Below are 57,671 nucleotides of genomic sequence, written 5' to 3' on the forward strand. Positions count from 1 at the left end.
GCTGGTCATCAGACACCTCGTTTATGGTGGCGATATTACCACCTACGTTGGTGTCCGGAATCATTGAACCACTACAATTTGGCGAAGAGAATTTTATAGCCACGCTGATTTGGCAGAAGGTTTATGCTCCGAAAAACTCTGCCAAATACTTTAGTGAAGATCATGACTTTGTACTGGTCTATTGTAAAAACGGTGAGATTTGGAGACCAGAACTATTACCACGTAGTGAAGAAGCTAATGATAGATATAAAAATCCTGATAACGACCCAAGGGGCGATTGGAAATCCAGTGACCTGACTGCTAGAAATTACTACAGCGAAGGACTGTACGAAGTTACAGGACCAACAGGCAGGGTTTTCTCACCTGGGAAGGGAAGATATTGGCGTCAGTCGTATGAAAACTTCAAGAGAATGGATAATGACAATCAAATTTGGTGGGGGCCAAATCAAGATGCCTATCCGTCACAGAAAAGATTTCTTAGCGACGTTAAACAAGGAATGACACCCCAAACCTTACTCCTCTATAAAGACGTGGGTCATACCCAGGAAGCCAAAAAAGAGCTGCTGGAGTTTGTGGATTTCGACAATACCGAAAACGTATTGAATTCCGTCAAACCCACGCGCCTGCTGCGTCATTTATTAAAAATAGGAACCCGGCCGGATAACCAGGATATTGTTCTCGACTTCTTTTCTGGCAGTGCCTCATCTGGTCATGCCGTTATGGCCCAGAATCAGGAAGATTCCGGCGATCGGCAATTTATTCTGGTGCAATTACCCGAACCACTCAAAACAGAAGAAGCCAACGCCAAATTTATTTCTGACCTTGGCAAATCGCGCCTGCGTAACGTCAGCAAAAAGCTGAAGCTGAATACCCAGCCCCTACCGGATCTGGGATTTAAAGTCTTTAAACTCGACCGCAGCAACTTTAAGCAATGGCAAGCGCCATCATCCGACGTTCACAATGCCGACCTGCTGGAACAAATGGAGCTGGCGATAGACCCGGTTCAGGCAGAGGCCACCCCGGAACAGATGCTCTATGAGCTGCTGCTGAAACTCGGTGTGCCGCTAACCGCCGAACTCTCGATTATCGAACTGGCCGGACAACCGCTTTACAGCATCGAAGACAGCAGCCTGCTGATTTACCTGCACACTCCCATTACACAGCCCCTGCTGGATGCGGTTCTGGCGCTGGCACCAGGGCAGTTTATTTGCCTCGATAAAGCCTTCGAAGGTAACGACCCGCTCAAAGCCAATGCGGTTAAAACCTTCGCACATTTTAACGCTGGGCAAGACAGTGACGTGTCTCGCATCGACTTTAAAACGGTGTAACGGAGACCGCCATGAAACTGCAATTCAACCCATCGTTACCCCACCAGCAAGACGCCATTAACTCAACTTTGGCCTTGTTTGATGGCATGAACAATACCGCTGCAAAATACACGGAATACGGTATTGCCAATGGTATCGACCTCAATCCTGACACATTGCTGAAAAATCTGCGGCACATTCAGGAACAGAACGTCATCGAACAATCGGCACGCCTGAGGGAAAACACCGACGAATATCCTTTTCCCAATTTTTCCATTGAAATGGAAACCGGCACCGGCAAAACCTATGTGTATTTACGCACCCTGTTCGAGCTGCATAAACGCCACGGCCTGTGCAAATTCATTGTAGTAGTGCCCTCAGTTGCCATTCGTGAAGGGGTATTATCGTCGCTGACCATGATGCGGGAACACTTCCGTGCACTGTATGATCAAGTGCCCTACGACCACTATGTCTACCACTCCAAAGACCTATCGAAAGTCCGGCAGTTTGCCAGTGCCAATACGCTGCAAATTATGGTAATCAACATTCAGGCGTTTCAGCGCGATGCCGGCAATGTCACTGATGAGAGCAAACTCACCCCGGAAGAATACAAAAAGCTGTCGGTTATTCACCGCGAGCAAGACCGCATGGGTGGCCTGAAACCCATCCAGTTTATTCAACAGGTACGGCCAGTAGTGATCATCGATGAACCACAGTCGGTGGATAACACGCCCAAAGCCAAACGAGCGATGAATCACCTCAAGCCGCTACTGGCACTGCGTTACTCCGCCACTCACAAAACCCCCTACAATTTGGTGTATCAGCTAGGGCCGGTCAAAGCCTTCGATCTGAACCTGGTAAAAAAGATCGCCGTCGCCTCGGTCACCGCCGACAGCAATATCAACCAGACTTATCTCAAATTGGTGAATATTGGCTACGCCGGCAAAGCCAAAACGCCCACTGCCAAAGTGGTGATATTTGAAGACACGGCCAATGGCACCCGAGAGAAAAGTGTTTCTCTGAAACAAGGTACCGACCTGGCCGACCATTCCAACCGTGCCGGGTATCAGGGTTATATCGTTGATGAAATTTACGCCGAACCCGGTACTGAATATGTACGTTTTACCAACAACGTCCTGCTGGAACCGCAGCAAGAACAAGGTGGCTTGCAGGATCACATACTGAAACAGCAAGTCATCGAAACGGTAGAAGAGCATTTTCGTAAAGAACGGGCGTTAGCTAAGATGGGAATTCAAGCTAAGGTACTGTCGTTGTTCTTTATCGACAAGGTCGCCAACTACCGTTATTACGACAGCAATGGTGAACGCCAGAATGGCAAGCTGGCGTTGTGGTTTGAAGAGGCGTACGAGCAGGTATCACAACGACCACAGTTTCAGGATTTACCCAAACGCCCGGTTGAGCTGGTTCATAACGGCTATTTCGCCGAAGTGAAAAAGAAAGGCAAGGTTGTTGATTTCAAGGAAACCAGCGGTAAAACCGAAGCTGATGGTGAAGTATATGAACTCATCATGCGTGATAAAGAACGTCTGTTAGACGACAGCCAGCCACTGCGTTTTATCTTTAGCCATTCTGCTCTGAAAGAAGGCTGGGATAATCCCAACGTTTTCCAGATTTGTACCCTGCGTGACATTGGCAGCGACAGAGAACGGCGCCAGACATTAGGCCGAGGTTTGCGACTGGCAGTCGACGCCAACGGTCAACGCATTCACGACCCCACTGTTAACCGCCTGACCGTGATTGCCAGCGAGTCGTTTGAGCAATATGCCAAAGAACTGCAAACCGAAATGGAAAACGATATTGGTGGTGGTTTCAAATTCGGCCGGGTACCCAACATCGCCTTTGCCACCCTGATACAAGATCCTCACGATAAGCAATCACACAGGTTGGGCCAGGAAAAATCCCGGCAACTATGGAAAGCCCTCAAAACTGAAGGTTATATCGATCCCAATGGTGATATTACTCAACATTTCCAGCCCGAGGATCTGCATTTTCAATTAACACTACCGGACGAATACCAGCCGCTGGAAAATGAGATTATTGATCGTATGCGCAGCTTTATGTTTGCTGGTCGCATCAAAAATACTCGCACCCGTGAATCGGTGGGGTATAACAAGCGGGTGGAACTAAACCCGGACTTTCAGGCGCTGTGGCAAAAAATCAGCCAGAAAACCCGTTATTCCATCCAGTTTGATACCCAACAACTGATCAACCTGGCGTCGCGACGGTTGCAATCCATGCCTTACGTGAAAGCGGTCGCCATGACAGTGAGTCAAACTCAAGCCAACGTCACTGCTGCCGGTATCAGTGCCGACAAGATGATACAGGCCAGCAAGGCGTATTACCTGAAAGCCCACCAGCAGCTGCCCGATTTATTGAGCGAGCTGCAACAACGCACAGAGCTGACCCGCGCTACGTTGTTTGAAATGATCAAACGCAACAGCGATCGTCTGCAAGAATTTAAAGATAACCCACAAGGTTTTATAACCGAGGCCGCCAAAGCCATTCACAAAGCGCTGGATGAATTACTGGTGGATGGCATTCGCTACGAAAAACTCGATGGCGAACACTACCGCATGGAGTGGTTTAACCAACCAGAACTGGAGGTCTATCTGGATCGTGCTTACCACATTCAGAATATGGAACAGCATGGTGACATTAAAACGCCTTACCAGTATGTGGAGTACGACTCCGACGTCGAACACAAAACCGCTTACGCTCTCGACAGAGACGAACGAGTAAAGTTTTTTTGTAAACTACCACGTTGGTTCAAAATTCCGACCCCTGTCGGAGACTACAATCCGGACTGGGCATTGGTGCTGGAAGACGACAAGAAGGTGTACCTGATTAGGGAAACCAAATCAACGCACGATGCCGATCAACGCCGCCGCGATGAAAACCTCAAAATCCGCTGTGGCGAAGCCCATTTCAAAATACTGGACGGGGTCGACTATCAAGTGGCGATCAACGTAGCTGAAGTATTGGAGCATTAACGAATGTGCGAACTCTTGGGCATGAGCGCCAACACCCCCACCGATTTGTGTTTCAGCTTTACCGGCCTGACCCGCCGTGGCGGTGAAACCGGCCCTCATAAAGATGGCTGGGGCGTAGCCTTTTACGAAGGCAAGGGAGTCAGAAACTTCCATGACCCGGAACCATCCGCCAGCTCGGCCATTGCTGAATTCGTATCGCAGCTGCCGATCAAAAGCAAAACGGCAATTTGTCATATTCGCCAGGCTAACGTCGGCAATATCAATCTATCCAATACCCACCCGTTTACCCGTGAGCTATGGGGTCGCTATTGGGTATTTGCCCACAACGGCCAGATTCCGCACTTTGTGCGCCGGGTCGGAACATATGAAGCCGTCGGCGATACCGACAGCGAAGAAATATTTTGCGACCTGATGAATCAGGTACGGCAAAACCTGCCTCGCGATGCCATGCCGGAGCAACTCGCCCGTACACTCGTTAGTCTGGCCGAAGAATACGCCCAACAAGGTGTATTTAACGGCCTGTTGAGCAACGGTGATTGGCTGTTCAGTTTTTGCACCACCAAAATGGCCAGTATTACCCGTCGGGCGCCATTTGGCCCGGCACAACTGGCCGATGCCGACGTCACCGTCGATTTCGCCGCGGAAACCACCCCCAATGATGTCGTCAGTGTGATCGCCACCGAACCACTGACCAGCGATGAAGCCTGGGATCTGTATCAACCGGGGGAATGGAAGCTGTGGCAGCAGGGCGAAGTGATCGCCTGCGGCCAGGTGGATGTGCCGGTGCACAAGACTATCCCTAATCCTGATCAGTAGTACCTACCGGCAGCAGCCCTTGATAAGTCGAAGATCAGCCCAATTTCTCGGCTAACAATCCTTCGAGGGTCCGCTGGTCCTTCTCAAAGCCACGGATGCCTTCGGCCAGTTTCTCGGTGGCCATGGCATCCTGATTCAGAGCCCAGCGGTATTCCGCTTCGGTCATGGCGGCCGGGGGTTCGCTGATATCGCCGTCATAGCAAAGAGCACGATCCAGTTCACCCTCTGTTTCAGACAGTTCTGTCAGCAGGGCCGGGCTGATGGTAAGACGGTCACAACCGGCAAGAGCCAGGATTTCACCACTGTTACGGAAGCTGGCCCCCATCACCACGGTGTTGTATCCGTGTTGTTTGTAATACTGGTAGATACTGGCCACCGACAACACGCCGGGTTCATCGGCTGGAGCGTATTCCGTGCCGGGGTTGGCCTTTTTAAACCAGTCCAGAATGCGCCCGACAAAAGGCGAGATCAAAAAGACACCGGCTTCAGCACAAGCACGGGCCTGAGCAAAACTGAAGATCAATGTCAGGTTGCACTGGATGCCTTCTTGCTCAAGGAGCTCTGCAGCCTTGATACCTTCCCAGGTGGCGGCCAGTTTGATCAGGATACGATCCCGACCGACCCCCTGCTCTTCATACAAGGCCACCAGCCGGCGAGCCTTGTCGATACTGGCATCACGCTGATACGACAGCCGGGCATTCACCTCGGTGGAGATACGCCCGGGAATGTGTTGCAGAATGGCAGCTCCCATGGCAACGGCCAGCCGATCACACGCGTCGTCGATTTTGTCTTCCAGACAGTCACCCGTGGCGGCTTGCAGGGAGGCATCGACAGTGGTGTCGTACTGCCCGGATTGCACTGCTTTTAACACCAGCGAGGGGTTGGTGGTGGCATCTTCCGGTTTCAGAGTCTGAATGGCTGTCAGGTCACCGGTATCGGCAACCAGCGTGCTGTGTTGTTTCAGTTGCTCTAACAGACTGGGCATAACAGGTTCCTTTTATCGTGTTCATGCTGCATTAACAGGGAGAGCTGGAGTAAACGTCACCCTCGCCGTATAGCCAGAGAGGATGGCCTTCAAACAAGACAGGACGATAACAACAGTGATTGTTTTCCTATCGCCTGTTCAGGTCGACGTTATAACAACTTGATGCCAATAGCACCCGGATGGCTGTCTTTTTCCGCCCATTGTTTCCGCGCAATGGCATCCGGCATAGATCATGGCTCAGTAATAATGCTTTTTGTTCATTTCCTGTTCTGCAAAACGCTGCCCTGCCTTGAGTGCATCGTCAACGCTGCGTTTACCGGCCAGTGCCGCACTGATTTGTTGACCAACCACAATACCGATTCGCTGGAACTCCGGGATAGCGGCAAACTGAATGCCGCTGTAGGGCGATTCATGCAGGGTGCTGTCTTGCGGGTCGGCACTGCGAATAGCCTGTAATTCGGCGGCCGAGAATGTCGCGGCTTGCTGAAAGCCGTCATGCTCGTAGGTAGAAAAACGGGTACCGGTCGGCACTCTGGCCCAGCCTGCCGTTTGTCCGACCAGCTGAATGTATTCACGCGAGGTGGCCCAGGCAATAAAGCGCAGTGCCTCATCCGGCTGGCGGGACGATGCCGGAATTGCCAGAGCCCAGGCCCATAACCAGTTGGCACCCTTGGTCGTCACCTGGATCGGTGCCTGGGCATAGGCAACCTTGTCTGCCACTTGTGAGATTGCTGGATCGGAGATAAACGAGGCGGCAATGGTAGCATCCACCCACATGCCGCATTTACCCGCATTAAACAGCGTCAATATTTCATTAAAGCTGTTGGCCGAGGTATTGGGTGGGCCATAGCGGGCGACCAGGTCGACATAAAACTGGATTGCATCATGCCAGGGTTGGGTGTCGATCTGGGGTTTCCAGTCCATATCAAACCATTGTCCTCCCCAGGTATTCACCATCGTTGTCAGCAGGGCCATGTTGTCACCCCAGCCAGGCTTGCCACGCAGACAGATGCCATAAACACCGTTCTTTTCGTCATGAATAGCGGCGGCGATGCGGGCAACTTGCGCCCAGCTGGGCTGATCCGGAATTGTGAAGCCGGCCTTTTCGACCAGGTCGGTACGATACATCAGCATCGAGCTTTCGCCGTAAATAGGCGCCGCCACCAGCTGTCCCTGATACGACAAACCGCTGCGAATCGCAGGCAGCAAGTCGTCAACGTCATACTGTGGGCCAAACTCCAAGGGTCTTAACCAGCCTCGTTCTCCCCAGATTGGTGCTTCATACGAGCCAATGGTCATCACATCGAATTGGCCATAGCGGGTAGCAATATCGGTGGTAATACGCTGGCGCAGTACACTTTCTTCGAGGGTGACCCATCTGAGTTTGATATCCGGGTTAGCGCGTTCGAACTCGGGAGTCAGCTTTTGCATTTCGATCATATGGCCGTTGTTCACGGTCGCAATAACCAGCTCCGTCACCGCTTTGGCAGACACCGGTAGCGCCATCATGATCGTGAGTACCGCTGTCACTAGCTTGAAGGGCATGTTGGGCTCCTATTGCCTAGAATGTATGTGTAATCCCGAACTGCAGCGCCAATAAACGGCTGCGAGAGATATTAACGCGTTCGCTCAACAGCTCCAGCTGAACCTTCGGGTGATGCAGCCCCGCCCGAAAGGCATGACCTTGTGAATCCACTGCCAGCATCCAGGCCAGGTCAGCCGCTTGCCAACGGAGACCCAGCTCATGGCCCTGGCGGATCTGGTTCAGGTAACTGCGCAGAGTCACCGCCAGAGTATCGCTGAGGCCATAACGCTGACGAATCGTATGCAATCGTGGCGGTCGCAACACACGGTCTTCATAGAACTCATAACCATACACAAAATAACCGCTGTCAGTAGTCAGGCTGCCATCATCGTATTGCCAGTTTTTATTGGCAATCGTTCCTGGCATGTCCGGCCAATCGATTCGTGCCAGCAGATTGTAACCTTGATAGTCGATTTGATACTGCTGCCAGTGCCAGTGGAAAGCCAGATCCAGACTGTACAGGTCGCCATAGGAACGTTCTGCCAGAGTTCTCTCAAGAGGGATTTTATCTTCGGTATAACCATAATCCACATCCAGATCACCGCCCCAGTGATCCGCATCCAGATAATTCAGGGTGCCGCTCACCTCTCCCCAGATCAGCCGATACAAGCGTAACCAGGTCACCGATGGGGTAATGGACCAACGCCGGTTATCTGCCGCAGCAAATACCCAGGACAGGTTCAGGCCTTCGCCCTGATAGTGGCGGGCATGTACATCGGCTTCCACTTCGTACACCTGATCCAGTGCCACGTCGTTGGCCTGATAATAAAACCCGCGCGCCAGAGCATTGGAGAACTCGTATTCGGCATGATGGCGGCTGATATAAGCCACAGAGAACGCGCCGTAGCCCACTGAGGCACTGGTCTGCATCCATAAGAAGCCGTCATCGTCATCTTTCAAGGTGCCATTCCAGTCGTTGGTAATTTCTGCAACGGCCATGGCTCCCGACCAGGCATGGATATCTTGCGTATAGCGGATATGCCAGTCTTCCGATTGCACGAAGCCGGCCATCAGTACCGTCGATGCCAATAGCCAAGACCATGGGGAGCGATAATTCCTTGTCAGCATAATGCCTTATCTCTGGGAGATTGATGACTTTCCGGCAAAAACAAACAGGCAAAAAAACAGGGAGCCGCAGCTCCCTGTTTTATCACCGGCAACGAGTCATTTATTGCGCGGTTGCCAGCTCTACCATAAAGGCCGGTGTGACGACCAGGTTGTATTTACTGCCATCGTCAAAGATAAACACAGGCAAGCCACTGCGAATTTCCAGGGTACCTACCTCATAACCACCTGAGGTGATATTGCCCGCAAACTCCAGATCTTCGTCACAGGCTGCAATGCCCATATCCGTGACGTCACCGCTGGCACAGGTCGCTGCGATCACCATGGTGACATCACCGTTGCTGATCGTCAGATTGGTCACAGAAGTCGTGCTCAGGTATGCCGTATCCAGGTTGATGGTAATCGAACGGTCGCCGTACTGCAGACGTAACAGGCCAACACCATCTTCCAGACCGGTACGCTCACCCACCAGTCGAATGCTGGCATCGTCCATTCCCAGGGCGGTTGCATCGGCTTCCAAAGCGACGGAATACTCCAGATAAGTGGAAGTGGTTTCGGCATCCAGAATCTGTTCTTCAACATTGATGTCGTTGAGATAGACACCGTTGATGTCCAGATCCAGGGCTACCTCATCACCAGCGACCAGATCGGACAAATAAACGTAACGAAAGCCGCCGATCGCTGCCGTTGAACCATTCGCATCGGCAATATTCAAACCGACAGATGCCAATTCGTAATAATCAAGACTGCTGGACACTGCCGTCCACCACGACTGTGCATCCTTGATATCCACACTGCCATCCAGAGAAACATCCTGGATACTTGCACCGTACATGTAAATCGCACATTCGTAGCCCGATTCCTCATCACCAGAGCAGTCACTTAACGAGAATGTTCTCGCCGTTGGCATACTGATATCACCGTTGGTCAGATAGGCTGTCCAGCCATAGTCCGTCATGTTATCCAGCAGGTTGGCAAAGCTATCATCGTAGTCGCTTGCCATCACCACGCCCACGCTGCCATCATCGTTATAGGTTACCGTTGCTCCCGTGAAGGTAATCGTGTCGACGGTCGTACCATAACCAGGATCAAGCGGACCAGCATCGAGGTTCGCCAATGCGGCCACTTCCTGCAGATTATTGGCACCAAGATAGGCGGACAACGACAAACTGGTGGTACCAGAAGCGTTGATTACTTCCAGTTCCCCCGATAACGATGCTTCGCTATACACATATATCGGGAAGCCATAACTGTCTTCGATAATCGAGCCATCAGCCGTCAGTAACGCTTCATCACGAACGCCAATCGTGCCGGCAAAGGCGGTAGAATAGCCACTGGCCTTGGCCAGTTTGGTGGCACCATCGAGGTTCAGACTCATACCGGCCTCGTCGCCATCGACCAGTGTTGGTACTATGCCGATACTGCCGTCAAAAGAAAGTACGTTGCCATCGGTATCGGTTGCCTGCAAGACACCGTCAAAATTAACGGAGCCGGTATCGGCCACAAACCAACGTTCAAGATCATTGATGTCTTCCGCAGAACCACCAACCACGGCGGTCAGCGTGCCTTCTATCTTGTCATCGTTACCGGCATCATTTTTCACCAGCACGTCCATCGTCAGTGAACCGTCCAGATCACCGGTGTAATTACCCTCACTATCAGACGCACGACTGGCTTCGATATCGATGATCAGGTCTGTGCTGGCTTGGGCAAAGTGTGTGCTATCAGCCAATTCACTGACGCCATCCAAATGACTGTTGAGCTGAATACTCAGTGTTTTCAGTCCATCAATGGCTTCAGAGTCAACATATGCAGTCAGACCATTAAACGAATCAAAGGTCATTTCTATATTGCCTGTTGCAGAGAAGACTTCGCCATCCTCCAGCCCGGTCATATGGAAACCTGTGATCCCGGCCGTCAGACTGCTGAGGCCAACACTGACGGTCATCACCGAATCGGCATCAACACTCGCCCCAACACCTTCACCAGAGAAGCTCAAGCTATCAACATAGGTTTCACCAAATGAAGTTGTGGTGGTGTAGGTCACACTGATGTCTTTGCCATCGTCTGGCTCACCGTCGTCGTCATCATCCAGAAACTCAAGAATCGACAAGCTGACGCCGCTGGCCAACAGCTCGCTGGCGGTAATGGTGAAACTGTCATCACCATGATCGGTACTGTCCAGGCTTGCATGGTTTTGGGCAATATAGGCGCCCAATGCAATGTGCTGCAGCAGGATATCCGTGGCTTCGAACACCAAACCGGGTTCATCGTCAGTATCAACAACCAACTCTGCCAGACCCCGGAAAATATCCGAGTTGTCTTCCATCGCGCCAATCAATGCTTCGGTTTCTTCGGCTTCGGCATCCAGAGCGGTCAGCAGTGTGCCGGTATCGACGCTCTGGATGGCGTCACTCCAGTCGTTCAGATCTTCCAGCAAGCTCACTGCATCATCAACCGCTGCCGCCTTACGCTCTTCTTCGCTGAGATCTTCAGAACCGTCATCTATCGTGGTTGTATCCGCGGTGGCTTCTTCATCTTCAGGGGCAATGCTGGCTTGCTGTTCTTCCAGATGGTATTCGCTGGCAATCAGCGCACCGTCTTCCAGATTACTGCCCGCTTCCTCTGCCGCATCGGCGGCTCCGGCAAAGATGTCCTCCAGGTCGACGGTGTTGTCGTCGCTGGCATTAATCACAATACCGCCATCGCTGTAATCGGTAGCCAGATCATTCACGACATTGGCGATATCGGTATCTTTGTTGGTTGCGATGGTGGCAATGGCGGCAACCATGGTGCCATAACGCTGGCTGTCAATATCGGCGCTGGACGAGCTGGCGGCGGTGATATCGGCAGGAGAAACATTGGTAATATCGACGTTATCCAGACCCAGCAAGGTGGCCGTGGCTTTGTTGACAGCTTCAACTTCGGCAGCGCTGGCGCCGCTGGGGTACGCTGCGGCGGCACGAATCGCGGCCAAATGCGTGATTGGCGTTACCATCAGGTTCTTGGCAGTGTCTGCACCATAGGATGGCAAGATGGCCGACAGAACAAAGTCGCTGTTGTTGTAAAAATAGAATTGGCCAAAGGCATAATTCTGGCCACCCCAGGTGCAGCCACCCGCAGCATCACATTTGACCTGGGTCTGGGCATTGGTGGTCATGGTGACCTTGACGGGCACATCGGATGGAATATCCATCTCATCCAGGCTGTAACGGCCCGTGCTATCGGTGCTGGTGGTACCGTAGCTGGTGGTGCCATCCAGGCTGGTGACGCTAATGTCAGCATCTGTCAGAATCCCTTTGACCGCCAGACCGGTCAGGCTGACCGCTGTAAGAGAACCAGAGCCAGTACCTGATCCGGTACCTGAACCAGAGCCAGTACCGCTGTTGCTACCATCACTATCACCACTATCACTACCGCCGCCACATGCAGTCAGAGTCAGTGCAACAGCCAATGCCAATGGCGTCAAAGAAAATCGAGTCATATTCACTGTCCGTGTTGGTTAGATTGCCAGACATCTGAACCGTCGTAACAGAAAATCTGCCAAGCCAGATGCAATTGCGGCAATAATGGCGGAAAAACAACCAAAGGAAAACAGCTCGGCCGCCAAATTCATCATCATTTCATGACAATAAAATACACTTATGGGCAATGAAAAAAGGTGATTATTCCCCCGCTACCGCACCCGACACCAACAGTAAAAACTGTTCATGATCTGCCATGGCTGCAAAACTGCTGTCGTCCTTGGCTTGTAAACGTAAAGTCTCTGATTGTTGAATCGCCTGTTCCAGGTCGCGTAATGCTTCTTCAATAAAACCGGATTCAGCATGGGCACAGGCACGCTGATACATGGCGTGGCTGTTTTCCGGGTCAATATCCAACGCCTTGTTGACCAGGCTGCTGGCCCATTGCGCCTGCCCCAGCAGCAGTGCGGCATCGGCCTTGTAGGTCAGCGCTTCAACATCATCCGGGCGCAACAGCAAAATCTGGTCGTAGACATTAATCTTGCCTTGCGGACTGCTTTCCTGCGATGCCTTCAGCCACAGTGAGTGGATTTCGTTGGTCAGCTCAATTTCTTCCTGAGCGGCCGCAATATGGCGTGACTTACTGTGTAAGTCCCGTTCGAGCTTTTCCAGCCGCGACTCATAAGAGTCGGTAATGCGTTTGATTTCATCGTTGGCGTAGGCACCCACCCGCTCTTTGACGTCGCGCAGGGAGTTCCAGCCCACCAACACCAGCAGTGTTGACGATCCGGCAATCAGATAAAAGAAATAGGTAACCGTGTCGGTAGCGTAGGTCAGTGCCCGATCCGCCACCTGAAATTCACGCTCGACGACCTTTTCAGTGAACTCAACCCGTGCATCGGCGAGCATCTGACGCAGGTTTTTCACTTCATCAAGGATGTAGCGCTCGGTGAACGCGGTATACAAGGGGGCTTGTAACTGATTAATGGTGGTTTCGGCTTTTTCGTCGGCCGTGATGGAGGTGCGATCATCCGACGGTTCGGATGCCGCAAAGCAAAACGCAGCAACCAGCCATAAGCCAGTTGCTGCGCCAAGCCGAAGCAGCAGATGCGTGAATTGTGTTATGCCGTTTGCTGCTGTTTCCATATATCTGCCTGCTCTACCAATCGGGAATGAAGTGCCTTGACGGCGGTTGCGTAATCCGCATCGCTGACCAGGAACATCATATCCACCTGGCGCATTGCCTGGTGAACCGAATGGATATTGACACCGGCATCCGACAAAGCCCCAGCGGCGCTCTGCAACAGCCCGGGTATCTTCATATCACTGCCAATAGCACTGACCATCGCCAATTTTTCAACCCGAACATCTGCATCGGTATATACCTGACGCAGACGATCCATCAGCCAGTTAATACGGCGTTTGTTACCTTTCAGGTAAAAGGTCTCGGTGTTGGCATTAAAGTCTTTGGTCAGTACCCGTACGCCGGATTCAAAGACCAGATCGGCCATTTTCTGTCCGTGGGTAGCGTCACCAACCATATCCTGGTCAAACACTTCCAACGCCCAGACGTTGCGCGTTCCGGCAATGATTTCAACTTTTGGGGTACTACTGCAGTAGTCTCGACGAATCTCGGTGCCCTGATGTTCCGGCTCGAAAGTATTGCGCACAATAAGGCGAATATTCTTTTTACGCAAACCGGCAGCTGCCCGTGGGTGAATCGCTTCCATACCCAGGTTGGCCAGCTGGTCAGCAACATCGTAATTGGTCATGCCGATCGGTTTGACATTCTCGGCACCCACCAGCAAGGGGTCGGCAGTGCTGAAGTGATATTCCTTGTGAATAACCGCTTCACAGGCATCGGTCATGGTCGCGATCTTACTGAACGTCATCTCGCTATAACCACGATCATAGGTGCGCATCAAGCCTTCCCGACACTGGGTATAGCCGGTCACGATGGGCATTTCCGTTTCCAGGTCAATGCCCTGAAACGCCTTGAGAATATGGTCGGCAAAACTCATCTGGGTATCAGAGCGCCAGTTGGTCAGGTCAACAAAACGGGCATTGACATCATGCTGGCGCAACAACAACACAGAGTTATACGCACTGTGGGCTTCTCCCATGGCGCTGAGCATTTCGCGCACACGATGCAAATGATCGTCGAGCTGGAAGTGACCAAAGCTGCACACCGCTTCCAGATGCTCCAGACAATCCCGGACATCATCCATACGATTGGTAATAAACTGGTCAGCCCGTTTGCGCACCATATCGTTGTTCAGACCGGCGGAACCGAACATGCCCATATTGATCGCCAGCATGGCATTCAATACGTCCTGTAAACGCGACTGCCAGGAGCGGGCATCATCCATTTCGGCAAACAGGGCATAAACACCGGCTTCACCGGTTTTTTTATGTTCCAACAAACCATTGGTAATGCCGCTGTAAGCGGATACTACAAAAATCCGGCGATACAGACTGACGTCAGCATTACTGACTGAACGCGGACGCATCCAGATATTCTTCAGCACATGCTGATATTGACTCATCGACGTACCGCCGATTTTTTCGACACTATGTGTCATGTAAACACTCTCTCCTGCGAGGTTCAGACTGAACGAGATGCCCGGTTGCGGTTGCCCGACTTATACCGACAGCGGCTCATCGTTCAGCTTGTAAGCACCATCATCATCATGAATTTCTTTGCCGTTCAACGGCGGATTAAAGACGCACGCCATCTCCATATCGGCGGTCGTGGCACGCAACAAATGTTTGTCGTGCTGATCGAGGATATAAAGCGTACCCGCGGTAATGGGGTATATCTTACCATCGGCACAGGTTTCGATCTCGCCTTCACCGCTCATGCAATAGACCGATTCCAAGTGGTTTTTATACCAGATCGGGGTTTCTGTGCCTTTGAATATCGTCGTGATATGGAAGGAAAAGCCCATATTATCGTCGGCCAATAACATACGCACGCTTTTCCAGGTGCCGCCGTCAATCGAGCGTTCAGAGTTTTCACAGTCTTGCAGAGTACGAACAATCATGGATAGTCCCTTGTAAGTTTTTCAAACCAGAATAAACGAGCAACGGGCGACCAGTGTACAGGCCACCCGTCAGTGGGGAGGTCAGGACGCGTCAGCAACCCGGCTGCGTTCAGCCAGCACATCGTTGATACAGGATTCCAGAATATCCAGCCCCTTGTTGAGGTTGGCTTCTTCAATCGTCAGCGGCGTCAGGATTTTTACCACCTGTCCATCGGAACCACTGGTTTCGATAATCAACCCACGTGTGAACGCCTGTGCGGTAATGTCACCGGCCACGTCACCGGACGCAAACTCCAGCCCTTGCATAATGCCGCGACCCTTGTGTTTGCAGTCTCCGGCGTGCTGCGCCTGAATGCTCTTCAGACGGTTTTTCAGTACAAAAGCCTTGTGCTTGACCTCTGCCGAGAAGCTGTCATCAGCCCAGTAGGTCTCCAGCGCCCGGCGGGCGGTAACAAAGGCGTGGTTGTTACCCCGGAAGGTACCGTTGTGCTCACCTGGCTTCCAGGTGTCGTACTTGTCTTTCAGCAACACCACGGCCATCGGCAAACCATAACCGCCCAGTGATTTGGACAAGGTGATGATGTCCGGCTGGATATCAAACTCTTCAAAACTGAAAAACGTACCGCTGCGGCCACAACCGGCCTGGATATCATCCACAATCAGCAACATGTCATAACGACGGCACAGCGCCTGCAGACCACGCATCCATTCGGCGCTGGCGACATTCAGGCCACCTTCACCCTGGATGCACTCAACGATGACTGCAGCGGGATGACCCAGACCTGAAGAACCGTCTTTTAATGCTTTTTCGAAGTACTTCAGCGTATCAAAATCACCGAGGTAACCATCAAACGGCATAAACTGCACACCGGTTGTCGGCATGCCGATGGATTTTTTGTAATAGCCGTTGGCAGTGACCGCCGCTGCGCCCTGGGTAACACCGTGGAAACCATTGGTAAACGACACAATGGTTTGTCGGCCGGTATTCATTCGCGCCACTTTCAGGGCCGCTTCAACCGCATTGGTACCGGTTGGGCCAGTAAACTGGACTTTGTAGTTCATGCCGCGGGGCTTGAGAATATGGCTCTGGAAGGTTTCCAGAAAATCCCGCTTCGCCTCAGTATGCATATCGAGGCCATGTGTCACACCATCAGCCTCAATATATTCAATCAGTGCCTGTTTGAATGCCGGGTTGTTATGGCCGTAATTCAAGGTTCCTGCGCCGCCAAGAAAGTCGACATATTCCTTGCCCTGGTCATCAACCAGAGTGGCATTCAATGCCTTTTGAAACACAACCGGAAAAGCACGGCAGTAACCACGAACGTTCGACTCTATCTCTTTGAAAATACCCATAATCCAGTGCTCCTTATTGATTAACCAGTGGTTCAGCAACTGCCGGGTCAGACACAACAAAAGGTCCGATCGAGACGCGGGTCTCGGTAGCGTGCTCACCGCCAAAATGCTGTTGTTGATCGAACATCACATCTGTTTCCAACGCTGCACCCAGGTCCCGCGCCAGACGGCGGAAGGTATTCCAGGAAGCAGTGTTGTCAGCGGTGATGCTGGTGTGGACATAACGAATGTGAGGCCCTTGCTGTTCGATCAGTCGTGACAGCATTTGGCTGGCCAGTCCCTGACCACGGGCATGAGGGGCAACCGCCACCTGCCAGACAAACAGCACATCCGGCTGTTCCGGCACCCGATAGCCCGAAATAAATCCGGCCAGCTGGTTGGGGGATTCCGCCAGAATCGAGGTATCCCGAAAGTGCGTGCATTGCAGCAAATTGCAATACATTGAATTGACATCTAAGGGCTTACATTCATTGATCAGCTTGAAAACTGAATTCCCATCAGTGGAATTTGGTTTCCGGAAGAGAATATTACTTTGATCTGTATTGGTAATTTCGGACATTTCCGACAATGCATCAGTCACACATTTTATAGAGCCGCCTACTGAAGCCACATACAGCCTCATTACGCCTCAACCATTTATTTAGTACACGAAGCATTTTAGTCGCTCACCTAAATACTTACAACCCTAAACAAAATTAAGATCAAAATTTAACCAAAAACCAGAACCTGTACCGTTTTTGCCCCAAAACGCCGGATTCAGTCCCATCCAGACAATCACCATTTTCTTCGTATTCTAATGATCACTGACAAGGTAGAATCTGCTCTCTATCTACCCGACAGTTGTGCCTCTCATGAAACGTTATGATGAAGTCCTGGTCGCCCTGCGACGTATAATCCGTGCCACCGATTTACACTCCAAACAACTCAGTAAAACGTCTGGCCTGACCGCTCCCCAGCTACTGATACTGCAAACCTTGCGTCACAACGACGATATGACCGTTGGCGAAGTGGCGCGCAAGGTCAGCTTGTCGCAGGCCACCGTCACCACCATTATTGATCGGCTGGAGAAACGGGGTTACGTTGTACGGGAGCGCGGTAGCCAGGATAAACGCAAGGTGTATGTTCATCTGACGGAAGACGCACAAAAAGCCTTGCTGCATGCACCTCGTCCGTTACAGGAAAGTTTTATTCGCCAGTTCCAGGATCTGCAGGAATGGGAACAGACCATGATTCTCAGTTCACTGGAACGCGTGGCCTATATGATGGATGCGCAACATATTGACGCATCCCCGGTGCTGGATGTTGGTGCTCTTGATCGTATCGGCAATAATGCCTCGACGGACCTTGCGCCCGGGAACTCCTGATTTACTGCCGCATCTCAGGACAACGCTGTATTAATTGTCTTGACCTGATGCCAGTCACACACTTGTCACGCTGGCTGTGATACTCAGTACATAGCCTTATCAACCCAGGAAGGAGAGAAATCCATGACAGACGTAGTAATCGTTGCAGCAACCCGTACCGCCATCGGCAATTTTGGCGGCTCACTGGCCAGTATGTCGGCCATCGATCTCGGCACCCAAATCATCAAATCACTCATGAGCAAAACGGGTGTTGCGAATGACCAGGTTGACGAAGTCATCATGGGGCATGTACTGACCGCAGGATGCGGGCAAAACCCGGCACGTCAAAGTATGATCAAGGCAGGTCTGGCCGAAACCACTTCCGCCATGACCATCAACAAGGTGTGTGGCTCTGGCCTCAAGGCACTGCACCTGGCAGCACAATCCATTGCCTGTGGTGATGCTGACCTGATTATCGCCGGTGGACAAGAATCCATGTCCAACGCACCTCACGCATTACCCAACTCCCGTAATGGCCAGCGCATGGGCAACTGGAATATGGTCGACACCATGATTTCCGACGGCCTGTGGGATGCCTTTAACGACTATCACATGGGTATTACCGCCGAAAATATCGCCGATGAATACGGCATTACCCGTGAAGAGCAGGATGCCTTCGCCGCGGCTTCCCAGGCCAAGGCGATTGCAGCCATTGCCGCTGGCAAGTTCAAAGATGAAATTACTGCCATCGAAATTCCACAACGGAAAGGCGATCCGATCATCGTCGATACCGACGAAGGCCCGCGTGCCGGTGTAACCGTCGAGAAACTCGCCGGTATGCGTTCTGCCTTCAAGCGTGACGGTTCTGTCACCGCCGGTAATGCTTCGTCCCTCAATGACGGCGCTGCAGCCGTTATGTTGGCCAGCAAAGAAAAAGCCGAAGCCCTGGGGCTGCCGATCCTGGCCACCATCAAGGGTTATTCCAGCGCCGGGGTAAGCCCGAAAATCATGGGAACCGGTCCGATTCCGGCCACCAGGAAGTGCCTGGAAAAAGCCGGTTGGGATATATCAGATCTGGATCTGGTTGAAGCCAACGAAGCCTTCGCTGTGCAATCGCTCTCTGTTAATAAGGGGCTGGGCTGGGATGTCGAGAAGATTAACGTCAACGGTGGTGCCATTGCACTGGGCCACCCGATTGGTGCTTCCGGCTGTCGTATCCTGGTCACCCTGTTGCATGAAATGATCCGTCAGGATGCCAAAAAAGGTCTGGCGACCTTGTGTATCGGTGGCGGTATGGGTGTTGCTTTGGCGATCGAACGCTAAACACCCGGTCTGTGCGAATGGCAAAGTGATACCGCCAAATCATTTGCACGGATAAAAATCACCCCAAAAAAAAGCCAGAGGCTACATCGTAGTCACTGGCTTTTTTTATGGCCCGGCCTGGCTACGTATATCTATTTATTATCTATCGCCGTTTATTCTGACGATTCAGGCTTTGGCTTGCTTGTTACCGGTTTGCTTGCCGCTGGCTGGCTGGTCGCGGTCTTGTTTTCTACTGCTGGCTTGCCTGTTACCGGTTTGCTTGCCGCTGGCTTGTTTTCTGCCGATTTGCCTGAAGCCGGCTTTCTCAACGTACGAGGTTTACGATCCGATACCCGTGCCAATGCACTGGCAGGTTCCGGAGCGCTTGGAGCCGCGGGTTTGACAACGTCCGTCACCCCAGCCTTTGACTCGGCAGCGGCAACGTCCTGGCTCTCTCTTATGGGCTGCTCGGCAATAAACGCCTTGATTTTGGGTGCAATCAATTCCCGAAACCGACGACCGTTAAAGATGCCATAGTGGCCTACACCTTCAGCTTCCATATGCTGCTTGCGATCCGCCGGGATACCGGAGCACAGCTCCAGCGCGCACGAGGTCTGGCCACGACCGGTAATATCGTCCAGCTCGCCCTCGACAGTCATCATCGCCATATCGGTAATTGCCGTCAGGTCAATGCGACGCCCCCGATAATCCATTTCGCCCTTGGGTAATGCCTGATCCAGAAATACCCGTCGAATCGTATCCAGATAGTAGTGCGCAGGCATATCCATCACGGCCAGGTATTCGTTATAGAACACCCGATGTCCTTCTGCGCTTTCACCATCGCCCTTGACCAGATCAGTGAAGAACTTGAAGTGCTTGCTGACGTGCGAGTCCATGTTCATGGACATAAACCCTGACAGCTGGATAAACCCTGGGTACACCAGTTGCCCGCGCCCCTTGAAGTCACGGGGCACCCGGCAAATAACGTTATCTTCAAACCATTCCAGATCCTTGCCGGAGGCGTAGTCATTCACTCCGGTCGGGTTGATACGCACATCAATCGGCCCTCCCATCAGCGTCATACTGCTTGGCAGATTAGGGTCACCATCCATCGACATCAGACTGGCCGCGACCAGCGCAGGCACGCAAGGCTGACACACCGCAATCGCATGAATATTCGGCCCCAAGACCCGACAGAAGTCGATCAGGTACTCAACGTAGTCGTCGAAGTGAAAGGCACCATCGGCCATCGGTACATCCCGCGCATTTTTCCATTCGGTGATGTACACCTCGTGATCAGGCAAGAACTCCCGCACGGTATTGCGCAGCAAGGTCGCATAGTGCCCGGACAGAGGAGCTAGCAACAATACGGTGGGCTGGCCTTCCGGTGCCTCTTCGCGACGAAAATGCAGCAGGTTGCAGTAAGGTCGATCCACAATTACATCGTAGTGAACCGCCACTTCACGACCATCAATTTCGGTCGTGTCCAACCCCCATACTGGGGTTTCATAACAGTCGGTCAAACGCTCAACCGTTTCGAGCCCCGCTCGCATGCTACGGAAAGTCCAGCTGCTATTCAGGGGATTCAACGGCTGGTACAGGCTCTGTCGAGTCATCCGGGACCAAACGTGAACGGGGCGCATGGCGTCCATTATTTTCGCATTCAGTTTATAGAGCATAATCTGTTTCCTTCGCTTTGCCTGACACGCAGGCCTGGTAAGTAATTAAAATCCTAACAGAAATAGAGCGATTCATCGGAGGAAGGGTTAGGTCGAAATCATCTATAAATCAGACAGCCAATAACCACTGCCAAGATTCCCGAGAATTAACCTGTATCACCCGGCTTTTTTATCGAATAAAGCAACACACGCAACAGTCCATACAATCGTGACGCACGCATTGGCAGACCAAGACCGTTTATAATGGCCCAGTGCATCAACCAATACGCAAGCCATATCAGAGTTTGCCTCAGCACCATACACCCATCGCCTGCGCCAGATTCCAGACTGCGGCACCGGTCTCTCTGGCCCCAACCTCGGAAAAATCATGCATTTCAAGCTTAGACTGATACACAGCACCTTAATGTCCGGCGTCCTGAGTTTTCTGATGAGTGGCTGGATCGTCTTTATCAATCTTGGTTACTCCAGTCATTTTTTATCATTCTGGATGAAAGCCTGGGGATTGGCGTGGCCAGCCGCGATGGTTATTTCATTTATTGCCGGACCCGCCATACTGAAACTGGCACAAAAACTGGCGAAATAAGCCTGAACGTCTACGATATAGAGCCATTATCTTCACCCTTACGGTCGTCAGAGCTGGCTGTTCTGCTGCGTCAATAAACCTGACGTTGCGTGACCATACACACGCAATTTATAAGGTTGAATTGTCAAACAGGCATCGTTACTCTGCCGCACTAAATGCAACACCTCTTACGGAGACACTCATGTCCAAACAGGCCCTTGCTCTGACCCTACTGGCTATCGCCGCTCACACCCAGGCAGCCGACACCGAAAAAATGCCACCTTTTTGGGGAGGATCTGCGGAGCTGGGTAGCATCATAACCTCGGGTAATACCGAGACCAGTAGCCTGAACGGCAAGTTCGGACTGTCGCGCAAAGGCATCAACTGGGACTCTCACTACCGCCTTGAAGCCTTGACCAGCAAAGAAGATGACACCGTTTCGAAAGAAACCTATTACGGTGCCATACAATTGGACCGCAATTTCAGTGAGCATTCCTATCTGGCGCTGCATGCAGATCAGGAACGTGCCCGCTTTTCCGGCTTCACCTATCAAAGCACCATTTCGGTTGGCTACGGCTACCGGGCAATCGACTCAGACACCACCAACCTGGATCTCGAGGCTGGCCCTGGTTATAACCGCGACAAGCTGGAAAACAGCGATGAAATTGAAGAACAGGGCATGCTGCGTCTGGCGATGAAATACGGCTGGAAAATCAGCAAGACCACCCACTTTACTCAAATTGCCAGCGCTGAAATGGGCGATGACAACAGTACCTACAAAAGTGAAACCGGCCTCAAAAGTCAGATCAATGGCTCTTTGGCTACCAAGTTGACCTATAAAATCAAATACGTTGAAGAAGTACCGGATGCCAACAAGAACATGGACAAGGAATTTGGCGTCACACTCGTCTACAGCTTCTGATCATCGAACCTGCACGCAGGGCCGCATTCAGAGCCGCCCGGCGGTTGGTCTTTAATGGCGGTTATGGTTTCGCCTGTCGCCGGGTTTCTATTCGTGCATGAAAGGTAAGTCGTCAGGACGAGGGGGCGCATCAAAAGGCGGCCGAGGTCTGTTATCTCGCCTCTCCCGGTCGTCCCTGAAATCTTCTGGTTTTGGCCAGCGTTTATTATTGTTCTGACGCCGCTGTTGCGCGACCTCCAGCTGCTCTGGTGTCAAATACTCACTTAACAGCTTTTCGACTCCAATGCGGGTCAGCTCCATCTGGCGGTGATCAATCGGCCAGTGGAAATCTGCTGCAATCGAGGCCTGGGCTTTTTTCAGACGATGATGCTGATCGGAAGTCAAATCCAGTTCTTGGGTGATTCGCTCCAACATGCCAGCCGCCGCTTTAGTGTGAAAACGTTGCACAATGGTATCGGCCTTCAGACGTTGCGATTCATTCAGTACCTGCCGTAATTGCTGTCTTATGCCTGCCTCCAGCTCCCGCTCCCTGGCTCGTTGCTCCAACCACCGCTGCTCATCAAACCCTTGCCCCCACCGGGGGATGGCGTCATCACGCAACTGCTGAAAATGCTGCAGGAAGCTGGCTTCTATACCTTTAATGTCAGCTTGCTGCTGGCTGCTCAAATCGAGTAGCTGTGCCCAATCCATCACCCGATGGGAGCCCTCGAAGGCATTGGCAACAACGCCAATGCCGAGCATCGCCAATGCACTTGACAGCAATAATAATCGTCGAAATATTGTCATGACTCGCCTTCAGCGATCCTGTTCATTAAACACCCAACGATATACCACATTAAGATCACTGACCGTCCCCAGTCTGTGATTCTGAGCAAAGATTTGTCACTACATGGCCCAATGCCCTCGGTTCAAGGGTCGTCAATTTTACCGCATCTCAGTAATACTGGTTATTATAGACAGGAACACTGGCAAGGGCGCCCCCCTCATGACTGATCACGACGATACGTTTTCCCAGCACATGCAAGACGTCAAACCCCTGCAAACCCGGGACAGAGTCGCCATCAAAAAAGGTGATATTACCCGCGCCTCGCAACAAGCCCGCCGTATTGCCGCGGTGGATAGCAGCCCGAAACGCGACCCGAATCACTTGCAAACGACCGGCGTCCAGCGTGTCGGCCCCCACGACGTCGTGGGGTTCAAGCGCCCCGGTATCCAGGATGGTGTTTTTCGCAAATTGCGCCTGGGCAAGTACGAAAGCGAAGCCCGCCTTGATCTGCATCGACGTACCGTCGAAGAAGCCCGCCGCCAACTGTTTCATTTTTTGCAGGACTGCATGGCACATGACATTCGCAGTGTGGTGATATTGCCCGGCAAAGGAGACCGCAGCGAAGGTGATCCGGCCATTCTGAAAAGCTATCTGGTGTATTGGCTGGAACAGATCGATGACGTTCAGGCTTATCACACTGCCCAGCCTCAACATGGCGGCACCGGAGTCTTGTATGTTTTGTTGCGAAAAAGCGAGAAAAAGAAACAGGAAGCGCGTGAGCGCTACAGCAAGGGCCGACTGTAACGGCCAATGCCAGGTGCCTCTGCCATGTAGTAACCCGCTGTTACCCACCGCCACTCACCAGCCCTTAGAGTAAAAGCCCATTGTCGTTACAGCGACGATTCAGATAACAATAAAGGAACTGACTCATGGCTAAAGTACTGTTTATTGCTGGTGATTTTGTTGAAGACTACGAGTTGATGGTGCCTTTCCAGGCGTTGCAGATGGTTGGTCACGAGGTGCATGTAGTCTGCCCGGACAAAGCCGCAGGGGATATCGTCAAAACCGCGATCCACGACTTTGAAGGCGACCAGACCTACACCGAAAAGCCGGGCCACAACTTCGCCCTGAATGCCGATTTTGCCGGTCTGGACCCTGCCGATTATGATGCCTTGCTGCTTCCCGGTGGTCGCGCGCCAGAGTACTTGCGTCTGAACAGCGACGTTATCGCACTGGTCAAATACTTTGCAGACAACAACAAACCCATTGCCGCCGTCTGCCATGGTGCCCAGATCCTGACCGCCGCCGATGTCATTCGTGAGCGTACCATTTCCGCATACCCGGCCTGCGCTCCGGAAGTTGCCATGGCCGGTGGTATTTATGCCGACCTCGCGGTAACGGATGCCATCACGGATGGTAATCTGGTCACCGCACCCGCGTGGCCTGCCCACCCGGCCTGGTTGGCTCAATTTAACCAACTGCTGATGGCATTGTAAGTTTCCCTTCCTGCCAAACCCGCTAGAATCATCCAGACATGCCCTGCCATACCGCAGGGCATACTGGCCAGGGCCAGGAGAGGGTGTTATGTGTGAGATTTATTCTGCTGCCGAACCGGAGCTGTTTGAACTGAAAACCCGCTCCATCCGACTCGATGGTGTGGTCACCAGTATTCGGCTGGAAGCGGTTTTCTGGCATCTGCTGGAAAACATTGCCAGCGATGCCGACTTGTCTTTGGGGACCTTCTTGAGCCGTATTCACCGAGAAGTGATTGAACGGCGCGGCGAAGTCGGTAACTTTGCCTCTTTGCTGCGGGTGGCCTGTACCACCCATCTGAATCAGGGCCAGCGCCTGACGGTGCCAGCTGCCCGAACCCGGTTAAGCCCGGACATTTCGCACTGACGGCAGCAGCATCAGCCCTAGCGCAAAAACAACTGGTACGCCATGTTGTCGCTTTCGTCCCAGTAGGGATAACCCAGCTCATCCAGATAACCATGCAGTTGCGCCAGTGTTTCGGCCGGTACCTGTAAGCCCACCAATGTACGAGCACTGGCCGCACCGTGGTTACGGTAGTGGAACAGCGAGATATTAAAGCGCTTGCCCAGTGTTTTCAGAAACAGCAACAAGGCTCCCGGACGCTCCGGAAATTCAAAGCGGTACAAACGCTCATCCTGAACAGATGCCGGTGCGTGCCCACCGACCATATGGCGAATATGATATTTGGCCATTTCATCATCGGTCAGATCCAGCACCGGATAATTATCCGCGCGTAATTCCGCCAGCAACGCATCCCGTGCCCCCGGTTCCGGCCCGACCTTGACGCCGACATAAATCCTCGCCATATCGTCATCACCATAACGATAGTTGAACTCAGTAATCGGACGCTTGCCCAGCAACGCACAAAAACGCTGGAAGCTGCCCGGCTGTTCCGCAATGCTTACTGCCAGAATAATTTCGCGGCCTTCACCAATTTCCGCCACTTCCGAGATATACCGCAGGCGGTCGAAGTTAACGTTGGCGCCACTCAAGACCGTGACCAGATTCTGGTTCTCACAACCTTCGCGCTCAACGTATTTTTTGACCCCGGCAATGGCCAGCGCACCGGCCGGCTCACAGACCGCCCGGGTGTCATCAAAAACATCCTTGATGGCAGCACAAATTTCATCCGGCGTACAGGTAATGACTTCATCCACACAGTCTTTGGCGATTGCCCAGGTGTGTTCACCAACGGTCGCTACCGCCACCCCATCGGCAAAAATGCCCACCGATGGCAAGGTAACGCGCTCACCCGCTGCCAACGCCGCTGCCAGACTGGCTGACTCCGTGCTTTCAACACCAACCACCCGGATTTCCGGGCGTAGGGCCTTGATATACGCCGCCACTCCAGCCACCAGACCACCACCACCAACCGGAACAAAAATGGCATCAATCGGCTGCGGCATCTGACGCAGGATTTCCATACCAATCGTTCCCTGACCGGCAATCACCTCAGGATCATCATACGGGTGGATATAGGTCATGCCTTTTTCAACCACCAGCTTTTGCGAGTAGGCAAAGGCATCATCAAAGGCATCACCATGTAACACCACTTTGGCCCCACGGGCCTTGACCGAACGCACCTTGATTTCCGGCGTCGTACGCGGCATCACAATAACGGCTTTCAACCCCAGCTTGCTGGCAGCCAGGGCCAGCCCCTGGGCGTGATTACCAGCAGAAGCGGTGACAACACCACGTGCTTTTTCCTGAGCCGTCAACTGAGCGGCTTTGTTGTAAGCACCTCGAATTTTGAAGGAGTACACATCTTGCTGATCTTCACGTTTAATCCAGATCTGATTGCCCAGTCGCTCAGACAAAAACGGGGCAATATGTAACGCCGTCTCGGTAGCGACATCGTAAACCCGAGAAGTAAGGATTTTTTTCAGATACTCGTTCAACATGGTGAAGTGGCCAATCCAGAAACAAGGCCAGGCCGGATTGCCTGGCGGGGGAAGAATAAGAATGAAGCCAGACATTGTAACGCACAGCGCTCTATAATGGGCACCGTTTAAGCGCCAGTATCATTTGCACATACGGAATCAACATGACTCAAGATGAACTCAAACAAGCCGTCGGTGCCGCCGCGGTGCAATATATTCTTCCTCACCTCGAAGACAGCAGCATTGTCGGCGTAGGCACCGGCTCCACCGCCAACTGCTTTATTGACGCCCTCGCCCAGCACAAGGATCTGTTTGATGGCGCTGTCGCCAGCTCCGATGCTTCAGCCCAACGACTGCGAGATCATGGTATTCCGGTGTATGACCTGAACTCCGCCAATGTCATCGACTACTACATCGATGGTGCCGACGAGATCAATCACCATCTGGAAATGATCAAGGGGGGCGGGGCCGCGCTGACGCGCGAAAAAATTGTTGCCGCCGTTGCCCGTCATTTCATTTGTATTGCCGACCAAAGCAAACTGGTCACCACCCTGGGCGAATTCCCGCTGCCCGTGGAAGTGATTCCCATGGCCCGCTCTTACGTAGCCCGCGAAATCGTCAAGCTGGGTGGAGACCCGGTCTACCGGGAAGGCGTGATCACCGACAATGGCGGCCAGATCCTCGACGTCTATAACCTGCGTATCGATGCTGCCATCACTCTGGAAAAACAGCTGAACCAGATCACCGGTGTTATCACCAACGGCCTGTTTGCCATGCGCCCGGCCAATACCCTGCTACTGGGCACCGACAAGGGCGTCCAGACCCTGACTGCGCAGTAATGAGCGCCCAGCACCCGACCGGCTGGCGGACCCTGGGCGCGTGGCTGTGCCGCGGCTTGGCGGCCGTCGGGTTATTGGTTATCTGCCTGCTGATTCTGGTGCTGGTGTCATTACCGGCCTTGGTCAAATCGGCTGCCAACCAGTGGCTGCCCAGCCTGGTGCAGCAAGTGACCGGTATTGAAGTCAGCTGGCATATCAAGACCCTGCAACTGGATCGGCTCGAACTGGATTACCTGTCAGCCCGGCTAACCGATGGCACCACTCTGGCTTTGCAGGACGCGCGCCTGCAATACGACTCCATCGGACTACTGGGCGGCCAGCTGGAGCAACTGCAGATTCACGAATTGAATATTGTGCTCGGCAGTACCAGCACCCAACTGGCGACAGCGCACGCAGACAGCACTGAAGCCGCTGCCCGCGCACAGCTGGAAAGTGAGTGGATCGAGTTACCAGAATTAAGTCAGCTACTGACCACTCTGCCGATCAACGATATAGCCATTGATACTCTGCGCATCGAACATCCCCAATTACACGCCCGACTCAGTGCCCACCTGAACTCACAACGCTGGCAACTGCTCGGACAATTAACCCCTTTTCCTGCCGAGGCAAGCGCAAGCACAAGCAGCACCGCACCGTGGAACCTGAACCTGCAGTTACTGGCTGACGGCCAGATTCTGGCGCAAATCTCCGACCAGTCGACCCTGCTGGCACACTGGTTTGTCCAGCTGCAACAGGATGACACCACCACCCAGGCTAACGTTCGTCAGGTACTGGTACTGCCGGAGTTATCCCGCCAGGCCTATCGACTCCCCCACGACCTGCGCCAGCTATTCAGCTCCCACCCCGTGTTGTCAGCACTCGAAACACTGGAATCCACTGCCACCCTGTCGGTAAACAACCGGTTTCGTTTTCCTCAAGATCTGCAGGTGGAGTCGACCACCCTTTTAACCATGCGCCCCGGCCAACACCAGCTCAGTCGCGAGCTCCCCGATACAACGATTGAAGCCCTGACTGACACCGGTCACCGCCTCGGCCAATGGCAATTCAGTCTGCAACACCAACAGGATGCCTGGCACAGCCAGCTCAGTGGCCCAGCCATCCGTCTGCGCCAACCAGGCCAGAGCGTTCACATATCACCATGGCAGGCGACGATGCAATGCGACCGGTTGCTGACGGACTGCCAGGCCAAGACCCAGCCCGGTATGCACTTCCAGTGGCAAGACCAGGACCAGACCCGCATTGACAGCCAGATCACGGTACCGATGCAGCTGCAGTGGCACAGCCTCAGCACCGCCAGCCACCCCATGCTCTCGGCCCAGATACAACTGGCCGCCACCGGCACGCTGAACAGCACCGGCCTGACCAGCGCCTGGGACCTCACCAGTCATCTACAGCTCACCCTTAACCCGACCGGCCCGATTACACTGCAACTGGACAACACCCGGATCAACGCCCAGCCACAGCCGATTGAACAGTGGCAACTGTCTGACCTGCAGCTGCGCCAAAGCGAGCACTTGCTGGCGACCTGGGACACGGAGAACAGCACCGCCCCCTTTGCCGCCCTGACGGAGCTGGCGTTCGACCTGTCACCGCTGACGGCCCGACAAGAAGATCGGGTAATCCGTACCGGTGCATCACAGCTCGGCTGTATGCTCGATCTGGCAAAACCACGCTGTCAGTTACGGCTGCTGTTGCGACCATCCCAATGGCAACAGTGGCCCTTGCCTGATGCTCGCCTGACGGCCAACCTTCGCTACCATGTTGCCACCACCCGACTGACCGCCAACCCCGAGCTGCGCCTGGGCAACGGCGAGTTACAATTACGTAGCCAGCTGCAGCACCAGCTCGATTCCGGTATTGGCTCCTGGCAATTCCAGCTACTGAACAGCAGCATCGTCTGGAGCCAGCTGGGGCTGAACAGCATGCCCAATCTGACCGGTGTCGAGATTCTCAGTGGTGAGCTGTCTGGCCAGGGCTGGGTTGACTGGGATCTGGAACAACAGCGCATCCAGCCCGATATCATGTTACGCGGTGACAATATCAGCCTGGTCTACGACAACCGCATCACCCTGGATCGCTGGCAATTCCTGATGGCCATGCGCTCCGACGCAGACCAGCACTATCAGATCAACAGCCAGATCAGTGGCAGCACCCTGAACACTGGCGTCGAGCTGTCCGAACTGCTGGCCCGGGCCGACATCACCCTGCCCCAGGATTTCAGCTGGGCAACGGCCAATGTCCACGAACTGCATACCCGGTTACTGGGTGGCCGGATTTATATTCCAGCCGTGCAATACGACAGCCGCAAAGAGATCAACTCCTTCGGTATTGCCATTGAACAACTGCAGCTGGGCAGTCTGGCCAGGCTGGAACCCAGTGCCGAACTGGATGCCGACGGTCTGCTCGACGGTGCCTTGCCGATTGTCCTGACCCCGCAAGGCCCCAGCATTCCTGCCGGTAATCTGTTTGCCCGCGCTCCCGGTGGCACCATTCGTTATCAGACTGACGCCAGCGAAGCCCTCAAACAAAGCGACCCCAGCGTCGCCCTGGCCATGCAGTTACTGGAAAACTTCCACTTCAAGGAACTCAAATCCGGGGTACGCTACCAACCCGATGGCGCGCTTAATCTCAGTTTGCAGTTTGAAGGCAACAACCCTGATTTTTTTGACGGCCAGGCCACCCACCTCAACGTCAATCTGGAATACAACCTGCTCGATTTGCTCTCGAGTCTGCGGGTCGCCGACGACGTGATCAACCGGCTGGAACAGAAATACCAATAGCTGTTGGTCCGGCCACGGTTCCGCTCTGGGCACCGGATCAAACCCGACAGGACGGCGGCGGATATTTTGCCGTAAAACCGTCATGTTCTTGCTCTAGGCTGCTGCTCCTTTGATTCAGGTTCAGAATTCCGCGTTGTCCTGCCGGATAATGTCCCCAGCCTTGGCCAAAGCGGGCTACAATCGGACTGATTTTTCACGGGTAACTCAGGAGTACATCATGGCCTTTAACGATTCACAGCGAATGTTCCCAGAAACCCGCATGCGCCGCATGCGTCGGGATGATTTTTCACGCCGCCTGATGCGCGAAACACAGCTGACGACGGATAGCCTGATTTACCCGATGTTTGTTCTCGAAGGTCATCAGGAACGTGAGCCTATTGCTTCCATGCCGGGTATCGAACGCCTGTCCATTGATGAGTTGGTAAAAGAGGTCAAATACCTCTATGACCTGGGCATTCCCTGCATCGACCTGTTTCCCTATACCCCGGCAGATGCCAAGTCTGAACGGGCGGAAGAATCGTTTAACCCCAATGGTCTGATCCAGCGGGCAATCCGTGCCATCAAGGACGCCGTACCAGACATGGGCGTCATGACCGATGTCGCACTCGATCCTTTTACCACCCACGGTCAGGATGGCATTATTGATGGCGATGGTTATGTGCTTAACGACATCACCGTTGAAACCCTGGTGAAACAGGCGCTGTCCCATGCCGAAGCCGGTGCCGATATTATTTCGCCGTCCGATATGATGGATGGCCGGATTGGTGATATCCGCGCAGCACTGGAAGAAGAGAGCTTTGTGAACACCCGTATCATGGCCTATTCCGCCAAATACGCTTCCGCTTTCTATGGCCCGTTCCGGGACGCCATCGGTTCTTCCGGCAACATAGGCACAGGCAACAAATACACCTATCAGATGGACCCGGCCAACAGCAATGAAGCCCTTCATGAAGTGGCGCTGGATCTGGCAGAAGGGGCCGACATGGTGATGGTCAAACCGGGCATGCCCTATCTTGATATCGTGCGTCGGGTAAAAGATGAATTCCAGGTGCCAACCTTTGTCTATCAGGTCAGTGGTGAATATGCCATGCAGAAAGCAGCGGCTCTTAATGGCTGGCTGGACGATGAAGCCATCATGCTGGAATCGCTGACCTGTATCAAACGAGCCGGTGCCGATGGCATCCTCACCTACTATGCCAAGCAATACGCCGAGTGGATCAACGCTTAAGGAAGCCGAATGAGCGACGTACAGACAACCGAAGCACCTATCGATCTGAGCAGCAGCGAATACTACTTCAATCGTGAATTGAGCCATTTGCAGTTCAATATCCGGGTACTGGAGCAAGCACTGGATGAAAGCCATCCACTGCTTGATCGCCTGTTTTTCCTGTGCATTTTCAGCCGCAACCTGGATGAGTTCTACGAAGTCCGGGTCGCCAACCTGACACAGCAACTCACCTTCGCCCGTGAACAGGCCGGTGCCGATGGCATGCATCCACAGCAGGTTCTGAGTGCGATTCATACCCTGTGCAGCGAAACCGTCGAGCGTCAGTATCGTATTCTCAATGAAACCATTCTGCCGGCGCTGGAGCAGGAAAATGTTCACTTCCAGCGACGCCGGGACTGGACCGAAGAGCAGCGGCTCTGGGTAGAAGAATATTTTCGCGACAGCATTCAGCCACTGGTCAGTCCGATTGGTCTCGATCCTTCCCATCCGTTCCCACGACTGGTCAACAAGAGCCTGAATTTTATTGTGGAGCTGGACGGCAAGGATGCCTTTGGCCGTGAAACCGGCCTGGCGATTATTCCGGCACCACGTTCCCTGCCGCGCATCATCCGGATTCCAGATCATCTCACCAGCGGTGGCGACCACTTTATTTTCCTGTCCTCTATGATTCACGAGCATGCCGCTGAGCTGTTCCCAGGCATGAAGGTCAAAGGCTGTTACCAGTTCCGGGTAACCCGTAACGCGGATCTGGAGATCGACGAAGACGGCACCAACGATCTAGCCTCCGCGCTTGAAGATGAGTTGCACTCCCGTAACTTCGGTGAAGAGATGCGACTGGAAGTGGCCGACAACTGCCCGTCCGAGCTGGTGAACTTCTTGCTGCACAAGTTCAACCTGGCGGCCAACGATCTGTATATGGTGAATGGTCCGGTGAATCTGGGCCGCATGATGGAAGTGATTGGCCAGATCAATCGCCCCGACTTGCAATACACGCCATTCACTCCTGGCCTACCCAAGAACATCAAGTTCAAAAAGAGCATTTTTGAAAGCATGCGCGAACGCGACACGCTGCTCTTACACCCGTTCGAATCCTTTACCCCTGTCGTCGACCTGCTGCGAGAAGCCGCCAAAGATCCTGCGGTACGCGCCATCAAGCAGACGCTGTACCGTACCGGTGCCAAGTCTGAAATTGTTAACGCCCTGGTCGACGCCGCCCGCAGTGGCAAGGAAGTCACGGTTGTAATCGAGCTGCGCGCGCGATTCGACGAAGAAGAAAATCTCTACCTTGCCAATCGCCTGCAAGAAGCCGGAGCGGTGGTGGTGTACGGTGTAGTTGGGTATAAGACCCACGCCAAGATGATGCTGATCGTGCGCAAGGAAGAAGATCGCTACAAACGCTACGTGCATCTGGGAACGGGCAACTATCACGCTGGTAACGCCCGTGCTTACACCGATTACAGCTTCCTCACCAGTAACGATGTGATTGGTGAAGATGTCGCCGCGGTGTTCCAGCAGCTGACGGGCATGGGCGCAGCACTGAAAATCAAGAAGCTGTTTCACGCTCCCTTTACCTTGCACAAGAAACTGATCGAACTGGTTGATCGCGAACGCAGCCATGCCGAAGCAGGTCTGCCAGCACTGATTCGCCTGAAAGCCAATGGCTTGACGGAACCCAAGCTGATCCGGGCGCTGTACAAGGCGTCTCAGGCAGGGGTGAAGGTGGAGTTGATTATCCGTGGCATGTGCTGCCTGAGACCGGGAGTACCAGGTGTTTCCGAAAACATTGAAGTGCGCTCCATTATTGGCCGCTTTCTTGAACACACCCGGGTGTATTACTTCCTCAATAATGGCAAGGACGAAGTCTACGCTGCCAGTGCAGACCTGATGGAGCGTAACCTGCTCAACCGGGTTGAAACGGCCTTTCCGATCGAAAGCAACAAACTGAAAGAGCGCGTCAAGTCTGAGCTTGAAGCCTATATGCTCGACAACAGCCAGGCCTGGATCTTACAGTCGGATGGCCGTTACCTGCGCAGCGAGCCAGCAGAGGGCGAAGAAGTTATCCGCGCGCAAAATATCCTGTTGGCGACACTCGCCACAACCTCAAGCTAGCCTTTCAAGCCCGCCTCGGCCGCCAGGCCGAGGCGACTGCTCACCCGTCGTCGATGCTGGCACCGGTTACTCAACCGTCAGTGTCATACCCGCCGCTTTCTGGTAATCCACTTCCGCCATCAAGTCACCCGCCGTCAACGAATGCCCTGCCAGCCAGCCAGCCGGCAGTGTCAGGCTTAGCGAGTCATGGTCACCGGCAATAACCTTCAGTTCCGGCACCGGTACCGGATGTGCTCCCCGACCATGATTCAGAATCACCGCAATACGTAACAAGCGCGTCAGCTGGATAACAAAAGCCCGGCTTTCCGGAGACAGGGTTGCAAATTCACCCAGATTGAATTTACGTCGGTGACAACGTACCAGGGCCGCCAGTTTGGCTTGCCCTTGGCGGGTAAAGCCCAGCATATCGGCATGCTGCAGCAGATAAGCACCATGTTTATGGAATCCGCTATGCGACAGGCTCAGTCCAATTTCATGCAACTCGGCCCCCCACAACAGCCAGCGCACCTGGCTCTCCTCCAGACCAAGATCCTGGTACACCTGCAGAAACAATGCACGGGCCATATCACTGACTCTGGCGGACTGGGCCTCATCGATATAGAAACGCTCCTGCAAGGAACGCACAGTGCGCTGACGCACATCTTCATGGCTTGAGCGTCCAAACAGATCCCATAGTGCGCCTTCACGCAAGGCGCCGTCGGAATACACCATGTGTTCGATATCGAAGGTATCAAAAACAGCGGTCAAGATAGCAAGGCCACCAATAAAGACCTGCCGACGCTCAACCTTTACACCAGGCAAAACCACATCATCCAGCGTCTCGAACTGCAGCGTTTGTTTGCGCAGCTTTTTTAACGCCTGGCGGGTAATGCCTTCGGTTGACCAGCCAAATTCCACCACGGATTGCTCTACTGCGCGGATCGTACCGGATGAGCCGACAACGTTTTGCCAACCAAGATGCTTGTAGTCGGTTTCAATATGCAGCAATTCCTGACGAGCCGCCGCCACCGCCCGCTCAAACGCGGCTTCGGTAATCTGGCCATCAGCAAAAAAGCGCCGGGTAAACGACACACACCCCATATGCAGGCTTTCCAGCGCCTTGGGTTCAAAGCGTTCACCAATAATAAATTCGGTACTGCCGCCACCAATATCCACCACCAGCCGGTTACCGACATCGTCGGCCAACGTATGCGCCACACCCAGGTAAATCAGGCGGGCTTCTTCGCGCCCGGCGATCACCTCAATGGGGTAACCCAGCACCGCTTCGGCACGATCGATAAAGTCTTGCCGGTTGCGAGCGGCCCGTAACGCATTGGTGGCCAGTACGGTTACTCTGGTGGAGTCCATACCTTGCAAGTGTTGGCCAAATTCACGCAAACAATCCAGACCACGCTGCTGGGCCTCTTCAGACAACATGAACTCGTCATCCAGGCCTGCAGCCAGCTGAACTTTTTGTCCGCGCCGCTCCAGAGTACGAAATTCACCATGAAATTCGCGGGCGATGACCATATGAAAACTGTTGGAGCCCAGATCAACCGCTGCAATCAATTCGCCTGGCTGGGCTGAGGAATCTGACATAACTCGAAGTCCTGAAACTGTCTTTTTTTGAGGGCAGGCCACGAATATGCAACTCACAGGGGCAGGCGTCCAGTAGATCTTTGCGCTATCTCTGCGATTGATTCCCACAGAAGCCCGCGTACAATGACATAAATTATGACCTCAACACGCAAGGGGAAACCATGAGCGATCTCATCACAATGACGAGTGACGACAGTTTTGAAACAGATGTACTGGCCAGCGACCTGCCTGTACTGGTGGATTTTTGGGCTGAATGGTGTGGTCCATGTAAGATGATCGCCCCGGTATTGGAAGAAATTGCTGAAGAGTTCAAAGGCCAGTTAAAAATAGCCAAACTGAATATCGATCAGAATGAAGCCACTGCACCCAAATACGGCATCCGTAGCATCCCGACTCTGATTCTGTTCAAAGGCGGCAACGTCGAAGCCACCAAAATTGGCGCCATGAGCAAATCGGAACTGACAGCATTTATCCAGCAAGCCCTGTAAATGCGACTTGCTTGACACGTCCAACCAACCCCAAAATGGTTCAACATTTTTGGGTTGGTTGGACTGGACACCCCCGGACATTGGGTCTATAGTTTCTGTACGCCTTGGGTTCTCCAAAGTTTTTCTCCTCTTGATATCATTCAAGCTCCGCCCCAACACCCACTAAATTGCATCTATCTGTCCCTATGAATCTTTCCGACCTTAAATTGAAAGCCGTTCCTGAGCTCTTGGCTATCGCCAAGGAAATGAGTCTCGAGAACGTTAGCCGTACCCGCAAACAAGATATTATCTTTGCCATTCTCAAGCATCATGCCAAGGGCGGAGAAGATATTTATGGTGATGGGGTGCTGGAAATCCTGCAAGACGGGTTTGGTTTTTTAAGAAGCTCCAACAGTTCTTATCTTGCCGGCCCTGATGATATCTATGTTTCACCCAGCCAGATTCGACGCTTCAATCTGCGCAAGGGTGACAAGATAGCAGGCAAGATCCGGCCTCCCAAGGATGGCGAACGTTATTTTGCGATGTTGAAAGTCGCTGAGATTAACGACGACAAACCTGAAAACGCCAAATCCAAAATCCTGTTTGAAAACCTCACCCCCCTCTTCCCCGATCATCGTTTCTTCCTTGAACAAGGTAATGGTTCAACCGAAGATCTCTCTTCCCGAGTACTCGATCTGGTAGCACCCATTGGTAAAGGCCAGCGTGGTTTGATTGTCGCGCCACCCAAAGCCGGTAAAACCATGCTGCTGCAAACCATCGCCCAATCCATCACCCGTAACAATCCGGAATGTGATGTGATTGTGCTGCTGATTGATGAGCGTCCGGAAGAAGTAACCGAAATGAAACGTTCGGTACGTGGTGAAGTGGTTGCCTCCACCTTTGATGAGCCACCTGCGCGCCATGTTCAGGTTGCTGAAATGGTGATTGAAAAAGCCAAGCGCCTGGTTGAACACAAACGTGACGTGGTGATCCTGCTGGATTCCATTACCCGTCTGGCACGTGCCTACAACACCGTCGTCCCCAGCTCAGGCAAGGTACTGACCGGTGGTGTCGATGCCAATGCACTGGAAAAACCAAAACGTTTCTTCGGCTCTGCCCGTAACGTGGAAGAAGGTGGTTCCCTGACGATTATCGCTACCGCCCTGGTCGACACCGGCTCCAAAATGGACGAAGTGATCTATGAGGAATTCAAGGGTACCGGTAACCAGGAACTGCACCTCGATCGCAAGATCGCCGAAAAACGCATCTACCCAGCCATCAATATTCGTCGCTCCGGTACACGCCGTGAGGACATCATGTTTGATGAGTCTTCGCTACAGCGTCTGTGGATTTTGCGTAAACTGCTGACCGAAATGGAAGATGTGCAATCGATTGAATTCTTGCTGGGCAAATTGAGCCAAACCAAGACCAACGATGAGTTCTTCGACTCCATGCGTGGCGGCAAATAATTTGTTACGCCCTTGATGCTTTTTGGCCCTGCCGGACAAAACCGGAACAAGGGTTAAAACAGCCATAAAAAAAGCCACCCGAGCGGTGGCTTTTTTTATGGCTTGAATTTATACCTTGAAACATGAAACAGACTGACGGACCCGGCTGACCCCAGCCAGCCAAACGCAGATCAGATTGCCGGAATCAGGCTACCGCCCATGGCATTCTTGAGCTTTTTCATGGCGTTCTTTTCCAGCTGACGAATACGCTCAGCGGAAACATTGTAAATCGCCGCCAGCTCATGCAGGGTCGCCTTTTCATCGCTCAGCCAACGCTGCTGCAGAATCGCCCGACTGCGGTCATCCAGATCACTCAACGCCGAGCTTAAACGTTCGCTGGCATCCTGCTCATAATTATCGGCTTCGACGGTCAGTGCCGGATCAGCACTTTTATCTTCCAGATAATACGCAGGGGCCTGATAGGCGGAATCATCATCGTCATCGACACCGGCATCAAACGCCGCATCGTAAGCATTCAGCCGGCCTTCCATCTCGAATACCGTACGGGTTTCAACCCCCAGGTCGGCAGCGATGGATTTGGCTTCTGCCTGGCTCAACCAACCCAGACGCTTCTTCTGGCTACGCAGATTAAAAAACAGTTTGCGTTGTGACTTGGTGGTAGCCACTTTGACGATACGCCAGTTACGCAGGATAAATTCGTGAATTTCGGCCTTGATCCAGTGCACCGCAAATGACACCAAACGCACACCCACTTCCGGGTTAAAACGTTTGACGGCCTTCATCAGACCAACATTACCTTCCTGGATCAGATCGGACTGGTTCAGCCCATAGCCGGAATAGCTGCGGGCAATGTGAACAACGAAGCGCAAGTGAGCCATAACCAGTCGACGCGCCGCTTCCAGATCTTCCTGGTAGTGCAGGCGGTTGGCCAGCTCTCGCTCTTCTTCAACACTCAGAATAGGAATCGCATTAACCGTTGAAATGTATGCCTCGAGATTGGCTCCCGGGGACAGTGCATCGACGGCTTGCAAGCCTTTGTTCATTACATACTCCATTAGCGACAAGGTAGCGAATTGCTCCACCGCATAAACTGTGGCGAGGTTCGCTACAGAATCTGAATTTCAGGGTCAGTGTAGCACCCGGATTCTCCGACATCCAAGGCAGCACTGAGTTCCATTACAGCAACAATAACGGCATAAGTCACACTATCAGGGTTCTATTTCATGCAGATGGCGGCTTACAGACCACCAGGCACCTAACCAACCCAGCAACATCGCGCCAGACAACAAGACCAGAGCGGCATTGGCGGACAAGGGTTGCAGCTCAAAGGCAGAGCCATACAGGGCGGACAGTTCTGCCACCGGTTGTTTCAGCAACAGCCAGCAACCAATCAACATCAGCCAGGCCAGCAGTCCGCCCACCATGCCGTACCACAAGCCGGTATACAAAAAAGGCCGACGCACATAGGCGTCTGTGCCCCCCACCAGCTTGATCACCCGGATTTCATCCACCCGCGCGGCAATGGACAAGCGAATGGTGTTACCGACCACCAGCAAGATAGCCAAGGCCAGCATCACCCCCAACACCCAGATCAGGCGTTCGCCCAATGCAATGATGGCCCGTAACCGCTCCAGCCAGGCCATATCCAGCTGTGCGCTATCGACGATATGGAAAGAGGTCAGCTGCTGCAGCAACTGTTGCAAGCGCTCCGCAGTCAGCCCCAACGGCGGCTCTACCAGAATCACCGCAGGCAACGGGTTTTCCGCCAACATGGCCAACGCATCCGCCAGGCCGCTGGCGGCACTGAATTGCGCCAGTGCCTGCTCGGCGCTGATGTATTCGGTGTCGACCACATCTTCCAGCCCTTCGATACGTTGCAGTAATGTCTGCCCTGCAGCCACACTGGCTTCTTGCTGTAAATACAGGGTAATACGGCCGGACTGCTGAAAATTTCCACTCAGCTGCTCAATATTGGTCAGAGACATCCACAATGCCCCCGGTAACGTCAAGGCAATGGCAACCACCAGCCAGGTCAACAGGCTCGATGCCGGTCGTGCCAGCAAGGTCAGCAAGGTCTCTACCGCCACAAGCTGGTTATGAGCCAGCCAGGCGGTCGCCCGATGAACAAAACCAATACTTTGTGCCGAGGCTCCTGACGACGCTGAACGCGTGGGCTGAGCCGCAGATGCGGCGGAACGCGACGCCGCAACGGCGCCCCGTTTTTTATCCGGAGTGGTCGACATGCAAATCGCCTCCCATCTGACCATGATCAAGAATCAGGCGACGCTTGCCCATACGTTCAATCAGGGCAATATCGTGGGTGGCGATCAATACGGTGACCCCCACTTGCTGAAAGCGTACAAACAAATCCATGATTTCTGCTGACAGTTCCGGGTCAAGATTACCGGTTGGCTCATCAGCCAACAGCAGAGGGGGTTTGTTGACCACGGCGCGGGCAATACCCACCCGTTGCTGCTCTCCTCCAGACAATTCCACCGGATTGCGGCCTTCCAGATGCAGCAAGCCAACGGAATCCAGCGCTGCCCGTACCCGTCGGGCACAATCCAGTGGTGAATACCCGGCAATCTGCAGCGGCAACGCGACGTTATCGAATACCGGACGATCAAACAGTAATTGGTGATTCTGGAATACCACGCCGACCTTACGGCGGTGATAAGGCACCTGTCCGGCCCGCAAGCGGTTCAGGTTCTGGCCATCCACAAACACCTGTCCCCGGGAAGGCCGCTCCATCAGCATCATCAGCTTCAGCAGTGTGCTTTTACCAGCGCCACTGTGGCCGGTCAGAAAAGCCAGCTCACCCCGTTCCAGCTCAAAGCTGACGCCGCTGAGCGCTTCCTTGCCCCCGGCGTAGCGTTTGCCCACCTGGTCAAAGCGAACCATGCTCATCGCTCAGTCTCCGCTGTTGTCGCGCTGGAACAGAGCATCGATAAATTGACCGGCATGAAACGGACGTAAGTCTTCAATGCCTTCACCGACACCGATAAACCGCACTGGAATACCAAACTGTTTCGCCAGGGCAAAAATCACCCCACCCTTGGCAGTGCCGTCCAGCTTGGTCAGCGTCAGGCCGGTCACGCCGACGGACTGCAGGAATTGCCGGGTCTGGTTGATGGCATTCTGGCCAGTACCGGCATCCAGCACCAGCATGACTTCGTGAGGGGCTGCCGGATCAAGTTTTTTCATCACCCGAACCACTTTTTCCAGCTCTTGCATCAGATTGTCCTTGTTGTGCAGACGTCCGGCAGTATCGGCAATCAGCACATCGACCTTACGGCTTTGCGCCGCCTGCAGTGCATCAAAAATCACTGAGGCGGAATCGGCTCCGGTATGTTGGGCAATCACCGGTACGTCGTTACGTTCACCCCATACCTGCAGTTGCTCAACCGCCGCGGCCCGGAAGGTATCGCCTGCAGCCAGCATCACGCTTTTGCCTTCATTCTGGAATTGGCGAGCCAATTTGCCAATCGTGGTGGTTTTACCCACACCATTGATACCCACCATCAGGATGACATAGGGTGCCGCCTGCGCCGTCACCAGCAGTGGTGCTTCCACCGGGGATAGTGCGCTTTTTAATTCATCAATCAGGGCGTCGTACAGCGCGTCGGAATCTTTCAGTTCCTTGCGGCTTACGCGGTCGGTCAGTCGCGACATGATATCTGCGGTGGCCTCTACACCAACATCCGCCATAATCAGCTGGGTTTCCAGCTCTTCCATCAGGTCGTCATCAATGGCTTTTTTGCCCAACAGCAAGTTCGCCAGCCCATCGGTCAGACTGCTGCGGGTGCGGCTGAGGCCAGCCTTGATGCGGGCGAAAAAGCCGGGTTTTGAGACTTTTTCTGGTGCTGCCGGTGTGGCTGGGGCGATGGGTTCGGAGTCGGGTTCAGGGGTTATATCCACGACTGGCTCGATGGATGCTTCCACGACCGGCTCAGGTTCAAGAGCATCGTCAACAAGGCCGTCAACCTGGGCATCAACAGGAGTATGAACAGCAGGCTCCTCAGCCGCTGCCAAACCAGAGTCTGAGGCAAGATCGTTTGTTATCGGCGCTGCTTCATCCAGAGTATCTTCCAGCTCGGGAAAGGCAGACATCCCGGATGGGCTGTTATCCTCGACAGCCCAAATCGGCGGATGGTCAAGGTCATCCGATTCAATCGCATCGGTAGCGTCTACCTGTGGGGCATCGACCACACAGGCATCACTCTCTGGTCCGGCCTCTGCCGGGTCGGTTGTTACATCAGCACTGACTACCGCATCGGTCTCTGCCGGTGATTCGGTGGCTGGCTGGTTTTTCTTTTTGCGCTTAAAAAACTTAAACATGGCGTTCACTGTCAGCGTGGCTGGGAGAATATGCCGGAAACGGCTGAAATAGGCGGCTATGCTACCACTATTCCTGTCTTTTGGATGTCCCGGGTTGCAAGTCCGATGTCGACATTCGGGCTGCGCTTGATACCATCCGCCGATACCCATGGTTATTGATGAGATTCTGCGTGAGTAAGTTACCAACCCAACAACTGAGAATTATTGGTGGCGAATGGCGCTCCCGTCGACTGCGCTTTGTTGCGGTTGATGGTTTGCGTCCAACCATGGACCGGGTTCGTGAAACCATTTTTAACTGGCTACAGTTTGATGTCGAAGGCGCGCGGGTGCTGGATGCCTTTGCTGGCAGTGGTGCACTTGGTATCGAGGCGCTGTCTCGCGGAGCACGGGAGGTGGTATTTCTGGAAAAACACCCCAAGGTTGCGTTACAGATAAAGGATAATCTCAGCGTGTTAAACGCCCTGAATGCCCAGGTGTGGGCCGGTGATGCCCTGGCCTGGTTGCAACAAAACCCACAGCCTTTTGATCTGGTTTTCCTTGATCCACCGTTTGGCAAGCAGCTACTGCAACCAGCGATTGATGCGCTGACGTTATTACCTGGCACCCTGGTCTATATCGAGCATGAAGCAGCGCTGCAACCAACCTGGCCCAGCCATTGGCAGGAACGCAAAAGCAAAACCACCAAGGAGTTCTGCTTTCGGTTGTTTATTGTCAGCGACTGATTCGATTACTGACGATTGCTGTCAGCCCTGTGGCGACAGCAGCTCCAGTCGGTCAACGTTCTGGAAGCCGCGCGGCAGCTTGTTGCCTCGCCGTCCCCGCTCACCGAAATAATGCTCCAGGTCGCTGAATTTCATTTTCAGATGACGCTTGCCGGAGTAAACCAGCAAGGTATCGGTTGTTTGCAATGCCTGAACCGAGACCATCAGCTCCACACCTTCGGCCGCACTGGCAGCGCTGATATTAATCATCCGGTTGCCTTTGCCCTTGCTCAAGCGAGGCAGGTCGGCAGCCGGGAATACCAGCATACGGCCTTCGTTGGTCACCACGGCAATCCAGACCTCATCGCCGGCAGGCAATACACTTGGTGCCAATACCCGGGCATTGGCGGGCAAAGTGATCAGCGCCTTGCCCGCCTTGTTTTTGCTTTGCATATCCGCGAAGCGGGTAATAAAACCATAACCGGCGTCACTACAGAGCAAGTATTCGCTGCTGTCTTGCCCCATGAGCATATGCTCAAACGTCGCCCCCGGGGGAGGATTCAAATGGCCGGTCAGTGGCTCTCCCTGACCGCGGGCACCAGGCAAGGTGTGAGCAATCAGGCTATAACTGCGGCCGGTATCATCCAGGAACACCACCGGCTCATTACTCTTGCCCGGAGTGGCCTGCAAAAAGGCATCCCCAGCCTTGTAGCTCAGCTTTGCCGCATCCACATCATGGCCTTTGGCCGCTCGTATCCAGCCTTTTTGTGACAACACCACGGTGATCGGATCAGCGCTCAGTAATTCGGTCTCAGTCAATGCCCTGGCTTCGGCCCGTACAACCAGTGGTGAACGGCGATCGTCACCGTATCGCTCGGCATCGGCACTGATTTCTTTCTTGATCAGGGTTTTCAGGCGCCGTTCGGAACCCAGGGTTTTTTCCAGATACTGGCGTTCTTTTTCCAGTTCATCTTGCTCTCCCCGAATGTTCATTTCTTCGAGTTTGGCCAGATGCCGCAGTTTTAATTCCAGAATGGCTTCGGCCTGCTTGTCGGAAATACCAAAACGCGCCATCAGCGCCGGTTTCGGCTGGTCTTCCTCACGGATAATCTCGATCACTTCGTCGATATTTAAAAAAGCGACCAACAAGCCTTCAAGGATGTGTAAACGGGCCAGCACCTTGTCGAGCCGGAACTGGAGACGGCGGCGCACGGTGTCGGTTCGGTAGGTCAGCCATTCGCTCAACATGGTGATCAGGTTTTTCACCTGCGGCCGTCCATCCAGACCAATCACATTCATATTGACGCGGTAGTTACGCTCCAGATCGGTGGTCGCAAACAGGTGAGTCATCAGCGCATCGGCCTCGACCTTGCGGGTGCGCGGTACAATCACCAGCCGGGTCGGGTTTTCATGATCAGACTCATCACGCAAATCGGCAACCATCGGCAGTTTTTTGGCCTGCATCTGGGCGGCAATCTGTTCCATGATTTTGGAGCCGGATGCCTGGTGTGGCAAAGCGGTAATGACAATATCACCGTCTTCACGGGTGTAGACCGCCCGCATCTTGATACTGCCACGCCCACTGTGATAGAGCTTCTGCAGCTCCTCCCGAGGGGTGATGATTTCCGCTTCGGTCGGAAAATCCGGCCCTTGAACCAGCTGACAGATATCGTCACTGGTGGCCCCCGGATGATCCAGCAAATGAATACAGGCACTGGCAACTTCACGAATATTATGTGGCGGAATATCCGTGGCCATCCCCACAGCAATACCGGTGGTGCCATTCAACAAAACATGGGGCAAACGAGCTGGCAAGGTGGTGGGTTCGTCCAGTGTGCCGTCAAAATTGGGTTGCCAGTTGACGGTCCCCTGTCCCAACTCGGACAACAGCACATCGGCAAAGGCCGATAATTTGGCTTCGGTATAACGCATGGCCGCGAAGGATTTGGGGTCATCCGGAGCTCCCCAGTTGCCCTGGCCATCCACCAGAGGGTAACGATAGGAAAAGGGCTGAGCCATCAGGACCATCGCTTCATAACAAGCGCTGTCACCATGGGGATGGTATTTGCCGAGCACATCCCCCACGGTCCGGGCGGACTTTTTGTACTTGGCCGTGGCTTTCAGGCCCAGTTCGCTCATGGCATAGATAATACGACGCTGTACCGGTTTGAGTCCGTCTCCTACGTGAGGCAAGGCACGATCTAGGATGACGTACATGGAATAATTCAGGTAAGCGTTCTCGGTGTACTGGCGTAGAGACTGGCGTTCTACGCCATCATCGGTATAGCTGATTTGCGTCATTGGTATCGGATACGGCTGGATTCAAGTGGACTGATTGTGACTGAGGCCCATCAGATCAGCAATCATTCTCCGTGGTCATGCTGTCGTTTTCTGCCGCAGCCGGGGTAACACTAGCACCTGTGTTGTCACGGTAGCGAGCCAGAAAGTCGTCCCCGGACAATGGCTGACTAAACAAAAAGCCCTGCACCCAGTCGCAACCCAGGCGCTGCAGTATCGCCGCTTGTGGCTGCGATTCGATGCCTTCAGCCACCACATGCAGGCCCAGGCTTTTGGCCATCAGGATAATCGCCCGAACGATTTCATAATCATTGATATCGTCGTTGATATTACGCACAAAGGATTGGTCGATTTTCAGTACCGTCACAGGCATCGATTTCAGTTTGCTCAGTGAAGAATAACCCGTACCAAAATCATCGATCGAAAACTCGACTCCCTGATTACACAACAGGGTGATTTGGCGGCTGACTTCAGTAATGCTGCTCATGATGGCCGTTTCGGTAATTTCCAGCTCCAGCCAGGCGGGGTTGAATGACATGGCATTCATCGATGCCATTAGCCGGTCGGCAAATCCGCTATTGATCTGAATGGCAGACACATTGATGGCTATCTTTTCCAGCCACAGGCCTTGCTCGCGCCAGTCCAGAAATTGTCGGCAGGCTTGTTCCACCGCCCACTGTCCCATATCGTGAATCTGACCCGTGGTTTCCGCCATCGGGATAAATTCCAGCGGCGAGACACTGCCCAGCCGTGGATGCCGCCACCGCATCAATGCCTCAACCCGTCGTGGCTGTTTGTCCCCAAAACGGAATTGTGGCTGATACATCATCCCCAGCTGACCCAGATCGACAGCCTCACGCAAATCGTGATCCAGCACCGAGCGCTCGTTCAGGGTTTCCAGCATGAATGCTTCATAGAAGCACAATGCCTTATGTCCTTGGGATTTGGCCTGATGCAAGGCGGCATCAGCATGACGAACCAGGGTGTCAAACTCATCGCCATCCTGTGGAAAACAGCTGATACCCACATGGCTGGAAAGTGACAGAGTATGGCCATTAAGTTCATAAGGTTCTGCAATCACAGCCAACAACTGCGTCGCCTTGGCGACCAGGTTATCGTGACCGCCAAACTCTGGCAGTACGAGCAGAAATTCATCTCCGCCCATACGGGCACAAAGATCGGAATCTCTCAGATTGCTGCTAAAACGGCGCGCCACGTCCTGCAACAACAAATTACCGATATTGTAACCAAAGGTGTCATTGATCCCTTTCAAGCGGTCGAGATCAAAAAGCAGCAGCGCCAGGCTCCCTCCCTGACGCCGCGCCAGACGTAAGGCATAGTCAGCTTTTTTCGACAACAGCGTATGGTTAGGCAGGCCGGTAAGCGCATCATGATGCGCAACAAATTCCAGATTATTCTGAATCTTGCGCAGCTCGGTCACATCGCGGCTGACACCAAGCACCCCCAGACAGTGCCCTTGCGCATCAAAGAGCGGTGACTTGCTGATTTCCATCAACACTCGCTCTCCTCTGGATGACGTTACCCATTGCTCTCGGCGGTAGCGACAGCCCTGGTCAGACACTTCATCATCAGCGCACTGGCATTCCCAGGCCGGATCACCATCAAACAGCTCAATATCTGTTTTGCCTAGCAAGTCGGTCCCGATGGCTCCCATTGCCCGCTCGTTGGCATAACGGTATACGCCATCACGGTCTTTAAAAAAAATACCATCGGGCAGGCCATCAAAGATGGCTTGTAATACGCCACTGTGCTGCTGCAAATGCAACCGGTTAGAGTGCATCATCCAGGCTCGACAAATCGTCAAAACCACCACCACTAACACCCAGAAAACCAGCCAGTAACGAACTTCAGTGCCATCCATAAAAGGCATAAGCAGAAGCGCTGTCACCATCGGCAACAGCATCAGCGAATGATAACTTTTCAGCCAGTCGAAATGACCTGCCCTACGAGATGAGGTGAGATGCATCCATTGTCCCGCTAAAGAAGTCTGTAAAACCGATTCCTGTCGGAACCCTGTGAAGGCATCATATCCTGCATAGTGTTAACTTATGTAACTCTATCTCCCCAATTGACCGGTTAGCGAACTGTGATCAGAATGTCAGCAGTCGCCTGTCAGCTGCCTGAAACATCGAAGTAACCAGAAAAATTCCCTTGATCAAATCGGAATCAATTCACAATCTGTAAATTTTTTTTATCCTGACGGTGGTTACAAACGCCGGGGAAAGTGCGGATAACAGGCAACTTTATTGCTTATATTCAACATGCTTGGTCGATTTGCTAACAATCCAAAGGCACAGTATTAGCAAGAAGCCTCGGTCTGAATAGGGCTCAATGATGATTGAGCCATATCTTCCCTGCAGATGACGCAATACCGCCATTCCTGCGCACAAACAGAGTGGTTATACCTGTTCGCCATGTCGGACAATCACTCAGGCCCCTTCTATTTATTATCGAACTGACATAAAACCGTCCAAATAGACTGTTATTCTCGTCGCTTCGTCATAAGCCAGCGATCAGTACCATACCGACGAAGTGCGCAAAAGATGTCGGAATTAACGTGATGTAACATAATTGATACACTGTGTTGACGAGCACTGAGCGGCTAAGCATACTGCCCGCCGTTGTGCCACAGCCACGAATACTGGTAACTCACACAAGGAACTGGTGCCGACATGCAGGCGAATCCGGAAACAAAGCAACGTTCGACAGACTATTTAGTCGGCAGACTGCTCACGCTGATCAAGGCTATGGCACTGAGTGTCGGTCTTGTTTCTGTTGCGACCGCAGCGCCCATTCAGCTGCGCATGGGGCCGGCCGATACTTATCCCGTGACGACGGATGTACCGTCGGATACCGCACTGATTCCCCTGAAGCGCCAGCTCAACTGGCTATACGTACAGGCAGGTGAATATCACGGTTGGATCAGTGTTGAATCACTCGACGCATTGCCAGAAAATATCAAACGACTTGAACCACTGCAGTTTCTTGATCACAGTGACGACAACAACCCGCAGTTTGAAGTGGCCGCAACATCTGAAACCGCTCTGACTCTGGGAGCCAACTTCACTCTGTTTGATCAGGCTGCAGCGGTACGTATAACCCGTTCCACCGACACAAATGACGACTGGTACTCAGTGGAAGCAGGCAAGCGCTTCCCTTTTGCAGAGAACGGCCGCTGGTCATGGGATGGGTATTTGGGAGTTGGCATTGGCAAGAGTTCCGGCGGTTCGACCCGCTGGGATGATGATGGGGACGACACAACTGTGCCGGTACTGTCAGCCACGACCGACATCAACTGGAATATAGCTTACAACGTCAGCATCGGCGGCCGGGTTCAGGTCCAGCAAGCCTTGTCTGGCAATAGTGCAAATCACGGAGCGTTGGCCCTAGTATGGAAAATTCGTTTCTGAAAAGATCCAGTCTTGCACTGGGTTTCCTCCTGGCAGCGTCGTCAATTGCAGCTGCCGAGACTTCTCCATCATCTATTGACGACCCCGCTGTATTGCAAAATCTGCTGAGTTTGGTCGCAGATAAAGCCAAGGCTGATGCTGAGCTGGCGCCGGGAAACCCGGATGCTCTGAATGATCCAAGAGTGCTCGAAAAAATGCTGGGGGTGGTCGCTGAAAAGGCCAAAGCCGATGCCGAGCTGGCTCCAGGAAACCCGGATGCTCTGAACGACCCGAGAGTGCTAGAGAAGATGCTCTCCATGGTTCCTCAAAAAGAGCCGACCGAGGTATCCGCGTTTGATAACCCGGCCATGATGGAAACCATCCTGGCTCAGATGGCACAACTGAGCTCAGAGCAGAGCTATATGGCAGATGAAGTGCCGACTGATCCCAGCTCTGTTCTTAATGGGGCCAATATCATGCAAGGCATCTTGCCTCTCGCCGGTGTTGCCGCAACGCCACGAACGGCAGAGATATTTGAACCTATTCCCCGCACCTTCGATTTTTCTGATGGCATACCTGAGCAGACCATGCTGATCGGCATGTCCCTTGGGCAACAAACCTCCGCCGAATACGGTGACAGCCTGCTGTTTGGTGGCTCTATCCGTTACCACCTGACCGATCGCCTGGATGCATTGGGTAATATCGAGCTTGGATTAACATCATTTGGTAATCCAACAATTGAAGATGACGATGGCAATGTTGACCTGAAAGAGCATTCATCTTTCCGCGCCATCACCGCCGGTCTGGGTTATTCCCTCCTCAAAGGTATTACCAGCCTCGATGGTGAAACATTCCTGCCATGGCAGCTGAATGTGGATGGCCTTATTGGTGAACAGTTCACAGGCAGCAGCCATGGTATGTACCTCGGTGTAGGGACATCGCTTCAGGTCATGATGGGCGACTACTGGATTGGTACCGAAACCCGTTACTACCACGTCGATGATGAAGTACTCAACCAAGAAGGTTCGCACCGAGGTCTGCAATGGAGCATAGCAGTCGGTTTTTACTACTAATCCTGACAGCCCTGATCAGCAGTTTTTCGATAGCTGAAGCAGCTCCGAACAAACTGTCGATTGGCGATACGCTGACCGAGCTTGCGCTCCCTCCTGTAAAAGGTGGCTATGCGTTGAGCCTGGAAGAACAGCGCGGCAAGCCAGTCATGCTGATTTGGGTGGGTGCCTGTAAAGACTGCCAGAAAGCACTGGGACACTACGAACGGCTGGCGCGTCAGTACAGCAAAGACGGACTGGTTACCTGGGTGATCTGGGATGCCAATGACCGTTTTGTAAAAGACGCACCCCGTACACGTCTGCCGTTACTGGCATACGACCAGTCGCTCACCAGGGCATGGCAAATCAACCCTTTGCCTGCCGTTATGCTGGTCAGCCCGGACGGAACACTGGATTACCTGTACGCAGGTAACCTTTTCAGAAATATGGAATTCACTCGTCGCGCCCTGAGTCACTGGTTATCTGTGGACGGCGTGGTACGTCAACGTTGATGAGGTGGTTATGAAGTTTTTAGTTGCAGGGATGCTATGGTTCTTCGGTATATTCCAGGCCGTAGCTGCAACCCCGGAAGACATTCAGCTTGAAATCGATTCAGCCAAACGCTCGGTCGTTGAGTTGAGTAGTGAACTGTCAGCCATCGAAAAACAACTGATCAGCCCGATCAGTACCAAGACATCACTCTACCTGGCACTCAGTAACGGTAAATTCTTTACCCCCATGTCCATTACCATATCAGGGCATGGCATCTCGCCAATTAATTACTTGTATACAGAGAAAGAAGTTCAGGCCCTCAAGTTTGGTGCTGTCCAGCCTCTGACCGATCTTGAACTGGCACCAGGTAACCACCTGTTGAAAGTGGTCGTTCGTGGACGTGACGACAACAACCGTGTCCGCGATCTGGTCTATGAAGGCGTTTTTCGTAAAGGTGGCAACCATCTCAAACTATTGCTTTCTATTACGGACGACACCGCCAAACGCAGCGCAGTTGCTACTCTGAAGGCTTGGTAAGTCATGCAAAAGTCAGGATTACTCGCTCTGGCCGTAGCGGCTACCGCTTGGGTAAGCAGTACGGCCTGCGCACAGCCTACGGCGCCAGACAACGGCCTTATATCCACACTGAGTGCCTCTGTTCCGGCACCCAAGACCCCGCTTGAGATATTGAATCATGAGCTGGGCAAACGCGTGTATTTTTTTCATTATCTGACCAGCACACCGCTGGACGCCATAACCGACGATGATGCAGAACCCACGCTCTCAGATATGGATATCATGTACACCCTTCCAGCAGGCTTGTCAGAGTTGGGAATGGACTCTTATGCCAACGTCTTGCTTAACGACCCGGCTCTTGGCCTCTCTCCAGGAATGGGAAATACCTGGTTCATGCTGGCTCGTAACGCCTCCGACAGAAATGACTGGCTACAAGCCGGTCGGCTGATTGGTCGAGCCATGGCCAACGATGCCTTGCTAAACCCGACGGACACATCGGAAGCGGCATTTATTGCTGCCACCTCACATGCCAACCGCGATCAGATAACACAAGCCGAACAAGCGTTTGATTTGATTGACGAGGAGAGTGAATGGTACCGGTTTGCGGGTTACAACCTGATGCTGGCAAAAATGCGACTGGGCATCTCTTCCAAAGACTTACAGCAATGGGTTGGCGAGTTTCTTGTTGATGAAGCAGAAGACCAGCAACAATCGGCACTGAATGACCGCTTTCGCCTGACAGCCGGCAAGTATGAATTACGCAACAAGCATTACGATGAGGCGATCAGTTACTTGCGGCTGGTCTCCAAAGACGGTCCTTATACCTCTGATGCGCTACTGCAATATGGCTGGGCACTATCAAAACGCTGGCAATACGACCAGGCCTTACAGCCATGGAGGGTCTTGCAAGAGCACTTTCCTTTACTCAACATTCATACACTCGAATCATTAATGGCGACCTCTTACGTTGCCGAGCTGATGAATGGCGGAGTGCCATCGTTGCCGGTTTATGAATACACAGAAAAACGTATGACCGAAGCACTTGAGCAACTTGACCAGCTCAACAATATCGACACACTTTCCCAGTGGGTCAGCCATTGGGAAGAGCGGCAGTCCAGCGCTTCTGACAACATACTTAGCCCCGACCTCCAGGGGGTTGCCTCATCATCAACCAGTCGTCATCTCGAAGGTTTGCTGAGCACCAGTGCATTCTTGCAAGAACAGCAACGTCTGATCGATATTCGCAGCATGCTTGGGTGGGTTCAGCAACAGCAGCAGCACCTGTCAATCGCAAGAGCCGACAAGCTCGCCAATCAGGCAATTTACCTGGAAGTGGTTGAATCTGATCATCTGGCCCAAGTAGCAGACAACACCAAACAGCTACAACAACAAATCATACAGATCAATCATCAGATACAAGCGCACCGCAACCAACCGTTGGGGTTTGCAATACAACCTGAGCGGAACAGGCTGGATCAGTTGGAGGCCATTACCAATGAATCCAAAGATGGCACCTCTATGGAACAGGATGTACAAACACAGGCAAGTATCCTGCAGGGCATCACGCTGTGGCAGCTGACCAAAGCCCAGCCTCAGCGGGCCTGGGCACTCCAGAAACAGCAACTTGTTCTGGAACAGCAATATCAGGATCTGAATACTCAACTGACCAATATTAATGAGTTATTGGCACAGGCCGGCGCTTTTCATGCCAGATCAGAAGAGCACCTGGCAACGATCGATGCAGTATCGAACAAGCTCGGCGCACTGGAGCAGACACTAACAGCACTTCACACCAAACAGCAGCAGCAGGTTGTCACCGTTGCTCAGAGCCATATCGGCATGTTGAAAGACCGACTCAAGGATTATCTCGCGACTACCCGTTTGTCGATCGCACGACTTTACGATGGCGAGTTACGTCGCAACACCAACAGCGGAGGCCTGGGTGAATATGACTGACCAGCGCTCACTGATATGGTCCTCTGTCGTCTCCTGTCTGCTTGTAACTGCTGGCTGTGCCCAGGTACAACCACACCAGGCTGGCACCATATCGGATCTCACATATTACGGATTGAAAGCACCATCCAATGAGCCACTGATCGTCACCAATGAAGACGTGGTGGCTCGTTATCGGGCTTATATTGAAGTAGCAGATCAACACCAGTACGAAGTGCTGGCTTCTCGACGCATTGCCGCACTGCGCTTGCATGAACAAGAAGCTGCCTGGGCTGGTGATGATCTCCTTTCCGAGGAAGAGAAAGACGTTGATCCTGAAGAACTCGCTGCTTCTATTCGGGAATTTAAAGCCATCCTGGAAGAGCACCCTGATAGTGAAGGCAATGACGAAATTCTCTACCAGCTGGCCAAAGCCTACAGCATAGCCATGCAGCCGGAAGACACAGCCGAGGCCTTCCAGCAATTGGCGGAACAATACCCGGATTCTATCTATTATCTGGATGCCGAATTCCGCCTCGGTGAATTACGCTATGCCATGAAAGACTATGTCGCAGCGGAACAATCATTTCGACGCCTGATTGAGTACGGCCGTACCGGCAACAAATACTACAGTAATGCAGGTTATATGCTGGGCTGGTCGCTGTTCAAACAGAGCCGTTACGATGACAGCCAGATTGCCTTTGCCCGTTTGCTGGATGAAGACTATCCGGACCAGAATAGTATTGATAACGCCACAGGTGCCAGTCTAGAGATCCTGAAAGACAGCATTTACACCATGGCCGTTACCTTCAGCTATGGCGGAGAGTGGGAAGAAATCGGTGAGTTTTTTGATGAGTATGGCCACCGCCATTACGAATACCTGATTTACAACCGCCTGGCGGATTATTACTACGACCAAAAATATTATCAAAGTGGTGCATCTGCTCTGACCGCGTACATCGAACGCTATCCGGACAGCGAGCAGGCGCCACTGTATTTCCAACGCATGATTGAACAATATACCCTCGCGGGTTATCCGGTACTGCAACGGGAACGTGAAGCGGATTATATCGATCGCTTTGGTATCGACAGTGACTACTGGGCCAATCATGACGATGCCGTACGCGACACCATCCGTGAGCCACTTGCTGTCTACATTATGGATCTGGCCAAATTCAACCATGGCTGGGCGCAACAAACCGAGGGTGATGAAGAAAAAGCCGAACGCTACGCTGCAGCCGCCAAATGGTATGACGTTTATTTACGCAGTGTCCCAGACGCAAAAGATGCACCGGAAGCTCACTTCCTGTTGGCAGAAATCGCCTATGAACTGGGTAATTATCAACAGGCTCGCGACCATTACCAGATCGTAGCCTACGATTACCCTGATCATGAGCTGGCACCGGAAGCTGCTTACGCGACCGTTTTGGCATACAACAAATACCAGCCGGATGATGCTGAAGAAGCGACGGCATGGCGGCAGCAAAGTGCAGAAAACTCCATGCGCTTTGTACGCACATTCCCGGATCACGAAGAACGTGGCAAGGTGCTGGTCAGTACCTCTGAACTGTTTCTTGCTGACAAGAATTACGAAGAAGCACTGATTGTATCCCGTACGGCCTGGGATATTCAGGACAGCCTTGCGGACAACTATCGTTATGGTGCAGCACTGGTTCGCGGTCACGCCGCCTTTGAACTGGGCTATTACGAAGAAGCAGAAGAATCGCTTCAGGAAGCGTTGAAATATAGCGATATCGACCCTGATGTCCGCAATGATATTCGTGAAAAAGTCGCCGCCTCGATCTATAAGCAGGGTGAAAAAGCCCGTGAAGAAGGTAACTATGAACTGGCGGCTTCCAGCTGGAACCGTATCAGTGACGTCACGCCAGGCAGCGAAAACTCCATTATTGCAGAATACGATGCCATCACCTTGCTGTTTGAAGTGGAAGATTATGCGGGCGCAGAAGAAGCGCTCAACACATTCCAGAACAAGTATCCGGATCACAAACTCAGCCAGGATATTCCCAAAAAGCTGATTTTCACCTATGAGAAACAGGAGAAATGGTCAGCCGCAGCCAATGCTTTGGCGGATGTGTGGCGCACCAGCAAAGATGAGGAAGAACAGCGTATTGCAGCCTTCCAGGCCGGTGAATATTATGAGAAAGCTGGAGATATTGGCAGCGCCATTGTGATGTTCAAGCGCTATGCCAACAACTATTCCGAGCCTTTTGATCCGGCCATTGAGTCTCGCTACAAACTGGAACAACTGTACGGCATGGAAAGCAGCGAAAAAGACGAAGAAAAACGCCGCTACTGGCTCGACAAGATTATCAGTCTGAATGCTGAAGCGGGTAACAAGCAAACAGAGCGGTCAAAATACCTGGCTGCAGGGGCTTCCTACGAGCTGGCTGAATTCGCACGGGAAAAATACGTGAATCTGCCACTGACCCTGCCGCTGAACGAGAGTATTCCGGCCAAAAACAAGGCCATGCAAGAAGCCCAAGCCCTGTATACCCAGGCCGTGGCAATGGGAGTGCTTGAGTTCACGACCTCTTCGACCTACCGGATCGGTCAGCTGTACACTCAGCTGAGCAAGGCATTGTTAGAGTCTGAGCGACCCAAAGGCCTGGATGAACTGGAGCTGGAAGAGTACCAGTTCTTGCTGGAAGACCAGTCTTACCCCTTCGAGCAGGCTGCGATGGACGTTCATCTCAAGAACATCAACCGTACCTATGATGGTATTTATGATGAGTGGGTTAAAAAGAGCTTCGATGTCATGGCTGACCTGGCACCGACCCAATACCGCAAGAAAGAAAAGGAATTGAGCTATGTTAGTGAGATTCGCTAGTTTTCTCTTGGTGATGACGCTGGCAGGTTGTAGCTCGCTGATGAAGAGTGGCGACGAGGCCACCGAACCAGAACAGGAAACAACAGCAGAAGAAGAGACCGATGCCTCTGGGCAAGAAGACTCTGCAAACGCAGGCCTTGATGCTGAAACCCTTGGTTTCTTCAAGCATGGTTTGTTGCTGCTCAAATCCCAGCGCTATGATCAGGCCCTGAAACACTGGACCATTATGTCGGAACGGACCCCGGACTACCCTGGTGTCTGGGTTAATCTTGGGCTGTCACAATATCAGACCGAGGATTTTGAAGGAGCTAAAGCCAGCATCGAGCAGGCTTTGGCTCTGGATAGTGAATTCTGTGCAGCATTTCAGGCCATGGGGCCAGTTGCACGGGAACTAGGTGATTTTACCTTGGCCGAGGAAAGCTACTCCAAAGCCATTCAGTGTTCTGCACCCAATCCCGATTTGCATTACAATCTCGGGATTTTGTATGACCTGTATATGAGGCAGTATGGCAAGGCGCTGCTGCAATACCGGACAGCACAGCAGTTGAATACAGAGGAAGATCCACTGTTAAATATATGGATACAGGATCTTGCCAAACGGGTTCCCAGTACTCCAGTACCTGATACAGATGCGGCAGCCACTGCAACAGAAGACTCGAACCCGCAAGCTGATGAAACATCCGATCAACCAGAAGAGCCGCAACCAACAGAGGCTGCTGTGGATTCGGAAGGAGACTCCTGATGAAAATATGGTTATTCACTTTACTGGCTCTGATTACCCCGACAAGTGTTTTCGCAGCCGACGTCATTCAATTGGAAGGTATATCCATTCTTGGTAATTCTGAAGACGCTGGCATGATGACGATTACTTCGTGGAGAGATACACCCGACGTGGAAATACCGTTCGAACCGCTCACTGGCTATGAAGAAGAACGCTTCGAGCCGTTACAACCGAAGCAGTTTCATCTTGAAGTGGAATATGCCAGGCGTTTCAGAGACGGTTTTGGTGATCAGGCAACGGAAAGGAAAGCGAACTAACTAACACAAGGATCGCGAAGGCTGGAAAAAAATAAGTCATATCGACTGTTTTTATTGGCCGGTTGTCGATTAAATGCAATTTTCTTGCTGTTAAATACCGATAACAGCTTGGAAGATAACAGTAAAATACTATCTACCACGTAATAAATCTGGGGGAAATTCTATGGATTCCATCGTACGTTTTTTTCAAGAAGGCGGCGTATTTATGTACCCGATTGGCTTCATCATGGCAGTAGGTGTTGCCATTGCACTGGAGCGTTTGATCTATTTGACAAGAGAAAAATCAAGTAATCGCAAGACGTTTGATGAAATCCTGCCAATGCTTGAAAGCCGTGATATGCGTGCGGCTCTGAACTATGCCAATGAGTCCAGCACCAAACTGGGCGATATCTTCTCTGCTGCCATTGCTCGTATTCCTGGCAGCCAACGTCGCGAAGAAATCGAATATGCTCTTGAAGAAGGCTTGATGGAAGCTGTTCCACAGCTTGAAAAACGTACTCAATATGTTGCCACCATGGCAAACATTGCCACCCTGATGGGACTGCTGGGTACCATTATGGGTCTGATCGCGGCCTTTACCGCGGTTGCCAACGCAGCTCCGGCAGAAAAAGCCACGCTGCTGTCACAAAGTATCTCGGTTGCGATGAACACCACCGCATTTGGTTTGATGGCTGCTATTCCGCTGCTGTTGCTGCATACCTACCTGCAAACCAAAACCAATGAAATTGTCGACAGCATTGAAATGGCCGGAGTGAAGTTCCTGAACATCATTACCGAGCGCAAGCAAGGTCAATCCACTACCGGCAACAAGTGAGATGTAATTTCCAATGAGACGCCAACGCAATCAAGAACAGGCGGAGCTCAACGTTACATCTTTTATGAACCTGATGATCGTATTGGTACCAGTACTGCTGATGAACATGGTGTTCTCACAACTGGCCGTAATCGATCTCAAGTTGCCGGCGGGCGATCAGCCTACTGTTGTAGACCCAAAAGATGTGACGCTAGAGGTCATCATCCGCTCAGACAGCATACAAGTTTCTCATAGCTATCTGTTGCAGACGGTGGTGCACGCGACATTCCCGAAGGAAGAAGGCGCAAGCTATGACCTGGAAGGACTGTCAACCATCCTGCAAGAGATCAAAAAAGATCCTGTATTTGCTCAAAAAACCGACATCAGCCTGCTTCCTGAAGCAGGAATTGATTATCAGACTCTGGTATCAGTGATGGATGCGGTTCGTATATACCCTGCCGTTGTTGTAACGTCAGTGGTTGATGCAGCCCTGTTCCCTGATATTTCTCTGGGTGCAGCACCTGACCTGGCGACCACAACGGAGGTGACACAATGAAGAAGACGTCCCGCCGCGCCAAGCGCATGGATCGCAACCATAAGCGCAAGAAAGGGGAAGCAACTCTTAATCTGACGTCGCTGATGGATATTTTCACCATTCTGGTATTTTTCCTTATGGTGAACCAGAACGACGTGAAAGTTGAAGATAGTGAACAGATTGAGCTGCCGAACTCCATTGCTGAAAACACGCCAGACGAAAATCTGGTCGTGATGGTGAACAAGCAAGAGATTCTGGTTCAGGGTCGGTCTATTGTTACCATACCTCAGGTTGAAGCGTCTGAAGGTGAAACCATTGATGCACTCCTTACCGAGCTGCAGTATATGGCCGAACGTTCACCTCTCTCACCAGAACTGCTGGAGTTGGGTCGGTATATCACCGTTGTGGGTGACAAAGACACGCCATACGCTTTGCTGAAGAAAGTAATGAACACATGTTCAAAAGCAACTTTCAGTAATATTTCTCTGGCCGTCAATAAAGTCGATGGGGGTGCCCCATGAGTGAAGCCCTCGTTAATCGACACGAGCCGATCTTACCCTGGGTAGATACTGGCGGTAAGCGTTACATCTCGATTCTGGTGATAGCCCTGCTGTTCACAACAGTACTGGGTATT

At 52.7% G+C, this 57,671-nt stretch carries 48 protein-coding genes (1 of these 48 running past the window's edge); 29 read left to right on the plus strand and 19 right to left on the minus strand.

Going from position 1 to position 57,671, the window contains the following annotated elements; all coding sequences use genetic code 11:
* From Q8W22_RS01380 to Q8W22_RS01390, 3 genes are all read left to right on the plus strand, one after another.
* On the plus strand, window positions 1–1,328 hold a 1,328-nt coding region (locus Q8W22_RS01380; protein WP_305451400.1), incomplete at its 5' end, for a site-specific DNA-methyltransferase.
* A gap of 11 nt (window positions 1,329–1,339) precedes the next feature.
* Window positions 1,340–4,318: a DEAD/DEAH box helicase family protein gene (locus Q8W22_RS01385; RefSeq protein WP_305451401.1), complete on the plus strand. Its 2,979-nt coding sequence runs from the start codon at window positions 1,340–1,342 to the stop codon at window positions 4,316–4,318.
* Between the two features lie 3 nt (window positions 4,319–4,321).
* On the plus strand, window positions 4,322–5,134 hold the full coding sequence (locus Q8W22_RS01390; protein WP_303431369.1) for a class II glutamine amidotransferase: 813 nt from the start codon (window positions 4,322–4,324) through the stop codon (window positions 5,132–5,134).
* 34 nt (window positions 5,135–5,168) lie between these two features.
* Here Q8W22_RS01390 and tal read toward each other — a convergent pair whose 3' ends face one another.
* The 9 genes from tal to ectA form a co-directional block, all read right to left on the minus strand.
* A complete protein-coding gene (gene tal, locus Q8W22_RS01395; RefSeq protein ID WP_305451402.1) occupies window positions 5,169–6,119 on the minus strand; it encodes a transaldolase in 951 nt (316 codons plus the stop codon).
* Between the two features lie 237 nt (window positions 6,120–6,356).
* Entirely contained in the window at window positions 6,357–7,664 is a 1,308-nt protein-coding gene (locus Q8W22_RS01400; RefSeq protein WP_303431367.1) for a sugar ABC transporter substrate-binding protein, read from the minus strand.
* A 16-nt stretch (window positions 7,665–7,680) separates the two neighbouring features.
* On the minus strand, window positions 7,681–8,772 hold the full coding sequence (locus tag Q8W22_RS01405; protein WP_305451403.1) for a hypothetical protein: 1,092 nt from the start codon (window positions 8,770–8,772) through the stop codon (window positions 7,681–7,683).
* A 100-nt stretch (window positions 8,773–8,872) separates the two neighbouring features.
* On the minus strand, window positions 8,873–12,253 hold the full coding sequence (locus Q8W22_RS01410; protein WP_305451404.1) for a hypothetical protein: 3,381 nt from the start codon (window positions 12,251–12,253) through the stop codon (window positions 8,873–8,875).
* Between the two features lie 181 nt (window positions 12,254–12,434).
* Window positions 12,435–13,379 (minus strand): hypothetical protein, encoded by a 945-nt coding sequence (locus Q8W22_RS01415; protein ID WP_303431364.1) that lies wholly within the window; start codon window positions 13,377–13,379, stop codon window positions 12,435–12,437.
* On the minus strand, window positions 13,355–14,815 hold the full coding sequence (locus tag Q8W22_RS01420) for an aspartate kinase (protein ID WP_303431363.1): 1,461 nt from the start codon (window positions 14,813–14,815) through the stop codon (window positions 13,355–13,357). Before Q8W22_RS01420 ends, Q8W22_RS01415 begins: the two co-directional genes overlap by 25 nt.
* Window positions 14,816–14,875: 60 nt before the next feature.
* Window positions 14,876–15,277, minus strand: a complete 402-nt coding sequence (locus Q8W22_RS01425; protein WP_303431362.1) for an ectoine synthase — start codon at window positions 15,275–15,277, stop codon at window positions 14,876–14,878.
* Window positions 15,278–15,358: 81 nt separating this feature from the next.
* The gene (ectB, locus tag Q8W22_RS01430; RefSeq protein ID WP_305451405.1) at window positions 15,359–16,630 is read right to left on the minus strand and encodes a diaminobutyrate--2-oxoglutarate transaminase; all 1,272 of its coding nucleotides are present in this window, start codon (window positions 16,628–16,630) and stop codon (window positions 15,359–15,361) included.
* A 13-nt stretch (window positions 16,631–16,643) separates the two neighbouring features.
* The gene (gene ectA, locus Q8W22_RS01435) at window positions 16,644–17,189 is read right to left on the minus strand and encodes a diaminobutyrate acetyltransferase (protein WP_305413680.1); all 546 of its coding nucleotides are present in this window, start codon (window positions 17,187–17,189) and stop codon (window positions 16,644–16,646) included.
* A gap of 292 nt (window positions 17,190–17,481) precedes the next feature.
* Here ectA and Q8W22_RS01440 point away from each other — a divergent pair, with 292 nt between their 5' ends.
* Window positions 17,482–17,994, plus strand: coding sequence for a MarR family winged helix-turn-helix transcriptional regulator (locus Q8W22_RS01440; RefSeq protein WP_303431359.1), 513 nt, complete (start codon window positions 17,482–17,484; stop codon window positions 17,992–17,994).
* Between the two features lie 123 nt (window positions 17,995–18,117).
* Window positions 18,118–19,296: an acetyl-CoA C-acetyltransferase gene (locus tag Q8W22_RS01445; RefSeq protein WP_305451406.1), complete on the plus strand. Its 1,179-nt coding sequence runs from the start codon at window positions 18,118–18,120 to the stop codon at window positions 19,294–19,296.
* Between the two features lie 152 nt (window positions 19,297–19,448).
* Here Q8W22_RS01445 and phaZ read toward each other — a convergent pair whose 3' ends face one another.
* Complete coding sequence (gene phaZ / locus Q8W22_RS01450) at window positions 19,449–20,954, minus strand: polyhydroxyalkanoate depolymerase (RefSeq protein WP_305451407.1); 1,506 nt, start codon at window positions 20,952–20,954, stop codon at window positions 19,449–19,451.
* Window positions 20,955–21,321: 367 nt separating this feature from the next.
* On the opposite strand from phaZ, the gene Q8W22_RS01455 reads away from it, so the two are divergent.
* Window positions 21,322–21,537, plus strand: coding sequence for a DUF2798 domain-containing protein (locus tag Q8W22_RS01455; RefSeq protein ID WP_303431356.1), 216 nt, complete (start codon window positions 21,322–21,324; stop codon window positions 21,535–21,537).
* Between the two features lie 181 nt (window positions 21,538–21,718).
* Window positions 21,719–22,438 (plus strand): YdiY family protein, encoded by a 720-nt coding sequence (locus Q8W22_RS01460; RefSeq protein ID WP_303431355.1) that lies wholly within the window; start codon window positions 21,719–21,721, stop codon window positions 22,436–22,438.
* Between the two features lie 87 nt (window positions 22,439–22,525).
* Here Q8W22_RS01460 and Q8W22_RS01465 read toward each other — a convergent pair whose 3' ends face one another.
* Entirely contained in the window at window positions 22,526–23,224 is a 699-nt protein-coding gene (locus Q8W22_RS01465) for a hypothetical protein (RefSeq protein WP_305451408.1), read from the minus strand.
* Between the two features lie 199 nt (window positions 23,225–23,423).
* On the opposite strand from Q8W22_RS01465, the gene smrA reads away from it, so the two are divergent.
* The 3 genes from smrA (at window position 23,424) to Q8W22_RS01480 (ending at window position 25,103) form a co-directional block, all read left to right on the plus strand.
* On the plus strand, window positions 23,424–24,008 hold the full coding sequence (smrA, locus tag Q8W22_RS01470; protein WP_303431353.1) for a DNA endonuclease SmrA: 585 nt from the start codon (window positions 23,424–23,426) through the stop codon (window positions 24,006–24,008).
* Between the two features lie 125 nt (window positions 24,009–24,133).
* Complete coding sequence (locus Q8W22_RS01475) at window positions 24,134–24,700, plus strand: DJ-1/PfpI family protein (RefSeq protein WP_303431352.1); 567 nt, start codon at window positions 24,134–24,136, stop codon at window positions 24,698–24,700.
* Between the two features lie 88 nt (window positions 24,701–24,788).
* A complete protein-coding gene (locus Q8W22_RS01480; RefSeq protein ID WP_305451409.1) occupies window positions 24,789–25,103 on the plus strand; it encodes a ribbon-helix-helix domain-containing protein in 315 nt (104 codons plus the stop codon).
* A 17-nt stretch (window positions 25,104–25,120) separates the two neighbouring features.
* Here the strand turns inward: Q8W22_RS01480 and ilvA are convergent, their stop codons facing one another.
* Window positions 25,121–26,638 carry a threonine ammonia-lyase, biosynthetic gene (gene ilvA, locus Q8W22_RS01485; protein ID WP_305451410.1) on the minus strand — a complete coding sequence of 506 codons (1,518 nt, stop codon included), beginning with the start codon at window positions 26,636–26,638 and terminating at the stop codon, window positions 25,121–25,123.
* Window positions 26,639–26,781: 143 nt separating this feature from the next.
* Between ilvA and rpiA the strand changes: the two genes are divergently transcribed.
* From rpiA to ppk1, 4 genes are all read left to right on the plus strand, one after another.
* The gene (gene rpiA, locus Q8W22_RS01490; protein ID WP_303431348.1) at window positions 26,782–27,456 is read left to right on the plus strand and encodes a ribose-5-phosphate isomerase RpiA; all 675 of its coding nucleotides are present in this window, start codon (window positions 26,782–26,784) and stop codon (window positions 27,454–27,456) included.
* Complete coding sequence (locus tag Q8W22_RS01495) at window positions 27,456–30,236, plus strand: YdbH domain-containing protein (protein WP_305451411.1); 2,781 nt, start codon at window positions 27,456–27,458, stop codon at window positions 30,234–30,236. The genes rpiA and Q8W22_RS01495 overlap by 1 nt, the downstream gene beginning before the upstream one ends.
* 217 nt (window positions 30,237–30,453) lie before the next feature.
* Entirely contained in the window at window positions 30,454–31,464 is a 1,011-nt protein-coding gene (gene hemB / locus Q8W22_RS01500; protein WP_305451412.1) for a porphobilinogen synthase, read from the plus strand.
* A 9-nt stretch (window positions 31,465–31,473) separates the two neighbouring features.
* Window positions 31,474–33,573 (plus strand): polyphosphate kinase 1, encoded by a 2,100-nt coding sequence (ppk1, locus tag Q8W22_RS01505; RefSeq protein ID WP_303431345.1) that lies wholly within the window; start codon window positions 31,474–31,476, stop codon window positions 33,571–33,573.
* Window positions 33,574–33,639: 66 nt separating this feature from the next.
* Here ppk1 and ppx read toward each other — a convergent pair whose 3' ends face one another.
* Window positions 33,640–35,151: an exopolyphosphatase gene (gene ppx, locus Q8W22_RS01510; RefSeq protein ID WP_303431344.1), complete on the minus strand. Its 1,512-nt coding sequence runs from the start codon at window positions 35,149–35,151 to the stop codon at window positions 33,640–33,642.
* A gap of 161 nt (window positions 35,152–35,312) precedes the next feature.
* Between ppx and trxA the strand changes: the two genes are divergently transcribed.
* Together trxA and rho are read left to right on the plus strand one after the other, a co-directional pair.
* The gene (gene trxA / locus Q8W22_RS01515) at window positions 35,313–35,639 is read left to right on the plus strand and encodes a thioredoxin TrxA (RefSeq protein ID WP_303431342.1); all 327 of its coding nucleotides are present in this window, start codon (window positions 35,313–35,315) and stop codon (window positions 35,637–35,639) included.
* Window positions 35,640–35,824: 185 nt separating this feature from the next.
* Window positions 35,825–37,087 (plus strand): transcription termination factor Rho, encoded by a 1,263-nt coding sequence (gene rho / locus Q8W22_RS01520; protein WP_303431341.1) that lies wholly within the window; start codon window positions 35,825–35,827, stop codon window positions 37,085–37,087.
* Window positions 37,088–37,257: 170 nt separating this feature from the next.
* Here rho and rpoH read toward each other — a convergent pair whose 3' ends face one another.
* The 4 genes from rpoH to ftsY form a co-directional block, all read right to left on the minus strand.
* Complete coding sequence (gene rpoH, locus Q8W22_RS01525; protein WP_303431340.1) at window positions 37,258–38,130, minus strand: RNA polymerase sigma factor RpoH; 873 nt, start codon at window positions 38,128–38,130, stop codon at window positions 37,258–37,260.
* A gap of 165 nt (window positions 38,131–38,295) precedes the next feature.
* Window positions 38,296–39,330 (minus strand): permease-like cell division protein FtsX, encoded by a 1,035-nt coding sequence (gene ftsX / locus Q8W22_RS01530; RefSeq protein ID WP_305413667.1) that lies wholly within the window; start codon window positions 39,328–39,330, stop codon window positions 38,296–38,298.
* Window positions 39,311–39,988: a cell division ATP-binding protein FtsE gene (ftsE, locus tag Q8W22_RS01535; protein ID WP_303431395.1), complete on the minus strand. Its 678-nt coding sequence runs from the start codon at window positions 39,986–39,988 to the stop codon at window positions 39,311–39,313. Before ftsE ends, ftsX begins: the two co-directional genes overlap by 20 nt.
* A gap of 9 nt (window positions 39,989–39,997) precedes the next feature.
* Window positions 39,998–41,425: a signal recognition particle-docking protein FtsY gene (gene ftsY, locus Q8W22_RS01540; RefSeq protein ID WP_305451414.1), complete on the minus strand. Its 1,428-nt coding sequence runs from the start codon at window positions 41,423–41,425 to the stop codon at window positions 39,998–40,000.
* A gap of 170 nt (window positions 41,426–41,595) precedes the next feature.
* On the opposite strand from ftsY, the gene rsmD reads away from it, so the two are divergent.
* A complete protein-coding gene (gene rsmD, locus Q8W22_RS01545; RefSeq protein ID WP_305413664.1) occupies window positions 41,596–42,147 on the plus strand; it encodes a 16S rRNA (guanine(966)-N(2))-methyltransferase RsmD in 552 nt (183 codons plus the stop codon).
* A 21-nt stretch (window positions 42,148–42,168) separates the two neighbouring features.
* Here rsmD and parC read toward each other — a convergent pair whose 3' ends face one another.
* Together parC and Q8W22_RS01555 are read right to left on the minus strand one after the other, a co-directional pair.
* A complete protein-coding gene (gene parC / locus Q8W22_RS01550) occupies window positions 42,169–44,427 on the minus strand; it encodes a DNA topoisomerase IV subunit A (protein ID WP_305451415.1) in 2,259 nt (752 codons plus the stop codon).
* Between the two features lie 55 nt (window positions 44,428–44,482).
* The gene (locus Q8W22_RS01555) at window positions 44,483–46,411 is read right to left on the minus strand and encodes a bifunctional diguanylate cyclase/phosphodiesterase (protein ID WP_305451416.1); all 1,929 of its coding nucleotides are present in this window, start codon (window positions 46,409–46,411) and stop codon (window positions 44,483–44,485) included.
* A gap of 781 nt (window positions 46,412–47,192) precedes the next feature.
* On the opposite strand from Q8W22_RS01555, the gene Q8W22_RS01560 reads away from it, so the two are divergent.
* From Q8W22_RS01560 to Q8W22_RS01615, 12 genes are all read left to right on the plus strand, one after another.
* Window positions 47,193–47,855, plus strand: coding sequence for a hypothetical protein (locus tag Q8W22_RS01560; RefSeq protein ID WP_303431333.1), 663 nt, complete (start codon window positions 47,193–47,195; stop codon window positions 47,853–47,855).
* Window positions 47,837–48,907 (plus strand): hypothetical protein, encoded by a 1,071-nt coding sequence (locus Q8W22_RS01565; protein WP_305451417.1) that lies wholly within the window; start codon window positions 47,837–47,839, stop codon window positions 48,905–48,907. The genes Q8W22_RS01560 and Q8W22_RS01565 overlap by 19 nt, the downstream gene beginning before the upstream one ends.
* Complete coding sequence (locus tag Q8W22_RS01570; protein ID WP_303431330.1) at window positions 48,877–49,395, plus strand: TlpA disulfide reductase family protein; 519 nt, start codon at window positions 48,877–48,879, stop codon at window positions 49,393–49,395. The genes Q8W22_RS01565 and Q8W22_RS01570 overlap by 31 nt, the downstream gene beginning before the upstream one ends.
* Window positions 49,396–49,405: 10 nt before the next feature.
* Entirely contained in the window at window positions 49,406–49,912 is a 507-nt protein-coding gene (locus tag Q8W22_RS01575; protein ID WP_303431329.1) for a hypothetical protein, read from the plus strand.
* A gap of 3 nt (window positions 49,913–49,915) precedes the next feature.
* Entirely contained in the window at window positions 49,916–51,847 is a 1,932-nt protein-coding gene (locus tag Q8W22_RS01580) for a hypothetical protein (protein WP_305451418.1), read from the plus strand.
* Window positions 51,848–51,959: 112 nt separating this feature from the next.
* Window positions 51,960–54,671 carry a tetratricopeptide repeat protein gene (locus Q8W22_RS01585; RefSeq protein WP_305451419.1) on the plus strand — a complete coding sequence of 904 codons (2,712 nt, stop codon included), beginning with the start codon at window positions 51,960–51,962 and terminating at the stop codon, window positions 54,669–54,671.
* Window positions 54,652–55,413 (plus strand): tetratricopeptide repeat protein, encoded by a 762-nt coding sequence (locus Q8W22_RS01590; RefSeq protein WP_305413656.1) that lies wholly within the window; start codon window positions 54,652–54,654, stop codon window positions 55,411–55,413. The genes Q8W22_RS01585 and Q8W22_RS01590 overlap by 20 nt, the downstream gene beginning before the upstream one ends.
* Window positions 55,413–55,709, plus strand: coding sequence for a hypothetical protein (locus Q8W22_RS01595; protein ID WP_303431325.1), 297 nt, complete (start codon window positions 55,413–55,415; stop codon window positions 55,707–55,709). Before Q8W22_RS01590 ends, Q8W22_RS01595 begins: the two co-directional genes overlap by 1 nt.
* A 163-nt stretch (window positions 55,710–55,872) precedes the next feature.
* Window positions 55,873–56,523 carry a MotA/TolQ/ExbB proton channel family protein gene (locus Q8W22_RS01600; protein ID WP_303431324.1) on the plus strand — a complete coding sequence of 217 codons (651 nt, stop codon included), beginning with the start codon at window positions 55,873–55,875 and terminating at the stop codon, window positions 56,521–56,523.
* A gap of 13 nt (window positions 56,524–56,536) precedes the next feature.
* A complete protein-coding gene (locus tag Q8W22_RS01605) occupies window positions 56,537–57,058 on the plus strand; it encodes a biopolymer transporter ExbD (RefSeq protein WP_303431323.1) in 522 nt (173 codons plus the stop codon).
* Entirely contained in the window at window positions 57,055–57,558 is a 504-nt protein-coding gene (locus Q8W22_RS01610) for a biopolymer transporter ExbD (protein ID WP_303431322.1), read from the plus strand. Before Q8W22_RS01605 ends, Q8W22_RS01610 begins: the two co-directional genes overlap by 4 nt.
* A protein-coding gene (locus Q8W22_RS01615) for a TonB family protein (RefSeq protein ID WP_303431321.1) crosses the window boundary here: on the plus strand, window positions 57,555–57,671 show its start. Its footprint extends 822 nt past the window's final position; 117 of the gene's 939 nt are visible here — the first part of the coding sequence; it begins with the start codon at window positions 57,555–57,557; the stop codon falls past the right edge of the window. The genes Q8W22_RS01610 and Q8W22_RS01615 overlap by 4 nt, the downstream gene beginning before the upstream one ends.

It is taken from the genome of Oceanobacter sp. 1_MG-2023 (assembly GCF_030689025.1).
Taxonomy (GTDB): domain Bacteria; phylum Pseudomonadota; class Gammaproteobacteria; order Pseudomonadales; family Oceanobacteraceae; genus Oceanobacter.

Bases quoted from the DNA above. Each gene is read 5' to 3' on its own strand.
- hemB (WP_305451412.1), top strand. From the start codon at position 30,454: ATGGCCTTTAACGATTCACAGCGAATGTTCCCAGAAACCCGCATGCGC.
- ftsX (WP_305413667.1), bottom strand. From the start codon at position 39,330: ATGTCGACCACTCCGGATAAAAAACGGGGCGCCGTTGCGGCGTCGCGT.
- Q8W22_RS01580 (WP_305451418.1), top strand. From the start codon at position 49,916: ATGCAAAAGTCAGGATTACTCGCTCTGGCCGTAGCGGCTACCGCTTGG.
- Q8W22_RS01605 (WP_303431323.1), top strand. From the start codon at position 56,537: ATGAGACGCCAACGCAATCAAGAACAGGCGGAGCTCAACGTTACATCT.
- Q8W22_RS01425 (WP_303431362.1), bottom strand. From the start codon at position 15,277: ATGATTGTTCGTACTCTGCAAGACTGTGAAAACTCTGAACGCTCGATT.
- ectA (WP_305413680.1), bottom strand. From the start codon at position 17,189: ATGTCCGAAATTACCAATACAGATCAAAGTAATATTCTCTTCCGGAAA.
- Q8W22_RS01600 (WP_303431324.1), top strand. From the start codon at position 55,873: ATGGATTCCATCGTACGTTTTTTTCAAGAAGGCGGCGTATTTATGTAC.
- Q8W22_RS01410 (WP_305451404.1), bottom strand. From the start codon at position 12,253: ATGACTCGATTTTCTTTGACGCCATTGGCATTGGCTGTTGCACTGACT.
- Q8W22_RS01405 (WP_305451403.1), bottom strand. From the start codon at position 8,772: ATGCTGACAAGGAATTATCGCTCCCCATGGTCTTGGCTATTGGCATCG.
- tal (WP_305451402.1), bottom strand. From the start codon at position 6,119: ATGCCCAGTCTGTTAGAGCAACTGAAACAACACAGCACGCTGGTTGCC.
- Q8W22_RS01440 (WP_303431359.1), top strand. From the start codon at position 17,482: ATGAAACGTTATGATGAAGTCCTGGTCGCCCTGCGACGTATAATCCGT.
- ftsE (WP_303431395.1), bottom strand. From the start codon at position 39,988: ATGGTTCGCTTTGACCAGGTGGGCAAACGCTACGCCGGGGGCAAGGAA.
- rpiA (WP_303431348.1), top strand. From the start codon at position 26,782: ATGACTCAAGATGAACTCAAACAAGCCGTCGGTGCCGCCGCGGTGCAA.
- Q8W22_RS01480 (WP_305451409.1), top strand. From the start codon at position 24,789: ATGTGTGAGATTTATTCTGCTGCCGAACCGGAGCTGTTTGAACTGAAA.
- trxA (WP_303431342.1), top strand. From the start codon at position 35,313: ATGAGCGATCTCATCACAATGACGAGTGACGACAGTTTTGAAACAGAT.
- ftsY (WP_305451414.1), bottom strand. From the start codon at position 41,425: ATGTTTAAGTTTTTTAAGCGCAAAAAGAAAAACCAGCCAGCCACCGAA.
- Q8W22_RS01560 (WP_303431333.1), top strand. From the start codon at position 47,193: ATGGCACTGAGTGTCGGTCTTGTTTCTGTTGCGACCGCAGCGCCCATT.
- Q8W22_RS01465 (WP_305451408.1), bottom strand. From the start codon at position 23,224: ATGACAATATTTCGACGATTATTATTGCTGTCAAGTGCATTGGCGATG.
- Q8W22_RS01400 (WP_303431367.1), bottom strand. From the start codon at position 7,664: ATGCCCTTCAAGCTAGTGACAGCGGTACTCACGATCATGATGGCGCTA.
- Q8W22_RS01475 (WP_303431352.1), top strand. From the start codon at position 24,134: ATGGCTAAAGTACTGTTTATTGCTGGTGATTTTGTTGAAGACTACGAG.
- rho (WP_303431341.1), top strand. From the start codon at position 35,825: ATGAATCTTTCCGACCTTAAATTGAAAGCCGTTCCTGAGCTCTTGGCT.
- Q8W22_RS01420 (WP_303431363.1), bottom strand. From the start codon at position 14,815: ATGACACATAGTGTCGAAAAAATCGGCGGTACGTCGATGAGTCAATAT.
- Q8W22_RS01575 (WP_303431329.1), top strand. From the start codon at position 49,406: ATGAAGTTTTTAGTTGCAGGGATGCTATGGTTCTTCGGTATATTCCAG.
- Q8W22_RS01570 (WP_303431330.1), top strand. From the start codon at position 48,877: ATGGAGCATAGCAGTCGGTTTTTACTACTAATCCTGACAGCCCTGATC.
- phaZ (WP_305451407.1), bottom strand. From the start codon at position 20,954: ATGCTCTATAAACTGAATGCGAAAATAATGGACGCCATGCGCCCCGTT.
- Q8W22_RS01565 (WP_305451417.1), top strand. From the start codon at position 47,837: ATGGAAAATTCGTTTCTGAAAAGATCCAGTCTTGCACTGGGTTTCCTC.
- ppx (WP_303431344.1), bottom strand. From the start codon at position 35,151: ATGTCAGATTCCTCAGCCCAGCCAGGCGAATTGATTGCAGCGGTTGAT.
- Q8W22_RS01595 (WP_303431325.1), top strand. From the start codon at position 55,413: ATGAAAATATGGTTATTCACTTTACTGGCTCTGATTACCCCGACAAGT.
- parC (WP_305451415.1), bottom strand. From the start codon at position 44,427: ATGACGCAAATCAGCTATACCGATGATGGCGTAGAACGCCAGTCTCTA.
- ectB (WP_305451405.1), bottom strand. From the start codon at position 16,630: ATGGGTATTTTCAAAGAGATAGAGTCGAACGTTCGTGGTTACTGCCGT.
- Q8W22_RS01590 (WP_305413656.1), top strand. From the start codon at position 54,652: ATGTTAGTGAGATTCGCTAGTTTTCTCTTGGTGATGACGCTGGCAGGT.
- Q8W22_RS01610 (WP_303431322.1), top strand. From the start codon at position 57,055: ATGAAGAAGACGTCCCGCCGCGCCAAGCGCATGGATCGCAACCATAAG.
- Q8W22_RS01385 (WP_305451401.1), top strand. From the start codon at position 1,340: ATGAAACTGCAATTCAACCCATCGTTACCCCACCAGCAAGACGCCATT.
- Q8W22_RS01415 (WP_303431364.1), bottom strand. From the start codon at position 13,379: ATGGAAACAGCAGCAAACGGCATAACACAATTCACGCATCTGCTGCTT.
- rpoH (WP_303431340.1), bottom strand. From the start codon at position 38,130: ATGAACAAAGGCTTGCAAGCCGTCGATGCACTGTCCCCGGGAGCCAAT.
- ilvA (WP_305451410.1), bottom strand. From the start codon at position 26,638: ATGTTGAACGAGTATCTGAAAAAAATCCTTACTTCTCGGGTTTACGAT.
- Q8W22_RS01445 (WP_305451406.1), top strand. From the start codon at position 18,118: ATGACAGACGTAGTAATCGTTGCAGCAACCCGTACCGCCATCGGCAAT.
- Q8W22_RS01495 (WP_305451411.1), top strand. From the start codon at position 27,456: ATGAGCGCCCAGCACCCGACCGGCTGGCGGACCCTGGGCGCGTGGCTG.
- Q8W22_RS01555 (WP_305451416.1), bottom strand. From the start codon at position 46,411: ATGCATCTCACCTCATCTCGTAGGGCAGGTCATTTCGACTGGCTGAAA.
- Q8W22_RS01390 (WP_303431369.1), top strand. From the start codon at position 4,322: ATGTGCGAACTCTTGGGCATGAGCGCCAACACCCCCACCGATTTGTGT.
- smrA (WP_303431353.1), top strand. From the start codon at position 23,424: ATGACTGATCACGACGATACGTTTTCCCAGCACATGCAAGACGTCAAA.
- ppk1 (WP_303431345.1), top strand. From the start codon at position 31,474: ATGAGCGACGTACAGACAACCGAAGCACCTATCGATCTGAGCAGCAGC.
- Q8W22_RS01455 (WP_303431356.1), top strand. From the start codon at position 21,322: ATGCATTTCAAGCTTAGACTGATACACAGCACCTTAATGTCCGGCGTC.
- Q8W22_RS01460 (WP_303431355.1), top strand. From the start codon at position 21,719: ATGTCCAAACAGGCCCTTGCTCTGACCCTACTGGCTATCGCCGCTCAC.